This is a genomic window from Escherichia sp. E4930 (genome assembly GCF_005845405.1).
In the GTDB taxonomy this organism is placed as follows: Bacteria; Pseudomonadota; Gammaproteobacteria; order Enterobacterales; family Enterobacteriaceae; genus Escherichia.
This window is the reverse complement of sequence record NZ_VCDZ01000003.1, coordinates 112,449-170,119: the sequence shown is the minus strand read 5'-3', so window position 1 is coordinate 170,119 and position 57,671 is coordinate 112,449. Positions and strand designations below refer to the sequence as shown.

General features: G+C 51.7%; 61 protein-coding genes (2 of these 61 cut by a window edge). 19 read left to right on the top strand and 42 right to left on the bottom strand.

Features of this window, described 5'->3' with window-relative positions:
* The 3 genes in view from lolE to lolC are tightly spaced (each overlapping or abutting the next) and all read right to left on the bottom strand, a layout consistent with a single transcriptional unit that may run on beyond the window.
* Positions 1–446, bottom strand: the 5' end (the start) of a protein-coding gene (lolE, locus tag FFT88_RS04025) for a lipoprotein-releasing ABC transporter permease subunit LolE (RefSeq protein WP_135404199.1). Its footprint begins 799 nt before the window's first position; the window shows 446 of its 1,245 coding nt (coding positions 1–446); the start codon lies at positions 444–446; its stop codon lies off the left edge, out of view.
* The gene (gene lolD, locus FFT88_RS04020; protein WP_001033695.1) at positions 446–1,147 is read right to left on the bottom strand and encodes a lipoprotein-releasing ABC transporter ATP-binding protein LolD; all 702 of its coding nucleotides are present in this window, start codon (positions 1,145–1,147) and stop codon (positions 446–448) included. Before lolD ends, lolE begins: the two co-directional genes overlap by 1 nt.
* Positions 1,140–2,339, bottom strand: coding sequence for a lipoprotein-releasing ABC transporter permease subunit LolC (lolC, locus tag FFT88_RS04015; protein ID WP_135404198.1), 1,200 nt, complete (start codon positions 2,337–2,339; stop codon positions 1,140–1,142). The genes lolD and lolC overlap by 8 nt, the downstream gene beginning before the upstream one ends.
* A gap of 261 nt (positions 2,340–2,600) precedes the next feature.
* Between lolC and FFT88_RS04010 the strand changes: the two genes are divergently transcribed.
* The 3 genes from FFT88_RS04010 to ldtC all read left to right on the top strand — a co-directional run bounded on the left by FFT88_RS04010 (position 2,601) and on the right by ldtC (position 8,352).
* On the top strand, positions 2,601–3,671 hold the full coding sequence (locus FFT88_RS04010) for an acyltransferase family protein (protein ID WP_135404197.1): 1,071 nt from the start codon (positions 2,601–2,603) through the stop codon (positions 3,669–3,671).
* A 127-nt stretch (positions 3,672–3,798) separates the two neighbouring features.
* Positions 3,799–7,245 carry a transcription-repair coupling factor gene (mfd, locus tag FFT88_RS04005; protein ID WP_135404196.1) on the top strand — a complete coding sequence of 1,149 codons (3,447 nt, stop codon included), beginning with the start codon at positions 3,799–3,801 and terminating at the stop codon, positions 7,243–7,245.
* 144 nt (positions 7,246–7,389) lie between these two features.
* On the top strand, positions 7,390–8,352 hold the full coding sequence (ldtC, locus tag FFT88_RS04000) for a L,D-transpeptidase LdtC (RefSeq protein ID WP_167851601.1): 963 nt from the start codon (positions 7,390–7,392) through the stop codon (positions 8,350–8,352).
* An 81-nt stretch (positions 8,353–8,433) separates the two neighbouring features.
* Here the strand turns inward: ldtC and bhsA are convergent, their stop codons facing one another.
* Positions 8,434–8,691, bottom strand: coding sequence for a multiple stress resistance protein BhsA (bhsA, locus tag FFT88_RS03995; protein WP_000800147.1), 258 nt, complete (start codon positions 8,689–8,691; stop codon positions 8,434–8,436).
* A gap of 240 nt (positions 8,692–8,931) precedes the next feature.
* Here bhsA and comR point away from each other — a divergent pair, with 240 nt between their 5' ends.
* The gene (gene comR, locus FFT88_RS03990; RefSeq protein ID WP_135404195.1) at positions 8,932–9,564 is read left to right on the top strand and encodes a TetR family copper-responsive transcriptional repressor ComR; all 633 of its coding nucleotides are present in this window, start codon (positions 8,932–8,934) and stop codon (positions 9,562–9,564) included.
* A 62-nt stretch (positions 9,565–9,626) separates the two neighbouring features.
* Here comR and FFT88_RS03985 read toward each other — a convergent pair whose 3' ends face one another.
* The 22 genes from FFT88_RS03985 to yceD form a co-directional block, all read right to left on the bottom strand.
* Entirely contained in the window at positions 9,627–10,166 is a 540-nt protein-coding gene (locus FFT88_RS03985) for a glycine zipper 2TM domain-containing protein (RefSeq protein WP_064528599.1), read from the bottom strand.
* A 226-nt stretch (positions 10,167–10,392) separates the two neighbouring features.
* Positions 10,393–11,697, bottom strand: a complete 1,305-nt coding sequence (gene ndh / locus FFT88_RS03980; protein WP_064528597.1) for an NADH-quinone dehydrogenase — start codon at positions 11,695–11,697, stop codon at positions 10,393–10,395.
* 397 nt (positions 11,698–12,094) lie between these two features.
* Positions 12,095–12,637: an alpha/beta hydrolase YcfP gene (gene ycfP / locus FFT88_RS03975; protein ID WP_075331716.1), complete on the bottom strand. Its 543-nt coding sequence runs from the start codon at positions 12,635–12,637 to the stop codon at positions 12,095–12,097.
* 22 nt (positions 12,638–12,659) lie between these two features.
* Positions 12,660–13,685, bottom strand: coding sequence for a beta-N-acetylhexosaminidase (nagZ, locus tag FFT88_RS03970; protein WP_130222875.1), 1,026 nt, complete (start codon positions 13,683–13,685; stop codon positions 12,660–12,662).
* Between the two features lie 10 nt (positions 13,686–13,695).
* Complete coding sequence (thiK, locus tag FFT88_RS03965) at positions 13,696–14,520, bottom strand: thiamine kinase (RefSeq protein ID WP_135404194.1); 825 nt, start codon at positions 14,518–14,520, stop codon at positions 13,696–13,698.
* Positions 14,501–15,142: a penicillin-binding protein activator LpoB gene (lpoB, locus tag FFT88_RS03960; protein ID WP_135404193.1), complete on the bottom strand. Its 642-nt coding sequence runs from the start codon at positions 15,140–15,142 to the stop codon at positions 14,501–14,503. Before lpoB ends, thiK begins: the two co-directional genes overlap by 20 nt.
* Before the next feature lie 13 nt (positions 15,143–15,155).
* Positions 15,156–15,533 carry a YcfL family protein gene (locus tag FFT88_RS03955; protein ID WP_130205557.1) on the bottom strand — a complete coding sequence of 126 codons (378 nt, stop codon included), beginning with the start codon at positions 15,531–15,533 and terminating at the stop codon, positions 15,156–15,158.
* A 2-nt stretch (positions 15,534–15,535) separates the two neighbouring features.
* Positions 15,536–15,895: a purine nucleoside phosphoramidase gene (gene hinT / locus FFT88_RS03950; RefSeq protein WP_054445830.1), complete on the bottom strand. Its 360-nt coding sequence runs from the start codon at positions 15,893–15,895 to the stop codon at positions 15,536–15,538.
* Positions 15,896–16,393: 498 nt separating this feature from the next.
* On the bottom strand, positions 16,394–17,827 hold the full coding sequence (gene ptsG, locus FFT88_RS03945; protein WP_000475698.1) for a PTS glucose transporter subunit IIBC: 1,434 nt from the start codon (positions 17,825–17,827) through the stop codon (positions 16,394–16,396).
* A gap of 294 nt (positions 17,828–18,121) precedes the next feature.
* A complete protein-coding gene (locus tag FFT88_RS03940; RefSeq protein WP_130205555.1) occupies positions 18,122–18,919 on the bottom strand; it encodes a metal-dependent hydrolase in 798 nt (265 codons plus the stop codon).
* Positions 18,920–18,929: 10 nt separating this feature from the next.
* A complete protein-coding gene (gene holB / locus FFT88_RS03935) occupies positions 18,930–19,934 on the bottom strand; it encodes a DNA polymerase III subunit delta' (RefSeq protein ID WP_135404192.1) in 1,005 nt (334 codons plus the stop codon).
* Positions 19,931–20,572 (bottom strand): dTMP kinase, encoded by a 642-nt coding sequence (gene tmk / locus FFT88_RS03930; RefSeq protein WP_130205551.1) that lies wholly within the window; start codon positions 20,570–20,572, stop codon positions 19,931–19,933. Before tmk ends, holB begins: the two co-directional genes overlap by 4 nt.
* Entirely contained in the window at positions 20,562–21,584 is a 1,023-nt protein-coding gene (yceG, locus tag FFT88_RS03925; RefSeq protein ID WP_064528577.1) for a cell division protein YceG, read from the bottom strand. The genes tmk and yceG overlap by 11 nt, the downstream gene beginning before the upstream one ends.
* Before the next feature lie 2 nt (positions 21,585–21,586).
* Positions 21,587–22,396 (bottom strand): aminodeoxychorismate lyase, encoded by an 810-nt coding sequence (gene pabC / locus FFT88_RS03920; protein ID WP_130215902.1) that lies wholly within the window; start codon positions 22,394–22,396, stop codon positions 21,587–21,589.
* Positions 22,397–22,515: 119 nt separating this feature from the next.
* Positions 22,516–23,757: a beta-ketoacyl-ACP synthase II gene (fabF, locus tag FFT88_RS03915; protein ID WP_130205545.1), complete on the bottom strand. Its 1,242-nt coding sequence runs from the start codon at positions 23,755–23,757 to the stop codon at positions 22,516–22,518.
* Between the two features lie 89 nt (positions 23,758–23,846).
* Entirely contained in the window at positions 23,847–24,083 is a 237-nt protein-coding gene (gene acpP, locus FFT88_RS03910) for an acyl carrier protein (RefSeq protein ID WP_000103754.1), read from the bottom strand.
* Between the two features lie 210 nt (positions 24,084–24,293).
* Positions 24,294–25,028 carry a 3-oxoacyl-ACP reductase FabG gene (gene fabG / locus FFT88_RS03905; protein ID WP_001008542.1) on the bottom strand — a complete coding sequence of 245 codons (735 nt, stop codon included), beginning with the start codon at positions 25,026–25,028 and terminating at the stop codon, positions 24,294–24,296.
* 12 nt (positions 25,029–25,040) lie between these two features.
* Positions 25,041–25,970, bottom strand: a complete 930-nt coding sequence (gene fabD, locus FFT88_RS03900) for an ACP S-malonyltransferase (RefSeq protein WP_130215900.1) — start codon at positions 25,968–25,970, stop codon at positions 25,041–25,043.
* Positions 25,971–25,985: 15 nt separating this feature from the next.
* Positions 25,986–26,939 carry a beta-ketoacyl-ACP synthase III gene (gene fabH, locus FFT88_RS03895; RefSeq protein ID WP_130205541.1) on the bottom strand — a complete coding sequence of 318 codons (954 nt, stop codon included), beginning with the start codon at positions 26,937–26,939 and terminating at the stop codon, positions 25,986–25,988.
* A 67-nt stretch (positions 26,940–27,006) separates the two neighbouring features.
* Entirely contained in the window at positions 27,007–28,077 is a 1,071-nt protein-coding gene (gene plsX / locus FFT88_RS03890) for a phosphate acyltransferase PlsX (RefSeq protein ID WP_074399521.1), read from the bottom strand.
* 80 nt (positions 28,078–28,157) lie between these two features.
* Positions 28,158–28,331 carry a 50S ribosomal protein L32 gene (rpmF, locus tag FFT88_RS03885; protein WP_000290727.1) on the bottom strand — a complete coding sequence of 58 codons (174 nt, stop codon included), beginning with the start codon at positions 28,329–28,331 and terminating at the stop codon, positions 28,158–28,160.
* 51 nt (positions 28,332–28,382) lie between these two features.
* The gene (yceD, locus tag FFT88_RS03880) at positions 28,383–28,904 is read right to left on the bottom strand and encodes a 23S rRNA accumulation protein YceD (RefSeq protein ID WP_001174481.1); all 522 of its coding nucleotides are present in this window, start codon (positions 28,902–28,904) and stop codon (positions 28,383–28,385) included.
* Between the two features lie 198 nt (positions 28,905–29,102).
* Here yceD and yceF point away from each other — a divergent pair, with 198 nt between their 5' ends.
* The gene (yceF, locus tag FFT88_RS03875; RefSeq protein ID WP_135404191.1) at positions 29,103–29,687 is read left to right on the top strand and encodes a 7-methyl-GTP pyrophosphatase; all 585 of its coding nucleotides are present in this window, start codon (positions 29,103–29,105) and stop codon (positions 29,685–29,687) included.
* Positions 29,688–29,798: 111 nt separating this feature from the next.
* Here the strand turns inward: yceF and rluC are convergent, their stop codons facing one another.
* Positions 29,799–30,758, bottom strand: coding sequence for a 23S rRNA pseudouridine(955/2504/2580) synthase RluC (gene rluC, locus FFT88_RS03870; RefSeq protein WP_135404190.1), 960 nt, complete (start codon positions 30,756–30,758; stop codon positions 29,799–29,801).
* A gap of 572 nt (positions 30,759–31,330) precedes the next feature.
* Between rluC and rne the strand changes: the two genes are divergently transcribed.
* Positions 31,331–34,516: a ribonuclease E gene (gene rne, locus FFT88_RS03865; protein ID WP_135404189.1), complete on the top strand. Its 3,186-nt coding sequence runs from the start codon at positions 31,331–31,333 to the stop codon at positions 34,514–34,516.
* A 171-nt stretch (positions 34,517–34,687) separates the two neighbouring features.
* On the opposite strand, the gene flgL is transcribed toward rne, so the two are convergent.
* The 11 genes from flgL to flgB form a co-directional block, all read right to left on the bottom strand.
* A complete protein-coding gene (flgL, locus tag FFT88_RS03860) occupies positions 34,688–35,641 on the bottom strand; it encodes a flagellar hook-associated protein FlgL (RefSeq protein WP_130215892.1) in 954 nt (317 codons plus the stop codon).
* Between the two features lie 11 nt (positions 35,642–35,652).
* Positions 35,653–37,296 carry a flagellar hook-associated protein FlgK gene (flgK, locus tag FFT88_RS03855; RefSeq protein WP_135404188.1) on the bottom strand — a complete coding sequence of 548 codons (1,644 nt, stop codon included), beginning with the start codon at positions 37,294–37,296 and terminating at the stop codon, positions 35,653–35,655.
* Positions 37,297–37,361: 65 nt separating this feature from the next.
* Positions 37,362–38,303, bottom strand: coding sequence for a flagellar assembly peptidoglycan hydrolase FlgJ (gene flgJ, locus FFT88_RS03850; protein WP_130215888.1), 942 nt, complete (start codon positions 38,301–38,303; stop codon positions 37,362–37,364).
* A complete protein-coding gene (gene flgI / locus FFT88_RS03845) occupies positions 38,303–39,400 on the bottom strand; it encodes a flagellar basal body P-ring protein FlgI (RefSeq protein ID WP_130215886.1) in 1,098 nt (365 codons plus the stop codon). Before flgI ends, flgJ begins: the two co-directional genes overlap by 1 nt.
* 11 nt (positions 39,401–39,411) lie before the next feature.
* Positions 39,412–40,107, bottom strand: a complete 696-nt coding sequence (flgH, locus tag FFT88_RS03840) for a flagellar basal body L-ring protein FlgH (RefSeq protein WP_130222889.1) — start codon at positions 40,105–40,107, stop codon at positions 39,412–39,414.
* Between the two features lie 43 nt (positions 40,108–40,150).
* Positions 40,151–40,933: a flagellar basal-body rod protein FlgG gene (flgG, locus tag FFT88_RS03835; protein WP_000625837.1), complete on the bottom strand. Its 783-nt coding sequence runs from the start codon at positions 40,931–40,933 to the stop codon at positions 40,151–40,153.
* Between the two features lie 158 nt (positions 40,934–41,091).
* A complete protein-coding gene (flgF, locus tag FFT88_RS03830; protein ID WP_135404187.1) occupies positions 41,092–41,847 on the bottom strand; it encodes a flagellar basal-body rod protein FlgF in 756 nt (251 codons plus the stop codon).
* Between the two features lie 19 nt (positions 41,848–41,866).
* Complete coding sequence (flgE, locus tag FFT88_RS03825) at positions 41,867–43,072, bottom strand: flagellar hook protein FlgE (protein ID WP_130215880.1); 1,206 nt, start codon at positions 43,070–43,072, stop codon at positions 41,867–41,869.
* A gap of 24 nt (positions 43,073–43,096) precedes the next feature.
* Positions 43,097–43,792 carry a flagellar hook assembly protein FlgD gene (gene flgD / locus FFT88_RS03820; protein ID WP_064528545.1) on the bottom strand — a complete coding sequence of 232 codons (696 nt, stop codon included), beginning with the start codon at positions 43,790–43,792 and terminating at the stop codon, positions 43,097–43,099.
* A gap of 11 nt (positions 43,793–43,803) precedes the next feature.
* On the bottom strand, positions 43,804–44,208 hold the full coding sequence (gene flgC / locus FFT88_RS03815; protein ID WP_001196460.1) for a flagellar basal body rod protein FlgC: 405 nt from the start codon (positions 44,206–44,208) through the stop codon (positions 43,804–43,806).
* Between the two features lie 3 nt (positions 44,209–44,211).
* The gene (flgB, locus tag FFT88_RS03810) at positions 44,212–44,628 is read right to left on the bottom strand and encodes a flagellar basal body rod protein FlgB (protein ID WP_130216143.1); all 417 of its coding nucleotides are present in this window, start codon (positions 44,626–44,628) and stop codon (positions 44,212–44,214) included.
* A gap of 153 nt (positions 44,629–44,781) precedes the next feature.
* Here flgB and flgA point away from each other — a divergent pair, with 153 nt between their 5' ends.
* The 3 genes from flgA to flgN all read left to right on the top strand — a co-directional run bounded on the left by flgA (position 44,782) and on the right by flgN (position 46,230).
* A complete protein-coding gene (gene flgA / locus FFT88_RS03805; protein WP_130215878.1) occupies positions 44,782–45,441 on the top strand; it encodes a flagellar basal body P-ring formation chaperone FlgA in 660 nt (219 codons plus the stop codon).
* A gap of 74 nt (positions 45,442–45,515) precedes the next feature.
* Positions 45,516–45,809, top strand: coding sequence for a flagellar biosynthesis anti-sigma factor FlgM (gene flgM / locus FFT88_RS03800; RefSeq protein WP_130205511.1), 294 nt, complete (start codon positions 45,516–45,518; stop codon positions 45,807–45,809).
* A gap of 4 nt (positions 45,810–45,813) precedes the next feature.
* Positions 45,814–46,230 (top strand): flagella biosynthesis chaperone FlgN, encoded by a 417-nt coding sequence (flgN, locus tag FFT88_RS03795; protein ID WP_130205509.1) that lies wholly within the window; start codon positions 45,814–45,816, stop codon positions 46,228–46,230.
* Positions 46,231–46,269: 39 nt separating this feature from the next.
* Here the strand turns inward: flgN and murJ are convergent, their stop codons facing one another.
* The 4 genes from murJ to rimJ form a co-directional block, all read right to left on the bottom strand.
* Entirely contained in the window at positions 46,270–47,805 is a 1,536-nt protein-coding gene (gene murJ / locus FFT88_RS03790; RefSeq protein ID WP_130222897.1) for a murein biosynthesis integral membrane protein MurJ, read from the bottom strand.
* A 109-nt stretch (positions 47,806–47,914) separates the two neighbouring features.
* Positions 47,915–48,838 carry a Gfo/Idh/MocA family oxidoreductase gene (locus FFT88_RS03785; RefSeq protein ID WP_130215874.1) on the bottom strand — a complete coding sequence of 308 codons (924 nt, stop codon included), beginning with the start codon at positions 48,836–48,838 and terminating at the stop codon, positions 47,915–47,917.
* Between the two features lies 1 nt (position 48,839).
* A complete protein-coding gene (locus tag FFT88_RS03780) occupies positions 48,840–49,487 on the bottom strand; it encodes a YceH family protein (RefSeq protein WP_064528533.1) in 648 nt (215 codons plus the stop codon).
* A gap of 10 nt (positions 49,488–49,497) precedes the next feature.
* Positions 49,498–50,082: a ribosomal protein S5-alanine N-acetyltransferase gene (gene rimJ, locus FFT88_RS03775; protein ID WP_130205501.1), complete on the bottom strand. Its 585-nt coding sequence runs from the start codon at positions 50,080–50,082 to the stop codon at positions 49,498–49,500.
* Positions 50,083–50,318: 236 nt separating this feature from the next.
* On the opposite strand from rimJ, the gene mdtH reads away from it, so the two are divergent.
* From mdtH to FFT88_RS03725, 10 genes are all read left to right on the top strand, one after another.
* Positions 50,319–51,527, top strand: a complete 1,209-nt coding sequence (gene mdtH / locus FFT88_RS03770; RefSeq protein WP_135404186.1) for a multidrug efflux MFS transporter MdtH — start codon at positions 50,319–50,321, stop codon at positions 51,525–51,527.
* A 63-nt stretch (positions 51,528–51,590) separates the two neighbouring features.
* Positions 51,591–52,238, top strand: coding sequence for a glutaredoxin 2 (grxB, locus tag FFT88_RS03765; RefSeq protein ID WP_135404185.1), 648 nt, complete (start codon positions 51,591–51,593; stop codon positions 52,236–52,238).
* A gap of 133 nt (positions 52,239–52,371) precedes the next feature.
* A complete protein-coding gene (locus FFT88_RS03760) occupies positions 52,372–52,932 on the top strand; it encodes a lipoprotein (protein ID WP_064528527.1) in 561 nt (186 codons plus the stop codon).
* A 105-nt stretch (positions 52,933–53,037) separates the two neighbouring features.
* Entirely contained in the window at positions 53,038–54,084 is a 1,047-nt protein-coding gene (pyrC, locus tag FFT88_RS03755) for a dihydroorotase (protein WP_135404184.1), read from the top strand.
* A 73-nt stretch (positions 54,085–54,157) separates the two neighbouring features.
* Positions 54,158–54,403: a DNA damage-inducible protein I gene (gene dinI, locus FFT88_RS03750; protein ID WP_001217771.1), complete on the top strand. Its 246-nt coding sequence runs from the start codon at positions 54,158–54,160 to the stop codon at positions 54,401–54,403.
* A gap of 284 nt (positions 54,404–54,687) precedes the next feature.
* Positions 54,688–54,942, top strand: a complete 255-nt coding sequence (gene bssS, locus FFT88_RS03745; protein ID WP_000414435.1) for a biofilm formation regulator BssS — start codon at positions 54,688–54,690, stop codon at positions 54,940–54,942.
* A gap of 114 nt (positions 54,943–55,056) precedes the next feature.
* Positions 55,057–56,175, top strand: coding sequence for an N-methyl-L-tryptophan oxidase (gene solA, locus FFT88_RS03740; protein WP_130258288.1), 1,119 nt, complete (start codon positions 55,057–55,059; stop codon positions 56,173–56,175).
* Between the two features lie 47 nt (positions 56,176–56,222).
* Positions 56,223–56,336, top strand: a complete 114-nt coding sequence (locus FFT88_RS03735; RefSeq protein ID WP_001253741.1) for a YceO family protein — start codon at positions 56,223–56,225, stop codon at positions 56,334–56,336.
* A 261-nt stretch (positions 56,337–56,597) separates the two neighbouring features.
* Entirely contained in the window at positions 56,598–57,164 is a 567-nt protein-coding gene (locus FFT88_RS03730) for a cytochrome b (RefSeq protein ID WP_135404183.1), read from the top strand.
* Between the two features lie 3 nt (positions 57,165–57,167).
* Positions 57,168–57,671, top strand: the 5' portion of a protein-coding gene (locus tag FFT88_RS03725) for a YceI family protein (RefSeq protein WP_064528519.1). Its footprint extends 72 nt past the window's final position; 504 of the gene's 576 nt are visible here — the first part of the coding sequence; the start codon lies at positions 57,168–57,170; its stop codon lies off the right edge, out of view.

Here is a 57,671-nt window from a genome sequence, read left to right as displayed (position 1 = left end):
ATAATCTGCTGTTCGCCCGCTTTAAAATTGTTCCAGGCATCGCCCTGGACAAATGATGGCAGCGCGCTCAGACGCTGTTCCTGTTGCGGATCAACGCCTTTAACCTGTAAAGCGCGCAGATTCGCGCCGCTCTCCACCAGCCCGGTGAAATTGATATACGGCGCAGCGGCGGCAATACCCGGCACTTTCTGCACGTTATCCAGTGCTTCCTGCCAGTTAGTCCACGGCTGATCTACCGCCTCAATTTCACCATGCGGCACCACCGCCAGAATACGGTTGTTCAGTTCGCGTTCAAAGCCGTTCATCGCGCTTAAGCCGACGATCAATACCGCCACGCCAAGGGCAATGCCAATGGTAGAAATGACGGAGATCAGCGACACCATGCCGCCACGCCGCCGTCCGCGACTAAAACGCAGGCCAATTAATAACGATAAAGGCATCGCCATTACTCCGCCCCCATCAGGCTTAGTTCCGCCGTCAGACGACCATCACGCATCTCCAGTTGGCGGCTCATACGTTTCGCCAGTTGCAGGTCGTGAGTGACCACCAGGAAAGCGGTGCCCTGCAAGCGATTCAACTCCCCAAGCAACTGGAAGATGCTGTCTGCGTTACGCGCGTCAAGGTTACCGGTAGGTTCATCCGCCAATACCAGACGCGGGTTATTGACCAGCGCACGGGCAATCGCCACACGCTGGCGTTCACCGCCAGAAAGTTCTGACGGGCGGTGATTCGCACGATGCTCCAGCCCCACCGCTTTTAACATTTCCAACGCGCGGCTGTTGATTTCAGCGGGCTTTTTCTTGCCAATCAGCAGCGGCATAGCCACGTTTTCCAGGGCAGTAAAATCCGGCAGCAGGTGGTGAAACTGATAAATAAAACCCAGCTTCTGGTTGCGCAGCTCTGCTTTCGCCGCCGAAGACAGTTTGCTCATCGGCTGACCGTTAAAAATCACATCGCCGGAAGTTGGCGTATCCAACCCGCCTAACAGGTGCAGCAAGGTACTTTTACCAGAACCAGAGCTACCGACAATCGCCATCATTTCACCTTCGCCCACGCTGAAACTGACATTGTGCAGCACATCGGTTTGCACACTGCCTTCCTGATAGCGTTTGCACAGGTTGTCGCATTGCAACAGGATCTTATTCATAACGTAAAGCCTCAGCGGGTTGAGTGGCGGCAGCGCGCCAGGAAGGGTAAAGCGTAGACAACAGCGCGATAGCCATCGCCACCAGCGCAATAACAATGACCTGTAAAGGTTCGATAGCCACCGGCAGCGCCGCGCCATCAAGCAGGACGCCGATTATCGGCATCAGATTATTCAACTGGCTGGCAAGCAGTGCGCCAAGCGCTGCTCCGAGGATTGCACCGATAATCCCGGCGCTGGCCCCTTGCACCATAAAGACCATCATGATTTGTCGCGGAGTTAAGCCTTGCGTTTGCAGGATCGCTACTTCGCCCTGCTTCTCCATCACCATTAGCCCCAGCGAGGTAATAATGTTAAACGCCGCAACGGCGACAATCAGGCTCAGCAGCAAGCCCATCATATTTTTTTCCATGCGTACGGCCTGGAAAAGCTCGCCTTTACGGTCACGCCAGTCCTGCCATTTGCTGCCTTCAGGCAGTTTTTGCTGGCTTAATGAGTCGACTTTCAGCGGCTCATCCAGCCACAAACGCCAGCCGGTAATATTGCCTGCCGGATAGCGCATAAGACGCGAAGCATCCTCAATATTCACCAGCATTTCATAGCCATCGACTTCACTGTTGGCGGCGAAAGTGCCAATCACATTGAACAGGCGCTGGCTTGGAATACGCCCCATTGGCGTGAACTGGCTGGCAGATGGCACCATCACGCGGATTTGATCACCGCGATTGACGCCCAACTGTGAGGCCAGCTGTTCACCGAGGATGACATTATATTTCCCCGGCTCGAGGTCAGTTTGTTTCACATTGACCAGATACGGCGTTAGTGGATCTTTTTGCGCCGGGTCGATACCCAGCATCACCCCGACCGCCACGCTGCGCGCGCTTTGCAGTACCACATCACCGGTAGTAATAGGTGCGACGAGATTAACGCCGTCCAGTTTGACTGCCGTTTCCGGGAGTTGCTGCGGGTTAAGAGAGCCATGCTCAGAAGAGAGAATTGCCTGTGGCATCAGGCCAAGGATGTTGTTTTGCAGCTCGCGCTCAAAGCCGTTCATCACTGACAATACTGTGACCAGCGCCATCACCCCGAGGGTAATGCCGATGGTAGAAAGCCAGGAGACGAAACGACCGAAGCGATCCGCTGCACGCCCACGCATGTAACGCAGGCCAATAAATAGAGCGACAGGTTGGTACATGAAATCCGTCTGGTTGCTGTTAGCAAAGACACGAGTATATAAGCGAAAGCGGGATGGGTAAACGTCTGAACTGTAAGTGATCGTCAGGGCTAATCTGAAAAGTGCCAGCAAATCAATCGGCTAAAGGGCCTCATTTTATCATCGTCCTTGTGGCCTGATCTTTATCTGAAAAATAACCAAATACAGACAGATACGCATTACACCACGAGACTGGCCCCGCAGGATCAACAGCATGTTAAATAAAAAGAGCGTGTTGTCCTGATGAAACAAAAAGAGCTATGGATTAACCAGATCAAAGGGTTATGTATTTGTCTGGTGGTGATTTATCACTCGGTCATTACCTTTTATCCGCATCTGACCACTTTCCAGCATCCGTTATCGGAAGTCCTGAGCAAATGCTGGATCTATTTCAATCTTTACCTTGCCCCCTTTCGTATGCCGGTTTTTTTCTTTATTTCCGGCTATTTGATTCGCCGCTATATCGACAGCGTACCCTGGGGAAATTGTCTCGATAAACGCATCTGGAACATCTTCTGGGTGCTGGCGCTTTGGGGCGTGGTGCAGTGGCTGGCGTTAAGTGCACTGAACCAGTGGCTGGCGCCTGAGCGCGATTTAAGCAATGCCTCCAATGCTGCTTATGCCGATTCCACTGGCGAGTTCCTGCACGGGATGCTCACCGCCAGCACCAGCTTGTGGTATCTGTATGCGTTAATTGTCTATTTCGTGATATGTAAAATTTTTAACCGCCTGGCACTGCCGTTATTCATTCTGTTTGTGCTGATGAGTGTGGCGGTTAATTTCGTTCCCACGCCGTGGTGGGGAATGAACAGTGTGATCCGCAATTTGCCTTATTACAGCCTTGGTGCATGGTTTGGCGCAACATTAATGACCTGTGTTAAAGAGGTGCCGTTGCGCCGCCATCTGCTGATGGCTTCTTTGCTGGCTGTTCTGGCGGTTGCTGCCTGGTTGTTTAATATCTCGCTGCTGTTGTCGCTGGTATCGATTGTGGTGATCATGAAACTGTTTTATCAGTACGAGCAGCGTTTCGGTATGCGTTCCTCCAGCCTGCTGAATGTGATTGGTTCTAACACCATTGCCATCTACACCACCCATCGCATTCTGGTAGAGATATTCAGCTTAAGTCTGATTCCGCAAATGAATGCAGCCCGCTGGTCGCCGCAATTCGAACTGACGCTTCTGCTGGTTTATCCCTTTGTCAGTTTGTTGATTTGTACTGTTGCTGGATTACTGGTGCGAAAATTTTCACAACGCGCATTCAGCGACCTGTTGTTCTCCCCGCCTTCTCTGCCTGCCACCAGTTACTCTCGTTAAGCCATCGCCCCAGCCGGGGCGATTCAATTTGCTAAACCATGTCGATTACGGATAATGAACAGCATTGCTTATCAGAGATATGCCCCCATATGTTGGGGCATATCCTAACGAGACTCTGACAACCGTTATGCCTGAACAATATCGTTATACGCTGCCCGTCAAAGCGGGTGAGCAGCGTCTGCTGGGCGAGTTAACTGGCGCTGCCTGCGCGACGCTGGTGGCGGAAATTGCCGAACGTCACGCCGGTCCGGTGGTACTCATTGCACCAGATATGCAAAATGCTCTGCGTTTGCATGATGAAATCAGCCAGTTCACCGATCAGATGGTGATGAATCTGGCGGACTGGGAAACCCTCCCTTACGACAGTTTTTCGCCTCATCAGGACATTATCTCCTCGCGCCTTTCCACCCTTTACCAGCTACCGACGATGCAGCGTGGCGTACTGATTGTTCCGGTGAATACGCTTATGCAGCGCGTTTGCCCGCACAGTTTTCTCCACGGTCATGCACTGGTAATGAAAAAAGGTCAGCGCCTGTCACGAGATGCATTGCGAACCCAACTGGACAGCGCCGGTTATCGCCATGTTGACCAGGTAATGGAGCACGGCGAATACGCCACGCGCGGCGCGTTGTTGGATCTCTTCCCGATGGGCAGCGAACTGCCTTATCGTCTTGATTTCTTTGATGATGAAATCGACAGCCTGCGGGTGTTTGACGTCGACAGCCAGCGCACGCTGGAGGAAGTAGAAGCGATCAACCTGCTGCCCGCACACGAATTCCCGACCGATAAAGCGGCGATTGAACTGTTCCGCAGCCAGTGGCGCGATACCTTCGAAGTGAAGCGCGATCCGGAACATATTTACCAGCAAGTGAGTAAAGGCACATTGCCTGCCGGGATCGAGTACTGGCAGCCACTGTTCTTCAGCGAACCGCTGCCGCCGCTGTTCAGTTATTTCCCTGCCAATACGCTGCTGGTGAATACTGGCGATCTGGAAAACAGTGCCGAACGTTTCCAGGCTGACACGCTGGCGCGTTTTGAGAATCGCGGCGTCGATCCGATGCGCCCACTTTTGCCACCACAATCGCTCTGGCTGCGGGTGGACGAGCTCTTCTCAGAGCTGAAAAACTGGCCCCGGGTGCAGCTAAAAACTGAACATTTACCGACAAAAGCAGCGAATGCCAATTTAGGCTTCGAGAAGCTGCCAGACCTGGCCGTTCAGGCGCAACAAAAAGCGCCGCTGGATGCGCTGCGTAAGTTCCTCGAGTCTTTCGATGGTCCGGTGGTGTTCTCGGTAGAAAGTGAAGGTCGCCGTGAAGCGCTGGGTGAACTGCTCGCGCGAATTAAAATTGCCCCGCAACGCATTATGCGTCTTGATGAAGCCAGCGACCGTGGGCGTTATTTGATGATTGGCGCTGCCGAACATGGTTTTGTCGATACGGTGCGTAATCTGGCGCTGATCTGCGAAAGCGATCTGCTCGGTGAACGTGTTGCCCGCCGTCGCCAGGATTCTCGCCGCACCATCAACCCCGATACACTGATCCGTAACCTCGCGGAGCTGCACATTGGTCAGCCGGTGGTCCATCTGGAGCACGGCGTCGGGCGCTATGCAGGAATGACCACGCTGGAAGCAGGTGGCATTACTGGCGAGTATTTGATGCTCACCTATGCCAACGACGCCAAACTGTATGTTCCGGTGTCGTCACTGCATCTGATTAGCCGTTACGCAGGTGGCGCGGAAGAAAACGCCCCGTTGCATAAACTTGGCGGCGATGCGTGGTCACGCGCGCGGCAGAAAGCGGCGGAAAAAGTGCGTGATGTGGCGGCGGAATTGCTGGATATCTACGCGCAACGCGCCGCCAAAGAGGGCTTCGCGTTTAAACACGATCGCGAGCAGTATCAGTTGTTCTGCGACAGCTTCCCGTTTGAAACCACGCAGGATCAGGCGCAGGCCATTAATGCGGTGCTTAGCGACATGTGTCAGCCGCTGGCAATGGATCGTCTGGTGTGCGGCGATGTTGGCTTTGGGAAAACAGAAGTGGCGATGCGCGCCGCTTTCCTGGCAGTAGATAACCACAAGCAGGTAGCGGTGCTGGTGCCTACCACCCTTCTCGCGCAACAGCATTACGACAACTTCCGCGACCGTTTCGCCAACTGGCCGGTACGTATCGAAATGATCTCCCGTTTCCGCAGCGCTAAAGAGCAGACGCAAATCCTTGCGGAAGTAGCGGAAGGGAAAATCGATATTCTGATCGGTACGCACAAACTGCTGCAAAATGACGTCAAGTTTAAAGATTTAGGCCTGCTGATTGTCGATGAAGAACACCGCTTCGGGGTGCGTCATAAAGAGCGCATTAAAGCGATGCGTGCGAACGTGGATATTCTGACGCTTACCGCTACGCCGATCCCACGTACGCTGAATATGGCGATGAGCGGAATGCGTGACCTGTCGATTATCGCCACGCCGCCCGCCCGTCGTCTGGCGGTCAAAACGTTTGTCCGCGAGTATGACAGTCTGGTGGTCCGGGAGGCGATACTGCGTGAAGTTCTGCGCGGCGGTCAGGTTTATTATCTCTACAACGATGTGGAAAACATCCAGAAAGCCGCCGAACGGCTGGCGGAACTGGTGCCAGAAGCGCGGATTGCTATCGGTCACGGGCAGATGCGCGAGCGCGAGCTGGAACGGGTGATGAATGATTTCCATCATCAACGTTTCAACGTGCTGGTTTGTACCACCATTATCGAAACCGGAATCGACATCCCGACTGCCAACACCATTATCATTGAACGCGCGGATCACTTCGGTCTGGCGCAGCTGCACCAGTTGCGCGGTCGCGTCGGACGTTCGCATCATCAGGCATATGCATGGCTGCTGACGCCGCATCCGAAAGCGATGACTACCGATGCGCAAAAACGTCTTGAAGCGATTGCCTCGCTGGAAGATCTCGGGGCAGGCTTTGCGCTGGCAACGCACGATCTGGAGATCCGCGGCGCGGGTGAATTGCTTGGCGAAGAACAGAGCGGCTCGATGGAAACCATCGGTTTCTCGCTGTATATGGAGTTGCTGGAAAACGCCGTCGATGCACTGAAAGCCGGACGCGAGCCGTCGCTGGAAGATCTCACCAGCCAGCAAACAGAAGTCGAGCTGCGGATGCCGTCGCTATTGCCAGATGATTTCATCCCTGACGTGAACACGCGTCTGTCGTTCTACAAACGTATTGCCAGCGCCAAAACGGAAAACGAACTGGAAGAGATCAAAGTCGAGCTTATCGATCGCTTCGGCCTGCTGCCGGATCCGGCGCGTACCCTGCTGGATATTGCCCGTCTGCGCCAGCAAGCGCAGAAACTGGGGATCAGGAAGCTGGAAGGTAATGAGAAAGGCGGCGTGATCGAATTTGCCGAGAAAAATCACGTTAATCCAGCCTGGTTGATTGGTTTGCTGCAAAAACAGCCGCAGCATTATCGCCTTGATGGCCCGACGCGCCTGAAGTTTATTCAGGATTTGAGCGAGCGGAAAACGCGTATCGAATGGGTTCGACAGTTTATGCGTGAACTGGAAGAGAACGCGATCGCTTAATGGTGAGATCGGGGGCGTTTCTGCGCCCCCATCTGCAACATTTACAAATTCTTTGCACTTCCCTGCACTATCCGACACTGTCACCATCCATAATTCAGGCTTATCTTTTTATTACAATAACCTTATATTTATTATGGATTTTTGGTGATGATCAAAACGCGTTTTTCTCGCTGGCTAACGTTTTTTACGTTCGCCGCAGCCGTGGCGCTGACGCTACCGGCAAAAGCCAACACCTGGCCGCTGCCGCCAGCGGGCAGTCGCCTGGTTGGCGAAAACAAATTTCATGTAGTGGAAAATGACGGTGGGTCGCTGGAAGCGATCGCCAAAAAATATAACGTCGGCTTTCTCGCTCTGTTACAGGCTAACCCCGGCGTTGATCCTTACGTGCCACGCGCGGGTAGCGTGTTAACGATCCCATTGCAAACTCTACTACCAGACGCGCCGCGCGAAGGCATTGTGATCAACATTGCGGAGCTGCGTCTCTATTACTACCCACCGGGTAAAAATTCAGTGACCGTGTATCCCATCGGCATTGGTCAGTTGGGGGGTGACACGCTGACACCGACAATGGTGACCACCGTTTCAGACAAACGTGCAAACCCAACCTGGACGCCAACGGCAAACATCCGCGCCCGTTATAAAGCACAGAGAATTGAGTTGCCTGCGGTAGTGCCGGCTGGACCGGATAACCCAATGGGCCATCATGCGATTCGTCTGGCGGCCTATGGCGGCGTTTATTTGCTTCATGGTACGAACGCCGATTTCGGCATTGGCATGCGGGTAAGTTCTGGCTGTATTCGTCTGCGGGATGACGATATCAAAACACTCTTTAGCCAGGTCACCCCAGGCACCAAAGTGAATATCATCAACACGCCGATTAAAGTCTCTGCCGAACCAAACGGTGCGCGTCTGGTTGAAGTGCATCAGCCGCTATCAGAGAAGATTGATGATGATCCGCAGCTATTGCCGATAACGCTGAATAGTGCAATGCAATCATTTAAAGATGCAGCGCAAACTGACGCTGAAGTGATGCAGCATGTGATGGATGTCCGTTCCGGGATGCCGGTAGATGTGCGCCGCCATCAACTGAGCCCACAATCGCTGTAACTCCCGGATAAAAAAATCCCCGCGGCACAGTATGTCGCGGGGAAAAAAGCAGCAATAGCGGGCATTAATGAGGGTTAATGCTTATTTATAAATGACTGCCGTTCCGTGGAGGGTATTCGGACCGGTTACTGAAGTAATACGGAAAGATTTTGCGCCCATCTCATCCGCTTTTTGTGCCAGCTGTTCTTCCAGCGATCCCAGATTTGTCCCCGCGTTAGCACTAATTGTACCCACTTTTTGTTGGCCTTCTGGTGTCGCCTGAACTTCGACAGCAGCAAAGCTGGCAAATGACATGGAACTTAAAATCGCCGCAGCGATGAGGGTTTTTACGTTTTTCATAATAGTGGCCTTATGCAGGTGAATGGCGTCGCAAGAAATTACTTAACGATCGATAACTAAATGATAGATGTGATCTGGATCACATACAAGAGGTTTTTTATAACAACCATTAATTAAATTAAAAAACTTTAAATTTCAGTTAAATAGAGAGTTTTTATTTTTCTATTTTCTGGACTGGTGAAGGGAGGTGATTATTTTTATAATAACCATTCATTCACAGCCACCAGGTACAATGGCATCATGGCAACAGACTCAACACATTGTGTAAAAAAAAGCCGTGGCCGCCCAAAAGTGTTCGACAGGGAAGCCGCGCTTGATAAGGCCATGAAATTGTTCTGGCAGCACGGTTATGAAGCGACTTCCCTTGCGGACCTCGTTGAAGCGACCGGAGCCAAAGCGCCAACGCTCTACGCGGAATTTACCAACAAAGAGGGGTTATTTCGCGCCGTACTCGACCGTTATATCGATCGCTTTGCCGCTAAGCATGAAGCGCAGTTGTTTTGTGAAGAAAAAAGCGTGGAGTCTGCACTGGCGGACTATTTCGCTGCCGTCGCCAGCTGCTTTACCAGCAAAGACACCCCCGCGGGTTGCTTTATGATTAACAACTGCACCACGCTTTCAGCGGATTCGGGCGATATTGCTCATACGGTGAAATCACGTCACGCAATGCAAGAACGCACCTTGCAGCAGTTTTTAAGTCAACGCCAGGCACGCGGGGAAATTCCCGCCCACTGTGACGTAACGCATCTTGCGGAATTTCTTAATTGTATTATTCAGGGGATGTCGATAAGCGCCCGTGAAGGCGCATCGCTGGAAAAACTGATGCTGGTTGCCCGGACAACGCTGCGTTTATGGCCTGAACTGGTGAAGTAAGACGCAAAAAAAAGCCCCTCAGCCTGAGCGAATGAGGGGCTAAATTGCAGAGTACAGCCTTGTTATACTTTGTTATTCAGAACCAGTTGCCCATTGTTATCTAATGGGATTTGCGTACCCGGATCGCTGTTCATCCGAATTTTGCCCTGCTGATCGCCAATCTTATAGGTCACATCATAACCGAGCATTTTTTCTGACTTGTCATACACCGTTTTACAACGCTGCTGCGTGGTAGTGTAAGTATCGCTTTCCTGGAGAGAGCCCTGGATCTGGTTACCGGCATATCCACCGCCCAGCGCCCCCACAACAGTGGCGACATCTTTACCGCGACCACCGCCAAACTGATGCCCTATCACCCCGCCAGCGACGGCCCCAAGGACCGAACCAGCAATGCGGTTTTCATCCTGCACCGGTCGGCGATGGGTCACCGTGACATTGCGACACTCCTGACGCGGTGTTTTAACCGTTTCCTTGATTGGGGTTGCAGAGACAACCTGAGCGTATTGCGGGCCACGTTCAAACACGTTCAGACTGGCCACTGCCGCTACGCCAAGCGCAGCCGCTACACCAATCCCGATACCCGCCAACATTGATTTATTCACGGGAACACCTCCTTCTTTGCAGTTATGACAATCATGCAAGCGAAGGGGAAAAGCAGCTATCAGACAGAAGATGAAAAGCGTGGGAATAGCTGGAAATACTTAAGGATTCGGAGGAGTCTGAAGGAATGCCTGATGCGACGCTTAACGCGTCTTATCAGGCCTACCGCTCGTACCATTTGTCCAGGGCGGATGAGGCGTTTACGCCACATCCGCCAGTGTACGCCGATTAATGCAACTTCAAACGCGGACGGATAACGCGGTTGATACTGCCCACCAGCATCATTAATCCGGTTTTAAAGTAGCCATGCAGCGCAATCTGATGCATTCGGTATAGCGAGATGTACACAAAGCGCGCAATTCGTCCTTCAATCATCATTGAACCGCGCGTCAGGTTACCCATCAGGCTACCGACGGTGGAGAAGTTGGACAGCGATACCAGCGAACCGTGATCCTTATACTGATAATTTTTCAGCGGTTTACCGTTCATCTGCGCCAGAATGTTGTTCATTGCGCAGGTCGCCATCTGATGTGCGGCCTGAGCGCGCGGCGGTACAAAGCCCCCTTCCGGACGCGGGCATGACGCACAGTCGCCAATAGCGTAAATGTCTGGATCGCGCGTGGTTTGCAGCGTCGGTTCCACCACCAGTTGGTTGATACGGTTGGTTTCAAGACCACCAATATCTTTCAGGAAATCTGGTGCTTTTATCCCGGCAGCCCACACCATCAGATCGGCCTGAATATATTCACCATCTTTAGTGTGCAAACCGCCTTCATCGGCACTGGTAACCATAGTTTGCGTCAGCACGCGAACGCCCAGTTTCGTTAACTCATTGTGAGCCGCAGCAGAGATACGCGGCGGTAACGCTGGCAAAATTCGCTCTCCCGCTTCCACCAGAGTAACGTTCAGGGCTTCGTTGGTCAGCCCTTTGTAACCGTAACTGTGCAGTTGTTTCACGGCATTGTGCAATTCGGCAGAGAGCTCTACGCCGGTCGCGCCGCCGCCAACAATCGCAATATTCACTTTGCCATTGGCACCCAGGTTAGCAGAAAACTTCAGGAACAGATTCAGCATCTCCTGATGGAAACGACGTGCCTGATGCGGGTTATCAAGGAAAATGCAGTTCTCTTTTACGCCCGGCGTGTTGAAATCGTTAGAGGTGCTACCCAGCGCCATCACCAGCGTGTCGTAAGCAATTTTCCGCTCTGGAACTAACAATTCACCTTTTTCGTCGCGCAGTTCAGCAATGGTGATTGTTTTCGCTTCACGATCGATATCAACCACAGACCCCAGCTGAAACTGGAAACCATGATTACGCGCATGGGCCAGATAGCTCAGCGCATCAACGCCTTCATCGAGCGATCCGGTCGCCACTTCGTGCAGCAACGGTTTCCACAGGTGACTGTGGTTACGATCGACCAATGTAATTTTGGCTTTTTTCTTGCGCCCCAGCTTATCTCCAAGCTGTGTTGCCATTTCCAGCCCACCAGCACCGCCGCCGACAATCACAATTTTTTTCAATGGCGTAGTCAACGTGACCCCCTTAAATTTATTAACCAATTGTTAACTAATGGTTATTAACATAGCTCTTAATTAACAACAGGTTACAGCAATGAAAATGTTCTTCGCTATTGAGAATAACATGAATGGTGCATTGGTCATACCAAAATTGATGTTAATCAAGTTTTGTTGCTGAAAAGATAGGCGACTTTACCTGTTGAGATCAAAAAACAGAGTTTATTGTTTATTATTCGAGCTAATTCAGGAGAGTGATGCGTATATGGAGGGCGTTTGGTAGGCCTGATAAGACGCGAACGGCGTCGCATCAGGCACATTGCCAGTGTCGGATGCGGCGTGAACGCCTTATCCGACCTACAGAATCCGGGGCCGCATCAGGTACCGACAAGGTTACCTGATGCGACGATGCCAATTAACCGAGGGTTTTGAATGCTTTAATGCGCTGCAAATGCGGAGAGATATTTTTGAATTTGTGCGTCTGCTCTTCGTCCCAGACAATCTCGTAATAATGATGCAGCTCTTCAGATGTCCGCTGACTGTTAAGCGCTTCATCGTGACGCGACAAAATCACCAGGCAACGATCGCGATTCTTCTCACGGAAGTTGGTCACACACTTGGTGGCAATATCGGCATACTCTTCCGGGCGATCAATCTTCCCTTCCATGTTCTCATAAGGGAACAAATTGGGATTGAAGATCACCTGGCGAATATCACAGAGAAAACCAATCCGCTCTGCCCAATAACCGCCCAGACCAACACCACAAATGAGCGGGCGCTCGTCGACGTTCAGTTGCAGCATTTTGTCCACTTCTTTGAGCAAATGCTGCATATCATGTTTCGGATGCCGCGTACTGTAGCTTATTAGCCGTACATCCGGGTCAATAAACTGCAATTGTAAGACTTTCTCGTGGTTACCCGGACTGTTAGAGTCAAAACCGTGCAAATAGATAATCATCGCTTCCTCACATAAGCCAGGGTTAGTGACCTGCCTTCTCTTCCTGCCAGCGTTCATGTAACTGATTCAGACGGGCGCTGATCTCTTTCCAGCGAGCCGAGTCCATCAGTTCCTGTCGCGAAAATGAACCTTTATGATACAAACGTGTAACACGTTCTGCCTTGATCGGTGACAGATTATCTAACACGCTGACGGCCCCTTTACGATTATTGCAGACCAGGATCATATCGCAACCTGCATCCAGTGATGCCTGTCCACGCTCGGCATAACTGCCCATAATCGCGGCACCTTCCATCGATAAATCGTCAGAGAAAATCACGCCGTCAAACCCCAGCTCCTGACGTAAAACAGTTTTCAGCCAGTGGGGAGAACCGCTCGCCGGACGCGGATCAACATCGCTGTAGATCACATGCGCGGGCATAATGGCATCGAGTTTATTTTCGCGAATTAACGTACTGAAAACCGACATATCTTTGGCACGAATTTCCGCTTGCGGGCGTGGGTCGCACGGCGTCTCTTTGTGTGAATCTGCAGTTACAGCACCGTGGCCAGGAAAATGTTTACCGGTGGTTTTCATTCCGGCTTCATGCATCCCATCAATAAACCGACTGGCGATTGCGAGGGCTTTTTCTGGGTCGGCATGATAAGAACGTTCACCAATCGCCGCGCTGATATGTCCTACGTCCAGCACTGGTGCAAAGCTGATATCAATATCCATAGCGATCATTTCGCTGGCCATCAGCCAACCTGCCTCTTGCGCCAGTTTGCCCCCCTCTTCCATTCCTAAAAGCGCAGCGAATGATTGTGCTGCCGGTAAGCGGGTAAAACCGTCACGAAAACGCTGTACACGTCCACCTTCCTGATCCACCGCCACCACCAGGTGATTGCGTGAAGCTGCGCGGATCTGGCGTACCAGTTCGCGCAACTGTGCTGGATCATGATAGTTACGTGTAAAGAGAATCAGCCCTCCCACCAGCGGATGCGCAAGTATTTCGCGCTCTTCCGCGTCCAGTTCATAACCTTCAACATCCAACATTACTGGACCCACACTGCTCTCCTTATTGTTTTATTGATAGCTGCCGCCAGGTGTCATTGGCCAGCCTGATAAATTGTTGATCGCTGGTTTGTTGCCAGCGGTACTCAAACCACCCTGCTTTCAGCATCAGTAACCAGGGAAACCAGCGCCTGACCTGATGCCACAAATGCGCCGGATTAATATTCGCCCGCACGGCATAGTCATTAACTAGTTGCCGGTGCTGCTCACTATTTTCCACCCACACCGCCGCCAGTTCCAGAGCGATATCACCATCACCGGCATACTCCCAGTCGATGAGCTTTAGCCCTGACGAGGTATAGACTAAGTTCCCTGCATGAACATCCATATGCAACGGGCTTAAACGTAATGGCTGTGGTTCCCGTATTTTGCGCAGTCGTTTTAATAGTCGCAGCCAACCCGCTGTCCGCCGCGCCGGATCGCTTCGCTGCCAGTACCGTTCCAGTAACGGCAGCAGGGTTATTCGCCAGCCAAAACGCGGTTGTTGATGCAGATAATACAGCAAGCCTGCCAGTTCGTCGGTATCCGGCAATTGCGTTTTTACCTCGCCGGGCAAGTAGTCGACCACCATCCAGCCACGGAGATAGAGATGTGGCTTTGGTGCAAGGTATGCCGGTAATCGTGATAACGCCCGGTACTGGCGCAGAAACACGGACTGCGGCGCATCAGGATCGTGAGTCTGACGCACAACAAAACGCTGATCCTGATGTTCAATGAGAAAACTCCCGCCGCTAAGTCCACTGTTAAACGTCGCGACGGGGTGATACTGCGGGAAATAGCGCGACAATAACTCGTCGCGCGTGATGGGATTATTGTTGCTGAACGGCACCTTTACCTGACCAGATAATTTCGCCCGTCTGCACCAGCATCAACTGCATTTGCAGGGTCGGAGCGTTAACGTTGCCAGAGGCGCTGGAGTACAGCACGTAATGAGCCCCCACGTTGCGAGCAATACCAATGGCTTTACTACGGGTGCCTAAGCTATCCTGCGGCGACAAACCTAACTGCTGCTTGGCCATCGAAAGCTGCTGGGCGGAAACGAGGGTAAATTTACCGTTATTAGCCAGTGCATTGCGCAGCGTTTCTGTCGCTTCCCCGGTATTCAAAGAACCATTGGTGCGGTTATTGACGCTATCAACCAGCAAGACGCTGCCTGCGGTCACGCCATCGGCCCCAAGCATCTTACCGACCATCGGCTGCATTGCGCCATTCCAGTCATAATGACGAATATGCGGCGCAGGCGGTGCGGTTTGGTCTTCGTGCTCAATTGGCCCTGGCTGCTCCGGGATCGTCGGCACTGATGGCACTGTGGGTACTGGCTGTTGCGGCTCAGCCGGTTGCTCCGGCGCAGGTTTTACTTCTTCTACCGGTGCGGGTTCACGTGGCCCCACACACCCGGCAAGAAATATCGCCAGCGCGGTGATTAAAGCGTAGCGACTCATTTTTGTCATCAAGATTCACCCCTTACAAATAAAGATAAAGTCTGACTTTGTGCGCTCCAAGAAAATTGGCGCTGCCGTACAGAGTCACCGCTGAACGTGCGGGAATGGTGACGCTGCGCGGCGTTTCCAGAGGGTGCATCTCAAGCCCCCTGGCGTCATACCAGTAAAAACGATAATGAACGGTAACGGGTTCTTGCCTTTCGTTATAAAGCGTCGAGGATGCTGAAGGCTGAATATCAGACGTTGAAAGAACGGGCTTTTCTGCGCTAATGCCCGCTGCCAGCAAAGATGACTCCATCACCAGTGACTGTTCATCATTCACCGGGATTTCCGGATGTGAACGACAACCGACCAGCAATAGCAACGCCAGAGACGCCAGTCCAAAGCACCCTTTTCTCATCGTTACAGGCCTTTATGCGCCAGCATTGGTCCCAACGGACGGCCACCCAGCAGGTGCATATGAATGTGATAGACCTCTTGTCCGCCATGACGGTTGGTATTCATGATCAAACGATAGCCGTCTTCGGCAATGCCTTCTTGCTCGGCGATTTTTGCCGCTACGGTGATCATACGCCCCAGCGCCTGCTCATGCTCGGCAGACACATCGTTCACGGTAGGGATAAGGATATTTGGAATGATCAGAATATGCGTTGGCGCTTGCGGCGAAATATCGCGAAACGCCGTTACCAGCTCATCCTGGTAGACGATATCGGAGGGGATCTCACGACGAATAATTTTGCTGAAAATAGTTTCTTCTGCCACGACATTTTCCTTTTTCAAATTGCCATGCGTTGCGCCATGCTACGCCGCGCTACACTGCGAGTATAGAGTATGGTCGAGTTAAACCTGCTCTTTCAACCTTAAGCCACGATTTATAAGCAAAAAATCGTTTTACTGCCGTATACATCGCCATTATTCCCATTTTTGCCTATGAATGGGCCGAAAACACCTTTTCTCTTTGGTTTAGATAATAACAGGGATATCGGCTACCAGGCCCTTCCTGCTACCACCAGCATTGCTTTGACAGTTTCCTTCCACTGCCGGGCAAAATTGCTATTCGCAGGTGGAGCTGTTCGCCTGTTATCAGATACCCCAAAACGTCTCATTGCCGGAAATAATCTGCTCGACAAAACCTACGATATCGACGTGAAAGGAACTATCGTCCCGGGCGCAACACGCAATTTAATGATGACCGGTCTGATTAGCGGCTGTAAAAAAGGCAGCCATTCGGCTGCCTTAGTCTCCCCAACGTCTTACGGATTAGTTGTTGCGGATGTACTCATCCATTTCGGTTTTCAGGTTATCGGATTTCGTACCGAAAATCGCCTGAACACCGGAACCAGCAACCACTACGCCCGCTGCGCCCAGTTTCTTCAGGCCAGCCTGATCCACTTTGGACACATCAGCGACGCTAACACGCAGACGGGTAATACATGCGTCAAGGTTAGTGATGTTTTCTTTACCACCAAATGCAGCAACCAGAGCCGGTGCCATTTCGCTGGTGCCGGTAGCTTTCGCATCTTCAGTTGCGTCTTCACGGCCCGGGGTTTTCAGATCCAGAGCTTTAATCAGCACGCGGAAGATGGTGTAGTAAACGATCGCATAACCGATACCGACAATCGGGAACAGCCACAGCTTGCTGCTGTTACCAGACAGAACGATGAAGTCGATCAGACCGTGCGAGAACGATGTACCATCGCGCATACCCAGCAGGATACAGATCGGGAATGCCAGACCTGCCAGAATCGCGTGGATGATGTACAGGATCGGCGCAACGAACATGAAGGAGAACTCGATTGGCTCGGTAATACCGGTCAGGAACGAGGTCAACGCCGCGGAAATCATGATACCGCCCACTTTAGCGCGGTTTTCTGGTTTAGCAGAGTGCCAGATAGCAATCGCGGCAGCCGGCAGACCGTACATTTTGAACAGGAAGCCGCCAGACAGTTTACCCGCGGTCGGGTCACCCGCCATATAACGCGGAATGTCACCGTGGAATACCTGACCTGCGGCGTTTGTGTATTCACCAATCTGCATCTGGAAAGGTACGTTCCAGATGTGGTGCAGACCAAACGGTACCAAGCAGCGTTCGATGAAGCCGTAAATGCCAAACGCAACTACCGGGTTCTGGTAAGCAGCCCACTGGGAGAAGGTCTGAATGGCGGAACCAATTGGCGGCCAAATAAAGGACAGCACAACGCCAGTAAAGATGGCAGCCAGGCCAGAAATGATCGGCACAAAGCGTTTACCGGCAAAGAAGCCAAGATACTCAGGCAGCTTAATACGGTAGAAACGGTTAAACATGTACGCTGCGATCGCACCGGAGATGATCCCCCCGAGTACGCCCGTATCCGCCAGGTGTTTAGCGGCAATTTCTTCAGCAGGTAAATGCAGTACCAGCGGCGCAACCACGGCCATGGTTTTTACCATGATGCCATAGGCAACAACTGCGGCCAGCGCGGATACGCCATCGTTATTGGTAAAGCCGAGGGCGACACCAATTGCAAAAATCAGTGGCATGTTTGCAAAAACGGAACCGCCCGCTTCTGCCATAACATGCGATACAACGGCGGGCAGCCAGCTGAAATTCGCGGAACCGACGCCAAGCAGAATACCTGCGATAGGCAGTACGGATACCGGCAGCATCAGCGATTTACCGACCTTTTGCAGGTTAGCAAATGCATTCTTAAACATAATTGAGAGTGCTCCTGAGTATGGGTGCTTTTAACGTTCTCACGCGTGGCAAGGGGGGGAGAACCTTGCCGTGTACAGGGCGTCTAAGCGCCCTTTATTTATTACACAGAGTAAAATAATTCATTACCGATTTGTTTGACGGCTATCACGTTTCAACTTCGGAGCTTTAGCGAAGTTGCACGTATTGACAAAATAAATGCCATAATGCATCAAACATGGTTATTCACCGCCCAATTTGCGGCGGTGAACTTTACTCGTTTTAGTAATTAATTACGAGCCTTAAAATAAATTCATTTAACGGATGGATTGAAGGCGGGAAGCGTCGATGTGAAACAGACGGGCGAAGTTATCGGTGGTTACCTGCGCCAGCTCTTCAACGGCAACACCTTTCAACACAGCCATGTATTCAGCAACATCACGAACCATTGCAGGTTGATTCTCTTTTCCTCGATGCGGCACAGGTGCCAGATAAGGCGCGTCAGTTTCGACCAGTAACCGGTCGAGCGGCACATAACGCGCGGCATCACGTAGTTGTTCTGCATTACGGAAGGTCACAATGCCGGAGAAGGAGATGTAAAATCCAAGATCCAGTAATTTGCCTGCCGTTTCTCTGTCCTCTGTAAAACAGTGTAGTACGCCACCGCAATCCGTCACCTTTTCTTCGCGCAGAATTGCCAGCGTATCGGCACGGGCGTCACGCGTATGGACAATAACCGGCTTGTTCAGTTCACGACCAATCTGGATATGGTGGATGAAAGACTCTTGCTGACGCACTTTAGTTTCCGGCGTGTAATAATAATCCAGCCCGGTTTCCCCAAGGGCAACAACGCCCTCTTCCGCAGCCAGGCGGCGTAAATCTTCCACATCATAGGGATCGTTCTGGTTGAGCGGATGCACGCCGCAAGAAAATACGACATTGTCACGTTCGCCTACCAGATCCCGCATATGCAGATAACCCGGTAATGTCGTGGCAACCGCCAGACAAAATTTCACATCGCGCGCAGCGGCTTTCGCCAGAACGTCATCCACGTCCTTATGCAAAGATTCATAATCCAGACCATCGAGATGGCAGTGTGAGTCGACTAAAAACATGATGTCTCTCTTAAAGATGAGGAACCGGTAGCACAACGCCCGGTTGCAGGTAATGCTCAATACGCAGTAAAAGATCGGTGATGAGAAGCTCGCGGTTTACGCCAGTGACAGAAATTAACTGCTCACGGGTGTGACAAACATCCCCCAGTATAGCCTGCAGGCGCGCGGGAGAAAGCTGGTTTGCCAGCGCAGCAACAACGCCCGGCACATCAACATTGGTAACCTGCGAAGCGCCATACTTGCGCTTGAGAGCGTCCATCATCAGGGTTGCCAGCCAGTGCAGACGCGCCGGAGCTTGTTCATGATTAAGTGTCGGCAACAGGGAATACCAGTCGCCAGATTGCACACTGTGAGCCAACGCCAGGCAAAGTGTTTCGCGGGCCTGCCAGGTATCTCCCTGAAACAACGCCAACGCCGCGCCAGGCGAACCGGCGCTTAAGCGCAGTGCGGCAAGTAACGCGTCCTGTGACATTGTCACTTCACGTGAAAGCCAGGTCACGGCGTACTGTTCTGGCGGTGGTGCGAGGTAATGTAGCCGACAACGACTACGTAATGTCGCCAGTAAACGTTCAGGCTCCCGGGTAGCAAGGAAAAACCAGGTTTCTGCCGGCGGCTCTTCGAGTGTTTTTAGCAAAGCGTTCGCCGCAGCGTCGGTCAGCAAGGCGGCATCGGTTATCCAGACAACTTTAGCACCGCCTAAACGCGCGTGTTCATTCAGTTTTTCAGTGACTTCACGCACCGCATCAATGCCCAGCGCGTTCTTCCCTTTTTCGGGAGCAAGGGTGTAATAGTCGGGATGCGTTCCCGCCTGCATCAACTGACATCCACGACAGTGGCCGCAGCTTTTATGCCCCTCTGGTTGTTGGCACAGGAGATAACGGCTTAAAGCGTAGATTAAGGCGTCATCGCCCATGCCAGGTAACGCCTGAATGAGTAGCGCATGGTGACCCCTTCCGGCCTGATAGTTGGCTACCAGTTTCTCGAAATCGGGTCTTAACCACGGATACCATCTCATGCGTTATGTTCCTTAACCCAGTGAGTCACGGTGGTGCGAATCGCCTCCATCACTGATTCCAGTGGCTGAGTGGCATCAATGGTGTAAATGCTTTTATCCTGTGCCGCCAGTTCAAGATAGCGGGCGCGAGTACGATTAAAGAAATCGAATGACTCTTGCTCAATGCGATCCAGTTCGCCACGCGCACGGGCGCGTTTTAACCCCACTTCTGGGGTCACATCAAGATAAAGCGTCAAGTCAGGACGAAAATCCCCCAGAACAGCATCACGCAGCGTCGCCAGCATATGCTGGTCAATGCCACGACCGCCGCCCTGATACGCCTGAGTGGAGAGATCGTGCCGATCGCCAATCACCCAGGTGCCTTTCGCCAGCGCCGGTTTGATGACAGTTTCCACCAACTGAACGCGCGCGGCATAAAACATCAGTACTTCGGCTTTATCGGTAATGACTTCATCGCCTACCGATTTGATATCCAGCACCAGGCTTCTTAATTTTTCCGCCAGCTGCGTACCGCCAGGTTCTCGAGTGAAAACCATGTCGCGGATCCCCAGTTGCTCAAGCGTCTCAACCACCACGTTTCGCGCGGTGGTTTTGCCTGCGCCTTCCAGCCCTTCAATGACGATATACTTACTGCGCATTTTTTTCCTTAAGCACTTTCAGATAATCCTGCACAGACTTGTTATGACTGGCAAGATTGGTATTAAACGTGTGACCGCCTTTACCATCGGCCACAAAATAGAGATACGGCGTTTTCGCCGGATGCGCAGCAGCCTTCAGCGAATCCGCCCCCGGCGTAGCAATCGCGCCTGGCGGCAGACCAGTAATGGTGTAGGTGTTATACGCTGTCGGCGTTTCCAGATCTGCACGAGAAAGTTTGCCATTATAACGCTCTCCCATCCCGTAAATCACCGTCGGGTCGGTTTGCAGGCGCATGCCGATACGTAAACGGTTGATAAATACTGAGGCAACCTGATCGCGCTCGCTGGCAACGGCGGTTTCTTTTTCGATTATCGACGCCATCGTTACCAACTGGTTTTTATCTTTATACGGCAGACCATCCGCTCGCCCATCCCAGGCGCTATCGACCGCTTTCACCATTTTCTTGTGCGCTCGTTTGAGTAACGCGACATCAGTGGTATTAGCGGTATACATCCAGGTGTCTGGCCAAAACCAGCCCTCAATCCACTCTGGATTTTCAAGTTCCAGGGCCTGCGCCACGGTAGCGTATTTATCGTCGCTTAACGTGTGCGTGATATAGGGTGCCTCACGCAATTGTTTGAGGTAGTCGCTCAGACGCATCCCTTCTACCAGGCGTAGCGGAAACTGCGCTTCTTTCCCGCTTTTCAGCAGCTGTAACATTTCGCGCACGGTCATCTGCGGCGTAAAGCGATAAGTCCCGGCTTTGAAATGGGAAAGGTCCGGCTCAATACGCAGCAACCACTGAAAGACGCGGGGGCGATTGATGATTTTATCGGCATACAATTGTTCACCGAGAGCCATTCTTCCGGTTCCAGGTTTCAGGGTGAATATCGTCTCTTCTTTAATAAGTAATTTGCTGTCGGCAAGATGGCGAACCTTCCAGACGCCCACACCAGCGGCGATACCCAGTACCATCAGCAATAACAGGATAATCAATAACACTTTTTTCATGACTAATTCGGGTGCTCACAAAGTGGGGCTAAATATTCATATAGCGTTGTTGACGAAAAGAAGACATCATCACAGGCACGCACAGGCATAACTGGCATCAGCGCATTACAAACCATCACTTCATCTGCCTGCATCACGTCTTCCAACGAGGCTTGCACTTCGGCAATCTGATAGGAGGATTGTGCCAGTAAACGGATACAGAATTGTCGCATAATACCGTTAACTCCAGCCTGATCCAGACGCGGCGTGTAGACCACGTTGCCTTTACGCCAGAACAAATTAGCTGCACAGCATTCCGTAACCCACCCTTCACTGTCAAGAACCAGCGCCTCGTCGGCGTTTGTCTGCTCAAGATGAGAGCGAATCAACACTTGCTCAAGACGATTAAGATGTTTAATTCCCGCAAGATGAGGATTGCGTCCCAGGCGTACCGGGCTTAGTGCCAGCAGCATTCCCTCTTTGCGTAAGCGGTCGTAATGCGTTGGGTAAGCCGTAACTGAGAGCATGCGCGTTGCCGGTCCGCTGTTTAACGTACTGTAACCTCGCCCACCACTGCCACGACTGATCACCACTTTCAGCACTCCATTCTGCTGCTCTGCCGCCAGAGTTGCCATCTCGTGCTCAAGCTGCACCCAGAAGTCACAAACGATCATTAACCGCTGACAGGCTTCCTGTAGTCGCGTAATGTGCGCGGATAATAAGCTGACTTTACCGTCGATAATTCTGGCTGTCGTGAAACAGCCATCGCCAAATTGTATGGCCCGATCGCTTGCTGCCAGCGAATCCTGTTTATGACCGTTAATTAAGAACATACCGGCTCCTTATAATAGGATTGTAAGTGTGGCAGCATGTTCACTGCGGAACAAGTCTGAATAAAATCTAAGAAAAAAGGCCCGCAAGCGGACCTTTTATGTGGGTGGGAAATGGCGACTTAGATCTTTTTGAAGATCAAAGAACCATTGGTACCACCGAAGCCGAAGGAGTTACACAGGGTGTATTCCATTCCGCTGACCTGACGCGCTTCATGCGGCACAAAATCCAGATCGCAACCTTCATCCGGGTTATCCAGGTTGATGGTCGGCGGAACAGCCTGATCGCGCAGCGCCAGGATGGAGTAGATAGACTCTACTGCACCTGCTGCACCTAACAGGTGACCGGTCATGGATTTCGTGGAGCTTACCAGCACACGGCTTGCAGCTTCACCGAAGATAGTTTTCACGGCCTGCGCTTCAGCTTTATCGCCAGCTGGCGTAGAAGTACCGTGCGCATTCACGTAGCCAATCTGGCCAGGCTCAATTCCTGCGTCACGCAGAGCATTTGCCATTGCCAGTGCTGCGCCTGCGCCGTTTTCCGGCGGCGACGTCATATGGTAAGCATCGCTGCTCATACCAAAGCCGACGAGTTCAGCGTAAATTTTCGCACCGCGTTTTTTCGCGTGTTCGTACTCTTCAAGTACCAGCATACCGGCGCCATCGCCCAGTACGAAACCATCACGCTCTTTATCCCACGGACGGCTAGCCGCTTGCGGGTTATCATTGCGGGTAGATAATGCACGTGCCGCGCCAAAACCACCAACGCCCAGCGGCGTACTGGCTTTCTCTGCGCCACCTGCAACCATCACGTCAGCATCGCCATACGCGATAATACGCGCAGCTTGACCGATGTTGTGCACGCCAGAAGTACAGGCGGTCGCGATAGAGATGCTTGGGCCACGCAGGCCATACATGATAGTCAGGTGACCTGCCACCATGTTCACAATCGTTGACGGAACGAAGAATGGGCTGATCTTACGCGGACCACCGTTCATCAGAGATGTGTGGTTTTCTTCGATCAGTCCGAGGCCGCCAATCCCGGAGCCAATTGCGGCACCAATGCGGGTTGCGTTCTCTTCCGTTATTTCAAGGCCAGAATCCTGCATGGCCTGAACGCCAGCGACAATTCCATATTGAATGAAGGCATCCATCTTGCGCTGTTCTTTGCGCGAGATAATGTCCTCACAGTTAAAATCCTTTACTAAGCCAGCAAATTTCGTTGCATAGGCGCTAGTATCGAAATGGTCGATTAGGCTGATGCCACTCTGACCGGCAAGCAGAGCTTTCCAGGTAGACTCTACGGTATTGCCGACAGGAGACAACATGCCCAGTCCGGTCACAACTACACGACGCTTAGACACGTTTGTCCTCCAGGGAGGGAAAAAAATGATTCTAGTGGGACAAAAAAGAAAAAACTCAGGCGGTCGAACGACCGCCTGGAGATGTTCACTTACGCCTGGTGGCCGTTGATGTAATCAATGGCAGCCTGAACGGTGGTGATTTTCTCAGCTTCTTCGTCCGGAATCTCAGTATCAAACTCTTCTTCCAGAGCCATTACCAGCTCAACGGTGTCAAGAGAATCCGCGCCCAGGTCTTCAACGAAAGAAGCATTGTTGGTAACTTCTTCCTGCTTAACGCCCAGCTGTTCGCCGATAATTTTCTTAACGCGTTCTTCGATAGTGCTCATACTCTTAAATTTCCTATCAAAACTCGCTTTCGCGATGGTTTTCGTAGTGTATAAAATGTTGAAAAATTTGCAACTAAATCCCGGCAAGTCTTACCACGATTTTGCGTTATTTTGAGGCCATACCCCCCAACAACGCAAATCATTTTGCACTTATTATTACTCATAACCACGCAGACTGCGCGCAACATGAGCATTTTGTGCAAATCGCGGTCAGACCATGTACATCCCGCCGTTCACATGCAAAGTTTCACCCGTGATGTAAGCTGCTTCGTCGGATGCCAGGAATGCAACCGCGTTGGCGATTTCCTGTGCGCCGCCGAGGCGACCCGCAGGAACCTGCGCCAGGATACCCGCACGCTGGTCATCGCTCAGCGCACGTGTCATGTCCGTTTCAATAAAGCCCGGAGCAACAACGTTTACAGTAATACCACGTGACGCAACTTCGCGCGCCAGTGATTTACTGAAGCCGATCAAGCCCGCTTTCGCCGCAGCGTAGTTGGCCTGACCGCCATTTCCCATGGTACCAACCACAGAACCGATAGTGATAATACGACCATGACGCTTTTTCATCATAGCGCGCATTACCGCTTTTGACAGACGGAAAACAGATGAAAGGTTGGTTTCGATAATATCGTTCCACTCATCATCTTTCATTCGCATTAACAGGTTATCACGAGTGATACCGGCATTATTGACCAGGATATCGACTTCACCAAATTCTGCGCGAATTTTTTCCAGAACAGATTCGATAGATGCCGGGTCGGTCACATTCAACATCAGACCTTTACCGTTGGCGCCTAAATAATCACTGATCGCCTGAGCACCGCTTTCACTGGTCGCAGTACCGATAACTTTCGCGCCACGAGCTGCGAGCGTTTCAGCGATTGCACGGCCAATCCCGCGGCTAGCACCGGTTACCAGTGCGATTTTTCCTTCAAAATTCATGTTGTTCCTCTTTTAAAGCTCGAGCGCCGCTGCCATCGCTGAAGGTTCGTTCAGCGCCGAGGCGGTCAGGGTGTCGACAATACGTTTCGTCAGGCCAGTAAGCACTTTGCCCGGCCCCACTTCATAAAGATGCTCAACGCCTTGCGCTGCCATGTATTCAACGGATTTCGTCCATTGAACCGGGTTATACAACTGACGTACCAATGCATCACGAATGGCATCGCCATTGGTTTCGCATTTGACATCAACGTTATTCACAACCGGAACGGTCGGCGCGTTAAAGGTGATTTTCGCTAATTCAACCGCCAGTTTGTCGGCAGCAGGTTTCATCAGCGCACAGTGAGAAGGTACGCTCACCGGCAACGGCAGCGCACGTTTTGCGCCCGCAGCTTTACAGGCAGCGCCAGCACGTTCAACCGCTTCTTTGTGACCAGCAATGACCACCTGGCCCGGAGAGTTGAAGTTTACCGGAGAAACGACCTGACCTTCTGCTGCATCTTCACAAGCTTTCGCAATAGACGCATCATCCAGACCGATGATTGCCGCCATTGCGCCAGTTCCTTCCGGTACGGCTTCTTGCATGAACTTGCCGCGCATCTCAACCAGACGTACCGCATCAGCAAAATCAATCACACCAGCGCAAACCAGCGCGGAGTATTCACCCAGGCTGTGACCGGCCATCATCGCCGGTGCTTTACCGCCCTGCTGCTGCCATACACGGTACAGTGCAACAGAGGCAGTTAACAGTGCTGGCTGAGTTTGCCAGGTTTTATTCAGTTCTTCGGCTGGCCCCTGCTGGGTCAGCGCCCACAGGTCATAGCCCAGCGCCGCAGAAGCTTCAGCAAAGGTTTCTTCGACAATTGGATAGCTCGCCGCCATATCAGCCAGCATGCCAACGGTTTGAGAACCCTGACCAGGGAACACAAATGCAAATTGCGTCATGTTTAAATCCTTATCCTAGAAACGAACCAGCGCGGAGCCCCAGGTGAATCCACCGCCAAAGGCTTCAAGCAGAACCAACTGCCCTGGCTTAATACGCCCGTCGCGTACGGCTTCATCCAGCGCGCACGGTACAGAAGCGGCAGAGGTATTACCATGGCGGTCCAGCGTCACGACGACATTGTCCATTGACATGCCGAGTTTTTTCGCCGTTGCGCTGATAATACGCAGGTTCGCCTGATGTGGAACCAGCCAGTCCAGTTGGGAACGGTCAAGATTATTTGCTTCCAGCGTCTCATCAACGATGTGCGCCAGCTCCGTTACCGCAACTTTGAAGACTTCGTTGCCCGCCATGGTCAGATGAATTGAATTCTCTGGATTCACGCGGTCGGCGTTTGGCAGCGTCAGCAATTCACCATAACTACCGTCGGCATGCAGATGGGTAGAGATGATTCCCGGCTCTTCAGAGGCAGCCAACACCGCAGCGCCCGCGCCATCGCCAAAAATGATAATGGTCCCACGATCGGTGGGATCGCAGGTGCGCGCCAGTACATCGGAACCGACGACCAGAGCATACTTCACCGCGCCAGATTTCACGTATTGATCGGCCACGCTCAATGCATAGGTGAAACCTGCGCAGGCTGCGGCAACGTCAAACGCCGGGCAGCCTTTGATGCCCAGCATGCTTTGGATCTGACATGCTGCGCTCGGGAAGGCGTGGGTGGCAGAAGTCGTTGCCACAACAATCAGGCCAATCTGGTCTTTATCGATGCCTGCCATTTCAATTGCACGCGTTGCCGCTTCAAAACCCATGGTTGAAACGGTTTCGTTTGGCGCAGCAATATGGCGTTCGCGAATACCGGTACGAGTAACAATCCACTCGTCAGAAGTATCCACCATTTTTTCCAGATCGGCGTTTGTCCGCACTTGTTCGGGCAGATAGCTGCCAGTACCAATAATCTTCGTATACATGTACGCTCAGTCACTTTTCGGTTATATACCGTCACTTGCAAACTGCGAGTTCGCTGGCAGCGTCCTGCTACCGCAGAGTTCCGCTTTTGCCATCGTCCAGCAGCTCAAAACCAGCTGGGTATACAGATTTCAGGCGAGCGGCAATTCGCTGAGGAACTTGTCGCTGCACCGCCTGCACTGCCTGTTCAATCGCGACCGCAAAAGCTCGCTGATTGGCCGCACCATGACTTTTTATCACCGTGCCGCGCAATCCTAACAGACAGGCGCCGTTATACTGGTCGGGGTTGAGGTGACTGAATCGCCTCGTCAGGCTCTTTTGTAGCCAACGCTTTAATAACAGTAGCCACCACGACCGTTTTTTTCCCTCACCCTGAGATTTCAGCAGAGAAAGGAACATCCTGACAACACCTTCCATCGTCTTTAATGTGACATTTCCTGTAAAGCCGTCACAGACCAGCACATCTGTCTTGCCAGTTAATAACTCATTGGCTTCAAGATAGCCGATGTAATTAATAGAAGGGATTGTTTTCAGCACAGCTGAGGCATCCTGAATGCTGTCAAGACCCTTCACTTCTTCTTCACCAATATTGAGCAACGCCACGCGAGGGTTGGGAATTTCCACCACCTCTTCAGCCAAAACAGAGCCCATAATGGCGAATTGCACCAACATTGTGCTATCACAATCGACGTTGGCCCCTAAATCAAGGACCACCGTTTTGCCCTTTTGCTGATGCGGCAGCACCGTCACCAACGCAGGACGCTCAATCCCCTCAAGGGGCTTGAGTAATAATTTTGCCAGTCCCATCAACGCTCCGGTATTACCGGCGCTGACGCAGGCTTGTGCTCTACCTTCTTTAACCAGCTCCAGCGCCACGCGCATTGAGCTACCGCGACTGGCGCGAATAGCTTGCGAAGGCCGGGCATCACTGGCGATAACTGACTGCGCAGGGATAATCTGCAGACGCGAACGTTGTTCAAAGTCAGCTTTAGCAAGTAATGGCGTGATGGCGTCGGGATTACCGACTAAAAGAAGAGTGAGTTGCGAATTAGAATTCAGTGCCTGCAAAGCTGCAGGCACTGTCACGGAAGGACCGAAATCCCCTCCCATGACATCTAACGCCAGGGTTAGACGTGTCAAGGTATCGTCGCCGCCCGGTTTGGTCTTTCCCCAGTTGCCTGGGGAAAATCCTCACTAAGCTTCATCACGCAGACGCGTGATTACTTAGCGATGACCTTGCGGCCGCGGTAGTAACCGTCGGCAGTGATGTGGTGACGCAGGTGTTTTTCACCAGAAGTTTTGTCTACAGACAGGCTGGTGACTGCGGTCAGCGCGTCATGGGAACGACGCATGCCACGTTTGGAACGGGTTGGTTTATTCTGTTGTACGGCCATGGACCTTACTCCTCAATTACGGTTTATCCCCGATCCAACGGGGAGCACCAATTACTTACGCTTTAAGCTGGCTAATACGGCAAATGGGTTTGGCTTTTGCGCTTCTTCAGGCAGTTCACCAAAGACCATGTCCGCTTCGGACACTTCACAGTGTTCAGAATCATGCACCGGAACTACCGGCAAGGCGAGGATGATTTCATCTTCAACCATTGCAAGCAGATCGATTTCACCGAATTCGTTAACCTCAATCGGTTCATACGCTTCCGGCAGTGCTTCAGCCTGTTCGTCTGAACGCACAGGACTAAAACAATACGTTGTGTAGACCTGATGAGTAAACGGCTTCCCGCAACGCTGACACTCGAGCGTTACCGTCACCTTCGCATCGCCGTTTAACACTGCGAGACGTTGGTTATCGATAGCGAACGACATGGAGCATTCCACATCACTGTCCACACTGACCACAGATTCGGCGACGCGCTCAACCTGATCAGGAGTATAAATACCCTGGTAATCAAGGCGTTTTTGAGCCGTACGAACCGGATCGAGAGTCAGGGGTAATTTTACCTTTTGCATAGGGCGCGCATATTAACTTTGTAACGTCATAGAGTCAAAGAAAAAGGCAGCCTGTGGTTGCCTTTTGCCAATAATTCGCACACATTGCGGGTTACTGCTTTATTTTCGTTCAGTGCTGACAACGAACATCAACCTGCAAAACGAAGCGCATAGTTTAAAATGGCTATCATCAATACGCTATATCTGATGGAAAAAAATATGCCTAAACTTATTTTAGCCTCCACATCGCCCTGGCGCCGCGTCCTACTGGAAAAACTGCAAATCTCTTTCGAATGTGCCGCGCCGGAGGTCGACGAAACCCCGCACAGCGATGAATCACCGCGCCAGTTGGTGCTTCGACTGGCGCAGGAAAAAGCGCAATCCCTGGCGTCACGTTATCCGGATCATTTAATTATTGGCTCTGATCAGGTGTGTGTACTGGACGGTGAAATCACTGGCAAACCGTTAACGGAAGAAAATGCCCGTCTGCAATTACGTAAAGCCAGTGGCAATATTGTCACCTTCTATACCGGGCTGGCGCTGTTTAATTCGGCGAATGGGCATCTGCAAACAGAAGTTGAACCTTTTGACGTCCATTTCCGTCACCTGAGCGAGGCGGAGATTGATAATTACGTGCGTAAAGAACATCCCCTGCACTGCGCAGGCAGCTTTAAGAGTGAAGGGTTTGGTATTACGCTGTTTGAGCGCTTAGAGGGGCGTGACCCTAACACGCTGGTTGGTTTGCCGCTTATTGCGCTCTGTCAGATGTTGCGCCGGGAAGGGCAAAACCCGCTGATGGGATAATTTTATGGGCCGGACGCGTTTACGCCGCATCCGGCAATTGGTGCTGACTGCCTGATGCGGCGTAAACGCCTTATCAGGCCTACCGCCTACTACCAGGTTTATATGCTCGCATTAACGCGTGTTACGCAGTTTCTGCAAACAACGCTTCAAACCATCATCCATTGGCGCTTCGATACGCATCACCTCACCGGTCCCCGGATGCGTAAACTTCAACGCCGCCGCATGCAGGAACAAACGATTTAACCCCGTTCCCGATTCAGTTAGTTGTTTATCGAATTCACGGTCGCCGTAACGATCGTCAAACGCTATCGGATGACCGGCATACTGAGTATGCACACGGATCTGATGAGTACGTCCGGTAACCGGGCTACAACGCACCAGGGTGGCAAACGCATAGCGTTCCTCCACTTTAAAACGCGTTTCGGATGGTTTACCTTCCTGACTCACACGCACAATACGCTCACCGCTTTGCAAAATATTCTTCAATAACGGCGCTTGTACACTCTTCACGTGTGACTGCCACTGGCCGCGCACCAGCGCCAGGTAATCTTTCTGCATGCCTTTTTCACGTAACTGCTCATGCAGCAAACGTAACGCCGAGCGTTTTTTCGCCACCAGCAGCACGCCTGAAGTGTCCCTGTCGAGTCGATGCACCAGTTCGAGGAACCGCGCTTCAGGGCGCAACGCCCGCAAACCTTCAATAACGCCGAAACTTAAACCACTGCCGCCATGTACCGCCGTGCCGGACGGTTTATTCAGCACCAGAATATGATCATCTTCATATAAGATGACATCCGCCAGCGCCGCCACTTTTTGCAAATGTGGCGACACCGCATCTTCTTCCCGTTCGGCAACGCGAACTGGCGGGATACGCACTTCATCGCCAGCTTCGAGTTTATATTCAGGTTTAATACGTTTTTTGTTCACCCGTACTTCACCTTTACGCAAAATACGGTAGATCATACTTTTTGGTACGCCTTTCAGTTGGGTACGCAAAAAATTATCGATACGTTGCCCTGCTTCGTCAGCAGTGATAGCAACGATTTTTACGGATGGAGTCTCTGTTTTCATGGTGGGCGATTCTAAATAGCCAGCAGGATTCGCGCCACTCATTTTTCTATGCTTATATTTAGTTTTGCACCTTATTACTTCGCAGGGTGATCACCTAATTGGTGGTTATTAAACCAATCGCCAGCAAGAAGTGAAAAAACTGTGAGTAAGTGGGTGATAAATGGTAAAAGTCATCTTGCTATAACAAGGCTTGCAATGGAATAATGAGAACGTTTCCGTGTCCAACCTTGTTAAAACAAGAAATTTTACGGAATAACCCATTTTGCCCGACCGATCATCAACGCAGCAATGGCGTAAGACGTATTGATCTTTCAGGCAGTTAGCGGGCTGCGGGTTGCAGTCCTTACCGGTAGATGGAAATATTTCTGGAGAGTAATACCCAGTCTGTTTCTCTGATAATTGCGCTGTTTTTCCGCATGAAAAACGGGCAACCGACACTCTGCGCCTCTTTGAGCTGACGATAACCGTGAGGTTGGCGACGCGACTAGACACGAGGCCATCGGTTCACACCCGGCAAGGCGTTACTTTGCCCGCAGCTTAGTCGTCAATGTAAGAATAATGAGTAAGTTACGATGAAAAGAATGTTAATTAACGCAACTCAGCAGGAAGAGTTGCGCGTTGCCCTTGTAGATGGGCAGCGTCTGTATGACCTGGATATCGAAAGCCCGGGGCATGAGCAGAAAAAGGCTAACATCTACAAAGGTAAAATCACCCGCATTGAACCGAGTCTGGAAGCTGCTTTTGTTGATTACGGCGCTGAACGTCACGGTTTCCTCCCTCTTAAAGAAATTGCCCGCGAATATTTCCCAGCTAACTACAGTGCTCATGGTCGCCCCAACATTAAAGATGTGTTGCGTGAAGGCCAGGAAGTTATTGTTCAGATTGATAAAGAAGAGCGCGGCAACAAAGGGGCTGCGCTGACCACCTTTATCAGCCTGGCGGGTAGCTATCTGGTTCTGATGCCGAACAACCCGCGCGCGGGTGGCATTTCTCGCCGTATTGAAGGCGACGACCGTACCGAATTAAAAGAAGCACTGGCAAGCCTGGAACTGCCGGAAGGCATGGGGCTTATCGTGCGCACCGCTGGCGTCGGCAAATCTGCCGAGGCGCTGCAATGGGATTTAAGCTTCCGTCTGAAACACTGGGAAGCGATCAAAAAAGCCGCTGAAAGCCGCCCTGCTCCGTTCCTGATTCACCAGGAGAGCAACGTAATCGTTCGCGCATTCCGCGATTACTTACGCCAGGACATCGGCGAAATTCTTATCGATAATCCGAAAGTGCTCGAACTGGCGCGTCAGCATATCGCTGCATTAGGTCGCCCGGATTTCAGTAGCAAAATCAAACTGTACACCGGTGAAATTCCGCTGTTCAGCCACTACCAGATTGAATCCCAGATTGAGTCCGCCTTCCAGCGTGAAGTCCGTCTGCCGTCTGGTGGCTCTATTGTTATCGACAGCACCGAAGCGTTAACCGCCATCGACATCAACTCCGCACGTGCAACTCGCGGCGGCGATATCGAAGAAACTGCGTTTAACACCAACCTGGAAGCTGCTGATGAAATTGCTCGTCAGCTGCGTTTACGTGACCTCGGTGGTCTGATTGTTATCGACTTCATCGACATGACGCCAGTACGCCACCAGCGTGCGGTAGAAAACCGTCTGCGTGAAGCGGTGCGTCAGGACCGTGCGCGTATTCAAATCAGCCATATTTCTCGCTTTGGCCTGCTGGAAATGTCCCGTCAGCGCCTGAGTCCGTCGCTGGGTGAATCCAGTCATCACGTTTGTCCGCGTTGTTCCGGTACTGGCACCGTGCGTGACAATGAATCCCTGTCGCTCTCTATTCTGCGTCTGATTGAAGAAGAAGCGCTGAAAGAGAACACTCAGGAAGTCCACGCCATTGTTCCTGTGCCAATCGCCTCTTACCTGCTGAACGAAAAACGTTCTGCGGTAAATGCCATTGAAACTCGTCAGGACGGCGTACGCTGTGTGATTGTACCAAACGATCAGATGGAAACTCCGCACTACCACGTGCTGCGCGTGCGTAAAGGGGAAGAAACGCCGACCTTAAGCTACATGCTGCCGAAACTGCATGAAGAAGCGATGGCGTTGCCGTCTGAAGAAGAGTTCGCTGAACGTAAGCGTCCTGAACAACCTGCACTGGCAACCTTTGCTATGCCGGATGTGCCACCAGCGCCAGCTCCGGCTGAACCTGTAGCGCCTGCAGCAGCCCCGGCACCTAAAGCGGCACCAGCAACGCCAGCAGCTCCGGCACAACCGGGTCTGTTGAGCCGCCTTTTCAGTGTACTGAAATCGCTGTTCAGTGGCGGTGAAGAAACCAAATCGGTCGAGCAACCTGCACCAAAAGAGGAAGCGAAACCGGAACGCCAACAGGATCGCCGTAAGCCTCGTCAGAACAACCGCCGTGACCGCAATGAACGCCGCGACACGCGTAGCGAACGTACAGAGGGTAGCGATAATCGCGAAGAAAACCGTCGTAATCGTCGCCAGGCGCAGCAGCAAACGGCTGAGACGCGTGAGAGCCGTCAGCAGGCTGATGTAACGGAAAAAGCGCGTACCACAGACGAACAGCAAGCGCCGCGTCGTGAACGTAGCCGCCGCCGTAACGATGATAAACGTCAGGCGCAACAAGAAGTGAAGGCGCTGAATGTTGAAGAGCAATCTGTTCAGGAAACCGAACAGGAAGAACGTGTACGTCCGGTTCAGCCGCGTCGTAAACAACGTCAGCTGAATCAGAAAGTGCGCTATGAACAAAGCGTTGCAGAAGAAGTGGTAGCCGCACCGGTGGTTGAAGAAACTGTCGCTGCCGAGCCTGTTACTCAGGAAGCACAAGCCCCGAGCACTGAACTGGTGAAAGTACCGCTGCCAGTCGTAGCGCAAACTGCGCCGGAACAGCAAGAAGAGAACAACGCCGATAACCGTGACAACGGTGGCATGCCGCGTCGTTCTCGCCGTTCGCCTCGTCACCTGCGCGTGAGTGGTCAGCGTCGTCGTCGCTATCGTGACGAGCGTTATCCGTCCCAGTCACCGATGCCGTTAACCGTAGCGTGCGCATCTCCGGAACTGGCCTCTGGCAAAGTCTGGATCCGTTATCCGGTTGTACGTCCGCAAGATGTACAGGTTGAGGAGCAACGCGAACAGGAAGATGTGCAGGTGCAGCCGATGGTGACAGAAGTCCCTGTTGCTGCCGCTGTCGAGCCTGTTGTTGCCGCGCCGATTGTTGAAGAGGTGGCTGAAGTTGTAGAAACACCTGTTCAGGTTGCAGAACCGCAACCTGAAGTTGTTGAAACAACGCATCCCGAAGTGATTGCCGCAGCGGTAACTGAACAGCCTCAGGTGATAGCCGAGGCCGATGTTGCCGTAGCGCAGGTCGTTGCAGAGCACGCAGAACCGGTAGTTGAACCGCAGGAAGAGACGGCAGACATTGAAGAAGTTGCCGAAACTGCCGAGGTTGTGGTTGCCGAACCTGAAGTTGTCGCTCAACCTGCCGCCCCGGTCGTCGCTGAAGTCGCAGCAGAGGTTGAAACGGTAGCTCCTGTTGTATCCGAGGTAATCGTTGAACATAACCACGCTACCGCGCCGATGACGCGCGCTCCGGCACCGGAATATGTTCCGGAAGCACCGCGTCACAGTGACTGGCAGCGCCCAAGCTTTGCCTTTGAAGGTAAAGGTGCCGCAGGTGGTCATGCGGCAACACATCATGCATCTGCTGGCCCTGCGCGTCCGCAACCTGTTGAGTAAAACTTAACTCAAAGTGATCAAGCCCTGGCAACCGCCGGGGCTTTTTATTTCAGTGAATGACATCAACGCAGATCAGTATCGGTGAACTCATAGCAAAAAAATGCCCGCCCCGGCGATCCCAGAGCAGGCAGACAAAACATACCCAGTTTCATGATATGTTTTAAAGCGAGCTTATTTGTTGAGTTGGAAGAGCGACAATCCCTGCATATCGGTAAATGCTTTATACGATGCCTGCAACGCCGTTTGCTGCATGATGTAAGATGAAATAGTCGCATTCCAGTCCACATCAACCAGATCGCTCATCTGCTGCGTTTGCCCTAAAGCGCGATCGCTACCTAATGAATCCAGAGACTCAAGTTCATTCAGTTGCGTGCCGAGTTCCGCGCGTACGGTCAGGACATTATTCAGTGAGTTTTTCAGGCCACGGTTGGTTTTATCCAATGCCGCAGCGGCGGTTTCTTTATCCGCTTCGCTATCTGCGACTGGCGTTTTTAGCGCCGCGATGGCGCTATCCAGCATAGCAAACAGGTTAGTTTCAGAATCGCTACCGTCAGGTTCCGCTACCGCGTTGCTGGTGATACTGTTGAAAATTTTGTCACCGGTATGCCCTATCACCATTGAGCGAGAGGCATCGACCTGCTGCTTAATACTTTCTGTTCCGCCGACATAATCACCGTCAGCCTCACTAAACGGCGCGGATTCTGTTTTATAACCGGCAAAAATGTAGCGCCCGTTCCCATCCGTGGTATTCGCCAGGTTTAACAACTGGTCGCGGATCCCCTGAATATCCGTTGCCAACGATGCCCGGTCATCATCACTTAACGTGCCGTTGCTGGCATAAACAATTTTTTCCTGGGCATTCTGGATTGCCGTCGTCACCTGGCCAAGTACGCTTTCTTCCAGCGACACCTTTTGAGTCGCGAAAGTCCGCGCCAGTGTGTACTGGCTGTTTTGCGCCTGCGCCTGGGAGAGAACCACGGCTTGTGATGCTGCAATGGGATCGTCAGAAGGGTTAACGACTCGCTTACCCGTCGACATCTGTTCGCCGTACTTCATCCATTCCGCCTGAGAATTGGTGATACCGCGCATATTTTGCTGGTACATCATCTGGGTACTGAAACGCATCTTATCTCCCCTTAGCGAATGTTAATAAGCGCATCAAAAATGGCATTCGCCGTCTGCAGAACCTGTGCATTGGCCAGGTAATACTGCTGAAAACGTTGCAGATTGCCGTACTCTTCGTCGAGATTGACGCCAGAGATAGACTGCTGCTGATTAGAAAGTTGCGTCACCACATTACCTTGCGTGGTACTGCTGGTTTTCAACGTGGCGGTTTTATTCCCGATATCGCTAACCAACGAGGCATAAGCATCGTTAAAGGATTTCCCCCCGCCGACCGTTTTGCCATTAGTTTGCAAATCCAGCAGCGCCTGACCATTGCGGTTGTCGCTTTCACCGGCAGTTTCATCGCTTGCCATGGCGATTTTCGCTTCGTCAGTGATTAGTACATCCATATTGACGATGGCATCGCTTACCGGTTTCAACGTGAAGCTGTCGTTTGGTTTTGGCGTTCCGGTGAAGGTCAGTTCCAGACCATCAAATGAGACTTTACCGTCGGCATCCGGCACCACCGTAAAAGTGGTATTGCTGGCCAGACGGGTGACCTGCCACTGATTATCTTGGAACGTGATTTTGTAATCTGTCGCCAGCACAGCGGAACTATCGGTTACCGTAGCACCGATCGCGGAGCTTCCTTTGTTTTTGCTATTTTCCAGAACAGCGGGCTTACCAATAGCAAAGAAATCCTTCCCTTCTTTACCATTGGCATCATACCCCTTGTTATGTTGGGCATTGAAAGCCTCAGCAAATGCCAGCGCCAGTTGCCCGAGCGTATTACGCGTCTGGTCCAGGTCCTGAGAACGAAATGTCAGAATACCGCCCAGTGACCCCGTATTCAGCAATTTCTCTGGGATCTCAATATTTTCCGCCGTCCCATCAACATAAGCGACTGTCGTACGAGAAGGATCGGCACTGGACGGGACTGCTGCAAGCTGACGTGCCGAACTGCCCTGAACCAGCGAATACCCATTGGCCATAGTGATATTGTAAGTACCGCCATCCTGAATCCTGACCTCAACACCAACGATCTGGTTTAATTCACTCACCAGTTGATCGCGTTGATCAAGGAGATCGTTGGGTGAAGCCCCTGCTCCCACGCCTGTTAAACGGGAGATCTGATCGTTCAGGCTGGCGATTTGTTTGGCATAATTATTGATCTGGTCGACGCTGGCACCTATCGCGACATTGACCTGTTTGTCCTGGTCGCGCAGATACTGGTCGGTGGTTTTAAACTGATTTACCAGACCTTCCGCCTTGCCAATCAGCGCCTGCCGCGCAGCCGGATCTTCTGCGTTACTGACCAGCGTTTGCAAACTGGTAAAGAAGTCCTGCATTTGCGTTGCCAGCGACGTGGTGCTGCCAGAGAGCATATTGTCGATTTTCGACATCTGCTCATAACGGGAAGTCAGGCCGCTACTCTGGGTCTGGGCCGCACGTAACTGATTGGTAATAAACGCATCGTATTCACGTTGGACGCCAGAAACATAGACGCCATTGCCTCCCCAACCGCCCGCACCTAACGTACTGTTAGCCTGCGCCATAATGGTGGTTTGTCGGGTATATCCGGCAACGTTATAGCTGGAAATATTATTACTCGCCGTATTTAACGCCGCCTGGGCAGCGTTAAGTCCGCTCATGGCGTTATTAATCAAGCTGGACATGGAGGTTCCTTGTAAGCCTTCAATTACAGAGCATTATCGGCAGACACCCGCCGGACTTGAATTATTCAGAACAGATTATCGATACTCATACTGTAGGTTTTGCTCACCTTGTCGCTTACCGATTTCAATTGCTGAATCATATTGGTGAGTTTGCGGGCATACTCAGGATCGGTAGCATAGCCCGCGTCCTGTAATGCCTGCGCCCCCAACTCGGCGCTGGCAGCGCGAGTCACGGCGGCGTAGCGTGGATTACGGGTTAACAGCCCAACGTAATCTGACAATGCTTCGAAATAAGAACTGTAAACACGAAACTTCGCCTTAACTTTCTTCGCTTCGCCGTTTTCATATTCGGTAGTAGTGATTTCAGTAACTGGCCCTTTCCAGTTACCTGACGCTTTTACGCCAAACACGTTGTAGCTCGGCTCGCCATTTTCGCGACGAATTTGTCGTTGTCCCCAGCCTGATTCCAGTGCAGCCTGGGCGAGGATCAGGTGATGTGGCACACCGCTTTGCTGACTTGCCAATTGAGCTGGCTGCGAGAGCTGTGCAAGGAACGCTTTGCTGTCACCAGGCAACAAAGCATCGAAATTGTGCGGTAAAGCTTTTTGCACCATCTGCTTGAGCGCTTTATTTTGAAAACTCATCACTGTTTCAAGTGGGAATTTCATCGGTCCGGCAGGCATTTCTTCTGCGGACAATGGCTGCTCTGGCGTCATCTGTTTTACCATCATCTCCGCAAGTCCCAGACCTTTGCCTGCTGTCATCTGTTGGGCTATCTGCTGGTCATACATGCTGGTGTAGAGCCGGGTATTCTCGCTGCTGAACAGGCCATCTTTCGGTAAGGCTTCACGCATGCTTTTTAGCATCATCTGCACAAACATCCCTTCCACCTGGCGAGCTACCGGGCGAATATTTGCTGCTGGATCTTCGCCCGCTTTCGCTTTCAGATCGTTAAGTGATTGTGCATCCCAGGCGGCGCTCGCCAGCAGTTTGCTGTCGCTAATCATCAGATGATTTCCAGTTTTGCCCGCAGACATCCCGCGCTTTGCATAGATTGCAGTATGGACATTAAATCCATCGGGGTGGCTCCCAAGGCGTTGAGCGCGCGCACCACGTTATTGAGGCTGGCGCTGGAACGCACGCTTTGCAGCGAACCGCCGCTCTGGCGTAAGTCGATCTGTGTTTGTGGCGTTACCACGGTCTGCCCGCCACCAAACGGCGTATCTGGTTGGCTGACATTGGCCTGACGATTTACCGTAACCGAGAGATTGCCCTGCGCCACCGCGCAGCTGTCGAGGGTCACTTCACGATTCATCACCACCGAACCGGTGCGCGAGTTAATCACTACTTTGGCGTCCTGCGGGGTGACATTGACCTGCATATTCTGGATATCGGCAAGGAAACGCACCTGGGAACTATTACCGCTCGGCACACGTACCTGAATAGTTCGGGCATCTAACGCCGTGGCACTGCCGAATCCTCGGGTGCGATTGATGGTATCGGCGATCTGCTGCGCCATCGCGAAGTCTTCGTCATTTAGCTGCAAATTGAGGGTATTGCCAGCGCCGAATTGGCTGGGCAATTCGCGCTCAATAATCGCACCGTTGGTGATCCGCCCGCCATTCAGTTGGTTAACCTGAACACTGCTGCCTCCCGCTGATGCCCCTGCGCCTCCGACCAGAATATTGCCCTGCGCCAGCGCATAAACCTGGCTGTCGACGCCCTTAAGCGGTGTCATCAACAACGTACCGCCACGCAAGCTTTTGGCATTGCCCATGGAAGAAACCACCACATCGATGGTTTGCCCCTGGCGTCCAAACGGCGGAAGTGACGCCGTCACCATTACCGCAGCGACGTTTTTTAGCTGCATATTGGTGCCAGTCGGAACGGTAATTCCCAACTGTGAGAGCATGTTATTAAGCGTTTGAGTGGTAAACGGTGTCTGGGTCGTCTGATCGCCCGTACCGTCAAGGCCAACAACAAGACCATAACCAATCAGCGAGTTTTGCCGTACGCCCTGTACGCTGGTGAGATCGCGGATGCGGTCAGCCTGTGCAACGGTCGCTACCAGCAGAAGAATGAATACAGAGAGAAATTTAATCACCACAGCCTCACTTACATTGGCGACAGGTTAAGGAAGAAACGCTGTAACCAGCCCATGTTTTGTGCTTCGTTAATGTAGCCATTGCCAACGTACTCAATGCGCGCGTCTGCCACCTGGGTTGACGGTACAGTGTTGCTGCCACTGATAGTGCGTGGATTGACCACGCCGGAGAAACGAATAAATTCCGTACCCTGATTAATGGCTATCTGTTTTTCGCCCACCACATGCAGGTTGCCGTTGACCAGCACCTGATCAACCGTCACGGTCAAGGTACCGCTAAAGGTATTGCTGGCATTCGCCCCGCCTTTACCATTGAAGCTATTACCGCCAGAGGCATCGACATCGGCACGGGCATTACCAAACAGCCCCTGCAAATAGCGCGGCACAGTATCAAACCCGAAGTTGGTTTTTCCGTCGCGGCTGGCATTAGCAGACGAACTCTTGCTGGCGCTGACGTTTTCCTGCAACACAATAGTCAGCGTATCGCCGATATTGCGTGGTCGGCGATCTTCAAATAACGGCTGATAGCCATAATTAATCGGCTGGGCAGACTGAAAAATGGAACCATTGGCGACGGGCGTCGGGCCGGGTACAGGTTGTGCCGTGGTCACCCCCTGCACCAGTGGGGTAGACGGGATCCAGGCGCAGCCGGTCAGTGAAAGCACCAACAAGGTGGAAATGCCGTATTTTTTTCGCATGGCTATCATCTTCAAAAATCAATAAACCGGTAAGTTGCCCTACCGGTATGCTTTAGAGTTGCGTCAGTTTTTGCAGCATCTGGTCGGTGGTGGATACCGCTTTACTGTTGATTTCGTAGGCGCGCTGTACCTGAATCATGTTGACCAGTTCCTCCGCCACGTTGACGTTAGACGTTTCAACATATCCTTGATACAACAGCCCAGCGCCGTTCAGACCTGGCGTGCTTTCGTTCGGTGCGCCGGAGGATTGTGTTTCGGTGTAGAGGTTTTCGCCAATGCTCTCCAGGCCAGTGTCGTTCATAAACGTGGTCAGATTGAGTTGTCCAACCTGAACCGGAGCAGCCTGGCCTTGCTGGGTAACGCTGACCACGCCATCACGACCAATGGTAATACTTAACGCATTCGCCGGAATGGTGATTGCTGGCTGCACCTGAAAACCGCCCGCCGTCACCAGTTGTCCGTTCTGATCCACCTGAAAAGAGCCGTCGCGGGTATAGGCTGATGAGCCATCCGGCAGCATGACCTGGAAAAAGCCCTGCCCTTTAATCGCCACATCTTTGCTGTTATTGGTTTGCGACAGGTTGCCCTGGCTGTGTAAGCGTTCAGTGGCGACCGGACGTACTCCCGTACCGATTTGTAACCCGGATGGCAAGGTAGTTTGTTCGGAAGACTGCGCGCCAGGCTGGCGAATAGTTTGATAAAGTAAATCTTCAAACACCGCCCGCTGGCGCTTGAAACCATTGGTACTGACGTTTGCCAGGTTGTTGGCAATGACGTCCATATTGGTTTGCTGGGCGTCAAGGCCCGTTTTGGCGATCCATAATGAACTGATCATAAAATGTCCTGTAGTGGATTGCTGACAAATCGCATATGTCTTCTTGCCGGATGCGGCGTAAACGCCTTATCCGGCCTACAAGAGCTCGCAAAATCAATAAATTGCGAATCATCCCGCAGGCCCGTCGGGCAACTTATGTTTGTCATGTATCCTTTCAATTAACTCATCGACAGCAGTTGGTTGCCGCGACCAGCGTTATCATCGACGCTGCTTATTACCTTCATCTGCATTTCAAAACGCCGCGCACTGGCAATCATGTCGCTCATTGCCGAAACGGCATTGACGTTGCTACCTTCCAGCACGCCCGACATCACCCGTAACGTCGGGTCAGCCTGTAACACCGGACCACGCGTGGCCTGACTTTCCGCACTCAAACGAAAGATCCCATCATCACCACGCTGCACTTCACTGCCCGTGGCTTTCACCAGTTTCAACCGTCCTACTGGCGCAACGGTATTTGCCGGATCGCCCGGATTGAGCGCCGAAATGGTGCCATCGGCGGCGATAGTAATTTCCGCCCCTTCCGGCACGGCAATCGGCCCCGCCTCGCCAATCACCGGATACCCCTGAATCGTCAGTTGTCCACCGGGATCAACCTGAATGCTGCCATTACGCGTATACCCTTCGCTGCCGTCAGCGGTCTGCACGGCCAGCCAGCCATCCTGCTGCAACGCAACATCCAGGGGGCGCGAGGTGTAATCCATCTTGCCGGACGTCATATCTGCACCTGGCGTAGAGGCCGTCACCAGAGTGCGTGTGGGCAGAGAAAGCCCTTCCACCGGCACTGCGCGCAAGGCGTTTAACTGCGCGCGAAAACCGGGCGTGGAGGCATTCGCCAGATTGCTGGCGGTCACCGCCTGTTGATTCAGCGTCTGGCTGGCGGCGCCCATCGCGGTATAGATTGCGTGATCCATCGAGCTATCCCGTCAGCAATTAGCGTAAGTTAACCAGCGTGTTGAGGATCTGGTCCTGAGTTTTGATGGTCTGAGCGTTAGACTGATAGTTACGCTGGGCGACAATCATATTGACCAGTTCTTTGCTGAGATCGACGTTGGACGCTTCCAGGGCGCCGTTGGTCAGTGCGCCAAAATTGCCGGTCCCGGCGGTTCCCAGCAGCGCGACACCAGAAGATTGCGTTGCAGACCAGACGTTGTCCCCCTCTGATGCCAGCCCTTCGTTGTTGGCAAAGTTGGCCAGCACAATCTGCCCCAGCAATTGGGTTTGTTCGTTCGAATAGTTCCCGACTACCGTGCCGTCATCGTTGATTTGATAACTCACCAGATCGCCCGGTTTGTAACCGTTCTGGGTGGTTGCCACAATATTGTTAGCGCCGGTGTTTTGCTGCATAGAGTTGAGGAAGCTGAGGGAGAATGTCGCAGGATCCGCGCCATTAATCGCGCCAGTGGTAATATCCTTTGTTGGATCCGACGTCAGAACACCATTGGCATCAAATTCCAGTGTTGTCGCTATCGTTGCAATGCTGTTTGGAGCACTACTATCCTGGGTGTAGACATCCCAGGTATTATCTTGCGTCTTCACAAAGTAGACGCTCATGTCATGGGCATTACCCTGACTGTCATACACCGTTACCGAACCTTTTTTGTTATAGCTATCGGCATCACTGGCGCTGAATGGCGTAACGGTAGGAAGCGTATCACTGGAGTTAAGGTTAATCTGCATGGACGCCGTGGTCGTGGTCTTCGCCGCCATCAAGGTATTTGGAATCGAAATATTGCCCGGATTCGCCCCTTGCTGGATGGTCGGAGGCGTACCGGTTGCCGGATACCCGGTCAACTGTAAACCTTGCATATTCACAAGGTTACGGTTTTCATCCAGTTTGAATTGCCCGTTACGGCTGTAAAACACCGAACCGTTACTGTCTACCAGACGGAAAAAACCGTTCTGGCTGATAGCAACGTCCAGCCCACGACCAGTATTTGTGGTAGTGCCATCGGTAAAATCCTGAGTGATGCCTGCAACTTTTACTCCCAGTCCCACTTTCGAACCAGCAAACATATCAGCAAAAGAAGCCGTGCCGGATTTAAAGCCATAGGTGGCGGAGTTGGCGATATTGTTGCCAATGACATCGAGATTGGTGGCGGCAGCGTTTAATCCGCTAACCGCTTGAGAAAAGGCCATGACTGACTCCTGAAATGTGAAGGCTTAAATTATCTGCCGTACTTCGTCGAGGGTGGTGGTGCCGTAAGTGCCGAGATCCAGCGTGTTACCGTTATTGCCGCGAATCACGCCCTGTACCAGCGCAAACTGCAATGGCTGGGCAACCAACTGCGTACCGCCGTTGCTGGCACTAATTGCCACGTTATAAGAACCGTTCGGCGCGGTCGTACCATCAGTCAACGTGCCGTCCCAGGTGAAACTGTGGACTCCGGCGCTGAGCTCACCAATATCAATGGTGCGCACAACTGCGCCATTTTTATCGGTTATGGTTGCGGTTACTTTATCTGCAGCCTGTTGCAGCTCAACACCAAACGGCGTGGTGGTGGTCACCGCCCCTTCTTCACTGCCAGTACCGGCAAGAATGGTGGTGCCGGGGATCATCACGCCGTGACCAATCAGGTTGCTGGCCTGTAGTGACTGGCTGTTATCAATCTGCCCGGAAATCGAACCGAGTGTGGTGTTGAGCTTTTCAATCCCGCTGACCGTGCTGATTTGCGCCAGTTGTGACGTCAGCTCGTTGTTTTCCATTGGATTGGTCGGATCCTGGTTTTTCAGTTGCGCCACCAGCAACGTCAGAAAGCTGCTCTGTAAATCGGCGGCGTTACTGCCCGTAATCGAACTACTGCTGGTAGTGCTGACGCCGGTATTTGTCGGATCGGTGGTGGTTACCGCAATGGACATGGCTTTCTCCTTTATTGACCGAGCGTGAGGGTTTTCAGCATCATGCTTTTCACCGTATTGAGTACTTCAACGTTGGCCTGATAGCTGCGCGACGCCGACATGGTGTTAACCATCTCGCCTACCACATCGACGTTTGGCATTTTCACGTAGCCCTTCGCGTCCGCCAGCGGATTACCCGGTTCATAGACCAGTTTGTCCGGGGCCTGGCTTTCAATCACGTCAGCCACTTTGACTCCGCCCGTCGCTGCCCCTGGCGCGGCGTTCACCTGGAACACCACCTGTTTTGCCCGATACGGCTGACCATCTGGCCCCGTCACGCTGTCGGCGTTGGCCAGGTTGCTGGCAGCCACGTTCAGACGCTGAGACTGAGCGGTTAACGCCGATCCGGCGATATCAAAAATATTCAGCAGTGCCATCCGTTAATTTCCGCTTTGTAATACGTTCATCATGCCTTTGATTTGTCCGCTCAACGCGCTAAGGCTCATCTGGTATTGCAGGCTGTTATCGGCAAACTGGGTGCGTTCGCGATCCATATCCACGGTATTGCCGTCCAGTGAAGGCTGGTCCGGAATACGGTATTGCAATTCTGTGGCAGGAGGTGACAACGCCTGTGCTGGAATATGCTGCGACGAGGTCAACGTCAGCGCGACCACGCTGGTTTCATCTCTCCCGCGCTGCATCACTTTTTTAAGTTCACTGGCAAAATCCATATCGCGCGCCTGATAACCAGGGGTATCGGCATTGGCGATATTTGCCGCCAGCACTTCCTGACGCTGGGCGCGCAGATTGAGTGCCTCTTGTTGAAAACGTAAGGCGGCGTCGAGCTTATCGAGCATATCTCCTCCGCAGATATCAAAATTCTGCCGTCAGCTTAAAGGCTTTACGCGCGCGTTATCGGCGGAATAAAAGCAAAATGGGTTGCTATTTATGCCGTTGATGGTCATTGCGTACGGGTACAATTCAGGCTGTGAAAATGGCCGGGGGCAAAAATGCTGACAATAATGCGCTGTGTGGCGATCATCTCGATGTTGTTCAGTCCACTTAGTGCGGCTGGCGATTTTCCCTCACAATTGCAAACCTTTTTCGTTGCACAACTGGCAGGGCTAAGTGATGAGGTCAACGTCTCTATTCGTACTGCTCCCAATTTATTGCCGCCATGCGAACAGCCGCTGCTTTCCATGACTAATAACGCCCGCCTGTGGGGCAATGTGAATGTGCTGGCACGTTGTGGCAACGATAAGCATTACGTGCAAGTGAATGTACAGGCGACAGGGAATTATGTTGTTGCAGCAATGCCTGTTGTGCGTGGGGGAAAGCTTGACGCAGGCAGTGTAAAACTTAAACGTGGCAGACTGGATACACTACCGCCGCGTACCGTTCTGGATGTTAATCAACTGGTTGATGCGGTTAGCCTGCGCGATTTGGTCCCCGAACAACCTATACAGCTGACTATGCTGCGTCAGGCCTGGCGGGTAAAAGCAGGACAACGCGTTAACGTGATTGCCAGTGGCGATGGGTTCAGTGCAAATGCTGAAGGTCTGGCGCTGAATAACGCTTCCGTCGCGCAAAAGGCCCGCGTGAGAATGATATCGGGTCAGGTAGTCAGTGGCGTAGTGGATGCCGATGGGAATATTCTTATAAACCTGTAAGCTATTAAAGATTGCCCGTCCATTGCCGATAAATAAGCAACAAATGATAAAGCGCCCTCAATGAGGAATAAACCATGAGTATTGACCGCACTTCCCCCCTGAAGCCTGTAAGCACCGTTCAGCCACGTGAAACCAGTGACGCTCCGGTAGCCAATACCCGCGCAGCAAAAACGACGGCTACCGCCAGTACTAACGTCAAGTTAAGCGATGCGCAGGCCACACTGATGCAACCGGGCAGCAGTGATATCAATCTTGAACGCGTTGAAGCATTAAAATTGGCGATTCGTAATGGTGAACTAAAAATGGATGTCGGCAAAATTGCCGATGCGCTGATCAACGAAGTGCAACAAGATTTAATGAGTAAATAATCAGATGCCGCGTCTTGCTGAGATTCTCAACCAGATGTCTGTGGTGCTTAACGAGCTTAATATAGTGATGGTCCAGGAGCAGCAACATCTCTCTATGGGGCAGTTCACCGGTAGCCAGTTGCAACATATTACAGAACAAAAAAGCTCAATGCTGGCGACTCTGGATTACCTGGAACAGCTGCGTCGACAGGCACCGGATACAGAAATAAGTGAAGATATTGCGCAATGCTGGCAGGAAATCACCGAGAAAACGCAGCAATTGCGCCAGTTAAATCAGCATAACGGCTGGCTACTGGAAGGGCAGATTGAGCGCAATCAACAGGCACTGGAAATGCTGAAACCACATCAGGAGCCGACACTGTACGGGGCGAACGGTCAGACCTCAACACCCTGGCGCGGTGGTAAAAAGATTTCTATTTGAAGATTTTCTCCGGCCTGCGATGCAGGCCGGAATTCTACGTTAAGCAGTACGACGAGCAAATTCTTTTACTTTGAAGCCCAACACGGCCAGTGCGGCAAAGTATGCTGCAATTCCCGCGACAACAACCGCCATCAAACGCAGTAAACGCCACGGCATAGTGCCCAACGACCAGTCCGGCATAATATGCAACATGCCTAAAAGCACACCCGACATCACCAGAACCGCCACAAGTAAACGCAGCAGAAACGCAGTCCAGCCGGGTTGTGGGGTAAAGATTTTCTGCTTACGCAACTGCCAGTAAAGCAACGAAGCATTCAGACACGCCGCCAGACCAATGGAAAGCGACAGTCCGGCATGTTTCAACGGGCCGATAAATGCAAGGTTCATCAATTGCGTCAAAATCAGCGTGACGATGGCAATTTTCACCGGCGTTTTAATGTCCTGCCGTGAATAAAAGCCCGGAGCCAGCACTTTCACCACAATCAGGCCAATCAAACCTACCGAGTAGGCAATTAACGCCCGCTGGGTCATCAACGCATCAAAGGCGGTAAATTTACCGTACTGGAACAGCGAAACAGTTAACGGACCGGAGAGGATGCCCAGCGCCACCGCACTTGGCAGCGCCAGCAGGAAACAAAGACGCAGCCCCCAGTCCATCAGACGGTTGTATTCATCGTGATTACCGCTGGCAAAACTTTTCGACAGCGACGGCAGCAAAATGGTCCCCAGCGCCACGCCCAGTACACCAGACGGAAACTCCATCAAACGGTCGGCGTAATACATCCATGACACCGAGCCGGAGGCAAGAAATGAGGCAAAAATAGTGTTGATGATTAAGGAAATCTGGCTAACAGAGACGCCAAGAATCGCCGGCCCCATCTGTTTCACTACGCGCATCGCCCCGGCATCGTGGAAGTTAATGCGCGGCAATACCAACATGCCAATCTTCTTCAGATGCGGTAGCTGATAAACCAGTTGCAGGATGCCGCCCACCGTAACTGCCCACGCCAGCGCCAGCACGGGTGGATTAAAGTACGGCGCAGCAAACAGCGCAAAGCCAATCATGCTGATGTTGAGTAACGTTGGGGCAAATGCCGGAATCGAGAAACGGTTCCAGGTATTCAGAATTGCCCCCACCAGCGATGCCAGCGAAATCAACAAGATATAGGGAAAGGTAATCTGTAATAGCTGGGTGGTCAGGGCGAATTTGTCGGCAGTATCCGCAAAGCCCGGCGCGGTTACCATGATCACCCACGGCGCGGCAAGCATACCGGCGACCGTCACAACCGCCAGCGCCAGCGTCAGCAGACCAGAGACATAAGAGACAAAGACCCGCGTGGCATCTTCACCCTGCTTGCTTTTATATTCCGCCAGAATCGGCACGAAAGCCTGGGAGAATGCGCCTTCTGCAAAGATACGGCGTAACAAGTTAGGAAGTTTGAACGCGACAAAAAAGGCGTCGGTTGCCATCCCTGCGCCAAATATTCTGGCGACAATAGCGTCGCGTGCGAAGCCAAGCACACGCGAAAACATGGTCATCGAGCTGACGGCGGCCAGCGATTTTAATAAATTCATCGGTGTTCTAATCCAGACCCACGGGCAAAACGCCTGCAAGGCAGGCGCTGAAAGAGGCGAATAGTCTACCTGGATTATGGTGAATTGCTACCGCCAGATGTTACAGGGTTTATTCACTCATCGCATCGCGCCAGATCTTATCAACGATGCGCTGCGCCAGCACCGCCTGTTCACCCGCGGTTTGCGGAACTGTTTGATTTTGCACGCATTCAATGAAATGGCGCGCGCAACCGACAAATCCACGCTGCTCGAGGGTACTTTGCCAGCCAGGAATCGGTTTATGCACCACGCCCTGACCACGCTCCTCACGCCATTCACGCATATCGGTGATGTCGATTAATGCCCCTTCAGTCACTGCCAGCACCGCTTCACGCTGACTTCCGGCACGACGATGCATACAGGTGGTGATTTGTAACTGACCTGCCGAAAAATGGTGCTCGGCAAACAGCATTTCGCCGGACTCATTGGTCAGCAACGTACCGCTTTCGAGAGTTGCATTGCCGCCAGACAACCACAGCGCGGTATCAACCACATGCAAATAATCATCCAGCAAAGTGAAATAAAGATCGTGTGGTCCGACGCTATTGGTACGATGTTTATCCATTCTTAGCGAGGACGCGCTGGCAAGCTGTGTTTTTAACTCACAGTACAGCGGCGCGAAACGGCGGTTAAAGCCGACCATCAGTGTCAGTTTTTTGCGCGCTGCGAGTTCAACCAGTCGCTCGGCATCGCGCAGATTTTCCGCCAGCGGTTTATCGACACAGACATGTACACCTGCATTTAATAATGCACTGACCACCTCAAAATGACTGGCGGTGCTGGAGTGGACAAATACCGCATCGCAACTGGCGGCAAGGTTAGATAACGAATCGGCGTAAGGAATGCGCCAGCTTTCACAAATTGAGATGGCTTTCTCACGCGTTGGCGACCACGCCCCTTGTAGCGTCCAGTCAGACGCCGCTGCCAGCACTGGCAGCCACGCTTTTTGCGCGATGCCGCCTAAACCCACTACGCCGATACGTAATTTTTTCACGTTAATCTCCCAGATGGGCCAGCAACGAATCAAGACGCTGTTTCAGCTCTGCCACCTCGATTTCCAGGGCTTCGACGCGGGATTGTAAATCACCGCCAACCGCGTCCGACGTTTCCGTAAGCACAGGCTGATCATCCACCTCGCCACTGAAAAGATGCATATAGCGGCTTTCGCGTTTACCCGGTTCGCGAGCCAGACGAACGACAAAAGGCCCATCTTCGCGATTAGCCAGTTGTTCCAGCGTCGTTTCTACTTCCGTCATATCGCTGAATTCATACATCCGCGCCGCGCGACTGCGCAGTTCACCTGGCGTCTGAGCACCACGCAACAACAAGGTGGTAATTAATGCGACTTCCGCGGCGCTAAGTTTCAGGTCACCAAACTCAGAGTTGCAGAAACGCTGTTCATATTTGGTGACTCGATTACCAAAGCCACTCACCGTGCGCAGATAATGGCGTTTTACCAGATTATCCAGTTGCTCCTGCACCTCGGATTCGCTCAGATTCATTACCGGTTCACGGTTTGTTTTCTGGTTACAGGCCGTTACCACGCCATTCACGGAAAGCGGGTATTGCTCTGGCGTCGTCACCTGTTTTTCCAGCAAACAACCAATCACACGGGCTTCCAGTGCGGTAAGTTGATACTTCATGAAATTCTCCTTAGCGGCCGGGCGTCCAGTCCGGGGTGGTTAATGCCGTCAGTACGTGATCGCGCCATTTTCCATCAATCAACAAATAATCTTTCGCATAGCCTTCTTTTTCAAACCCCAACCGCGCCAGCAAATCACCGCTGCGTTTATTGTGCGGCATATAGTTGGCCATAATGCGATGAATATGTTGGGTACGTTGCATATAGCGAATGGCGGCGGTCAGAGCTTCAAACATCAGTCCTTTACCCTGCCATTTTTGTCCGATTGAATAACCGAGATAACAGGCGTGAAAAGAGCCGCGTACCACATTGGAAAAATTGGCTACGCCAATAATCTCTTTCTCATCTGGATCAAATAATCCAAAGTAAAAGGCTGAGCCCTGTTTATGAAATTCGTTAATCATGCTTAACCTGGCCTGCCAGCCTGAAGGATAGCAGTGGCTTTCATCGCGCACCGGCTCCCAGGGCTTCAGGAAATGGCGATTCTCTGCGTAATAATCCGCCAGTCGCCAGGCATCACGCTCATGCACCAGACGCACGACCAGTCGGTCGGTGGTTAAGCGCACTTTTGGCACGTTACTGCGATAGCCAAACATTCTATACCTACTCCTTCCCGTAACGTCTTTAATACGCTGTAAGTATTACTATACCTGCACAACCAGAGCCTGTGAAAAGTCCAAAATGCCATTTTCTGCATTATTCACATATTGGATAAAAATTCTCTATCAAAGCGACGTTTTGATAAAAAAAATATTGTCCCCGATATGATGGGAAAAATCTTAGCAGCAATGCAGAATAGAAAGTGCTCATCTTTTATTTCCCGGGAGGGGAAATGTCGCGCGTATCGCAGGCGAGGAACCTGGGTAAATATTTCCTTCTCGTCGATAATATGCTGGTCGTGCTGGGGTTCTTTGTTGTCTTCCCGCTGATCTCTATCCGCTTCGTTGATCAAATGGGCTGGGCCGCTGTAATGGTCGGTATTGCCCTCGGTCTGCGTCAGTTCATTCAGCAAGGATTAGGCATTTTCGGTGGTGCTATTGCCGACCGTTTTGGCGCTAAACCGATGATCGTTACCGGTATGCTGATGCGCGCCGCCGGATTCGCCACCATGGGCATCGCCCATGAGCCCTGGATGCTGTGGTTTTCTTGTTTGCTCTCGGGCCTCGGCGGTACGTTATTTGATCCGCCGCGTTCGGCGCTGGTGGTGAAATTAATTCGTCCGGAACAACGGGGCCGTTTTTTCTCCCTGTTGATGATGCAGGACAGTGCTGGTGCGGTCATTGGCGCGCTGTTGGGGAGTTGGTTATTGCAATACGATTTTCGCCTGGTCTGCGCCACGGGGGCAATTCTGTTTGTATTGTGTGCAGCGTTTAACGCCTGGCTGTTGCCCGCATGGAAACTCTCTACCGTGCGTACGCCAGTCCGCGAAGGCATGACCCGCGTGATGCGCGATAAACGTTTTGTCACCTATGTCCTGACACTCGCGGGCTACTACATGCTGGCTGTGCAGGTGATGTTGATGCTGCCGATTATGGTCAACGACGTTTCCGGAGCGCCCTCTGCCGTTAAATGGATGTATGCCATCGAAGCGTGTCTGTCGTTAACGTTGCTCTACCCTATCGCCCGCTGGAGCGAAAAGCGTTTTCGTCTGGAACACCGGTTGATGGCGGGGCTACTGGTGATGTCACTAAGCATGATACCCGTGGGCATGGTCAGCGGCCTGCAACAACTTTTCACCCTGATTTGTCTGTTTTATATTGGCTCGATCATTGCCGAACCTGCGCGTGAAACTCTTAGCGCCTCGTTAGCAGATGCACGAGCGCGCGGCAGTTATATGGGATTTAGTCGGCTGGGCCTGGCGATAGGCGGCGCTATTGGCTATATCGGCGGCGGCTGGCTGTTTGACCTGGGTAAATCCACGCAACAACCGGAGTTGCCGTGGATGATGTTGGGCGTTATTGGCATCATCACCTTCCTTGCGTTGGGCTGGCAATTTAGCCATAAACGTGCCGCGCGTCGGTTGCTGGAACACGACGCCTGATTTGATACCCCCCCCTGACTCCTCCATACTGAAAGTGAACTGACAGCCAAATGGAGGAGTCACGTGAAGCTATATATTTACGATCACTGCCCTTACTGCCTCAAAGCCCGCATGATTTTCGGCCTGAAAAATATCCCCGTCGAATTACACGTTCTGCTCAACGACGATGCAGAAACACCCACCCGGATGGTCGGTCAAAAACAGGTTCCCATTCTGCAAAAAGATGACAGCCGCTATATGCCAGAAAGCATGGACATTGTTCACTATGTTGATAAGCTCGACGGCAAACCGTTACTGACTGGTAAACGCTCCGCCGCCATTGAAGAGTGGCTGCGCAAGGTCAACGGCTATGCCAATAAACTGCTGTTGCCGCGTTTTGCCAAATCGGCTTTTGATGAGTTTTCTACTCCCGCCGCACGCAAATACTTCATCGACAAGAAAGAGGCCAGCGCGGGTAATTTTGCCGAGTTTCTCTCTCATTCTGATGGGTTAATTAAAAATATCAGCGATGATTTACGTGCACTGGATAAACTCATCGTCAAGCCAAACGCCGTAAATGGCGAGCTTTCGGAAGATGACATTCAACTTTTTCCGCTGCTGCGTAATCTGACGCTGGTTGCAGGAATAAACTGGCCAAGCCGCGTCGCTGATTACCGCGATAACATGGCTAAACAGACGCAAATCAACTTACTATCATCAATGGCGATTTAATCCTGACCTGCCGCGGCAGCCTGTATTCGCGGGTTGCCGCTGTTTTCAGTTTTTTCTGCTGGCGAGTTTATCGCTGGTGACACATGCTGCGTTGTGTCAGGATATTGACGCAGATTTCATGTCGAGGACTACCATGAACAAGTTTTTATTTGCCGCTGCATTAATCGTCAGTGGCCTGCTCGTTGGCTGTAATCAACTCACCCAATACACCATCACCGAACAAGAGATTAACCAGTCGCTTGCGAAACATAATAATTTCTCAAAAGATATCGGTTTGCCCGGCGTGGCTGACGCCCATATAGTGCTGACAAACCTGACCAGCCAAATTGGTCGTGAAGAACCTAATAAGGTTACCCTAACCGGGGACGCCAATCTGGATATGAACTCTCTGTTCGGTAGCCAAAAAGCAACCATGAAACTGAAGCTAAAAGCGCTGCCTGTGTTTGATAAAGAGAAAGGCGCTATCTTCCTGAAAGAGATGGAAGTGGTCGACGCGACCGTGCAGCCGGAAAAAATGCAAACCGTGATGCAAACGTTACTTCCCTATTTGAATCAGGCATTACGCAATTACTTTAACCAGCAGCCGGCTTACATCCTGCGCGAAGATGGCAGCAAAGGCGAAGCAATGGCTAAAAAACTGGCAAAAGGCATTGAAGTGAAACCAGGTGAAATAGTCATTCCGTTCACTGATTAATTACGAGGGCGTATTTGCGCCCTTTATTTTTCGTGCAAAGGAAAACGTTTCCGCTTATCCTTTGTGTCCGGCAAAAACATCCCTTCAGCCGGAGCATAGAAATTAATGACTGCACCATCCCAGGTATTAAAGATCCGCCGCCCAGACGACTGGCACCTTCACCTCCGCGATGGCGACATGTTAAAAACTGTCGTGCCGTATACCAGCGAAACCTATGGTCGGGCCATCGTTATGCCCAATCTGGCACCGCCTGTAACAACCGTTGAGGCTGCTGTGGCTTATCGCCAACGTATCCTTGACGCCGTACCGGACGGACACGATTTCACCCCGCTGATGACCTGTTATTTAACAGACTCGATGGACCCCAATGAGCTGGAGCGTGGATTTAACGAAGGCGTGTTCACCGCCGCAAAACTTTACCCTGCGAACGCCACCACCAACTCCAGCCACGGTGTGACGTCGGTTGACGCTATCATGCCAGTACTTGAGCGCATGGAAAAAATCGGCATGCCGCTGCTGGTGCATGGTGAAGTGACCCATGCTGACATCGACATTTTTGACCGTGAAGCGCGCTTTATTGAGACGGTCATGGAGCCGCTACGCCAGCGCCTGACCGCGCTGAAAGTCGTTTTTGAGCACATCACCACCAAAGACGCTGCCGACTATGTCCGTGACGGAAATGAACTATTGGCTGCCACCATTACTCCCCAGCATCTGATGTTTAACCGTAACCATATGCTGGTTGGCGGTGTGCGTCCGCATCTCTACTGTCTGCCGATCCTCAAACGCAATATTCACCAACAGGCGCTGCGTGAGCTGGTCGCCAGTGGTTTTGATCGCGTTTTTCTGGGTACCGATTCCGCGCCACATGCCCGTCATCGTAAAGAGAGTAGCTGCGGCTGTGCAGGTTGCTTTAATGCGCCATCGGCACTGGGTAGCTATGCAACCGTATTTGAAGAGATGAATGCACTACAGCATTTTGAAGCATTCTGTTCTTTAAACGGGCCGAAATTCTATGGATTACCGGTCAACGACACATTCATCGAACTGGTACGTGAAGAGCAACAGGTTGCTGAAAGCATCGCACTGACTGATGACACACTGGTGCCATTCCTCGCCGGGGAAACGGTACGCTGGTCCGTTAAACAATAAAAATCGTAGCTTCCTGTTGTCATTAGGTTATTTTAACTGTATAAATAACCAGTATATTCAACAGGGGGCTATTATGCGAATTGAAGTCACCATAGCGAAAACTTCTCCACTACCCACTGGGGCCATTGACGCTCTGGCGGGTGAACTTTCTCGTCGCATTCAGTATGCGTTTCCGGACAATGAAGGTCACGTATCGGTACGATATGCTGCGGCAAATAATTTATCGGTTATTGGCGCAACAAAAGAAGATAAACAGCGCATTAGCGAAATTCTACAAGAAACGTGGGAAAGCGCCGATGACTGGTTTGTTAGCGAATAATATGCAGTGATGTTTGCTTTTGCCGGGTCGCCCCGGCTTTTTTATATTTTAAGATTGTTCGTACAAATTTTACACTCCCTCAAAATAATTGCACAATATGCTAAAAAAATATGAACGACATGCTGTTTTATTGTTCATATAAATCTTAAAAGCAAAAAAATATCTCACTACCCCTTTAAAATTTCGGTGAATAGCCATATTTATTGATATACTGAAGTTGCTTCAGATAAAAACGCATTGAACCTCGAATAACGTTGTCTAGTAACACGAATTAGGGGGCCATGATGGAAAAAAACAATGAAGTCATTCAGACTCATCCGCTCGTAGGGTGGGACATCAGCACCGTTGATAGTTATGATGCGCTGATGTTGCGTTTGCACTACCAGACCCCAAATAAGTCCGAGCAGGAAGGGACTGAAGTTGGTCAGACACTCTGGTTAACTACTGATGTTGCCAGACAATTTATTTCGATATTAGAAGCAGGAATCGCCAAAATTGAATCTGGTGATTTCCATGTCAATGAGTATCGTCGTCATTAACATGACATGACCATCCACCCAAAAGGCACCTTAACGGTGCCTTTACCATTTCTGGGTTGTATATCGTTTGTTACTTATTTACTCTGCTTAAACCATGAGAGCAGAGAGAAAAAAATGAAATACGATCTCATCATTATTGGCAGCGGTTCCGTAGGCGCTGCAGCCGGGTATTATGCCACCCAGGCCGGTTTGAAAGTGCTGATGACCGACAGCCATATGCCGCCACATCAACACGGCAGTCACCACGGAGATACCCGATTAATTCGCCATGCTTATGGCGAAGGCGAAAAGTATGTCCCGCTAGTACTCCGTGCGCAAACCCTGTGGGATGAACTCTCCCGTCACAACGAAGAAGACCCCGTTTTTGTGCGCTCCGGCGTCATCAACCTCGGCCCTGCCGACTCCGAGTTTCTCGCCAATGTCGCCCACAGCGCGGAACAATGGCAACTCAACGTCGAAAAACTGGATGCACAGACAATTATGGCCCGCTGGCCGGAAATACGCGTTCCTGACAACTATATCGGGCTATTTGAGGCCGATTCCGGTTTTTTACGCAGCGAACTGGCAATTAAAACCTGGATCAAACTGGCGAATGAAGCTGGCTGCGCGCAACTGTTTAACTGTCCGGTCACCGCAATTCGTCATGATGATAACGGCGTAACTATTGAAACGGCGGACGGCGAGTACCAGGCGAAGAAAGCGATCGTCTGTGCGGGTACCTGGGTAAAAGAGCTGCTACCAGAACTGCCCATCCAGCCCGTACGTAAAGTATTCGCCTGGTATCAGGCCGATGGCCGCTATAGCGTGAAGAATAAATTCCCGGCCTTTACCGGTGAATTGCCCAATGGCGATCAATACTACGGTTTTCCGGCGGAAAACGATGCTCTGAAGATTGGGAAACATAACGGTGGTCAGGTCATTCATTCAGCGGATGAACGTGTTCCGTTTGCGGAAATCGACAGTGACGGCTCCGAAGCTTTCCCATTCTTACGTAGTGTGTTGCCTGGTATCGGCTGCTGCCTGTATGGCGCTGCTTGCACCTATGATAATTCGCCTGACGAAGATTTTATTATCGATACCCTACCCGGACACGCTAATACGCTACTGATTACCGGCCTGAGTGGGCATGGCTTTAAATTTGCTTCGGTATTAGGGGAAATAGCCGCTGACTTTGCGCAAGACAAAAAAATCGATTTTGATTTAACGCCATTCCGGCTTTCCCGCTTCCAATAATCATCATCACGGCCTCTAAGTTGAGGCCGTTTTTACAGGAGCTTTTAATGCGTCGCCTGGTGAACTATCTCATCAATAATATTCGCGAACATCTCATGCTTTATCTTTTTCTCTGGGGGGTATTGGCGATTATGGATCTGATCTATGTGTTTTATTTTTAATCACCAGGCGCTGACACAAACTGACAAAAATTTAATTTCCCTTTCATTTGGCGTGAAAATTTGAATAAGCTCATTCCAGTCGCAACAGCATTCACCAGACATCCCTCAGCCTGGAACCACTAAACTTATGAAGGTTCTTTCATTATTAAATCAAAATTATTGAAATAAAAATAAATATCATTCGGATTGTTGTTTTTAAGTTGCAATTCATCTCATGACAGGCCATTTTCATTACCTCGTGAATATGTTCTGGATGCAGTTATGCAATTCATAAATTCCCCTCAACGCTATGGTGTTATTTCTGCCGCTTTACATTGGCTGACGGCAATTATTGTCTATGGCATGTTTGCTTTAGGTTTGTGGATGGTAACGTTAAGTTATTACGACGGTTGGTATCACAAGGCGCCAGAGTTGCATAAAAGTATCGGTATTCTGTTAATGATGGGGCTGGTTATTCGCGTTCTCTGGCGTTTAATTTCTCCTCCGCCTGGCCCATTGAAAAGCTATTCCCCCGGTATACGTTACGGAGCGAAAGCAGGCCATCTGGCACTTTATCTTTTGCTCTTTGCTATTGGCTTGAGCGGCTACCTTATTTCGACCGCCGATGGCAAACCCATCAGCATCTTTGGTTGGTTTGAAATACCCGCAACGCTTGCCGACGCAGGCACGCAAGCTGACTTAGCAGGAGCTCTACATTTCTGGTTTGCCTGGAGTGTCGTCGTCCTGTCAGTTATGCACGGATTTATGGCACTGAAACATCATTTCATCGATAAAGACGACACACTGAAGCGCATGCTGGGAAAGTCGTCATCTGACTATGGAGTATAAAAAATGAAAAAAAGCCTGCTTGGTTTAACCTTCGCTTCCCTGTTGTTCTCTGCCGGTTCAGCTATCGCTGCCGATTACAAAATCGACAAAGAAGGCCAGCACGCCTTTGTCAATTTCCGCATTCAACATCTGGGCTACAGCTGGGTTTACGGCACGTTTAAAGATTTCGACGGTACTTTTACGTTTGATGAAAAGAATCCGGCTGCCGATAAAGTCAATGTCACCATTAACACCACCAGCGTAGATACCAACCATGCCGAGCGCGATAAACATCTGCGTAGCGCGGATTTCCTCAACACAGCAAAATATCCGCAGGCAACCTTTACGTCCACTAGCGTAAAGAAAGACGGTGACGAGCTGGATATCACAGGTGATCTGACACTGAATGGCGTAACTAAACCAGTAACGCTGGAAGCGAAGTTGATTGGCCAGGGCGACGATCCGTGGGGAGGTAAACGTGCTGGCTTCGAAGCTGAAGGTAAAATTAAGCTGAAAGACTTCAATATC

Excerpts from the sequence above, each read along its gene's own strand:
- fabH (WP_130205541.1), bottom strand. The coding sequence starts at position 26,939 with ATGTATACGAAGATTATTGGTACTGGCAGCTATCTGCCCGAACAAGTG.
- fabG (WP_001008542.1), bottom strand. The coding sequence starts at position 25,028 with ATGAATTTTGAAGGAAAAATCGCACTGGTAACCGGTGCTAGCCGCGGG.
- comR (WP_135404195.1), top strand. The coding sequence starts at position 8,932 with ATGGCAACAGACTCAACACATTGTGTAAAAAAAAGCCGTGGCCGCCCA.
- flgC (WP_001196460.1), bottom strand. The coding sequence starts at position 44,208 with ATGGCACTGCTGAATATTTTTGATATCGCCGGATCGGCGTTAACCGCT.
- FFT88_RS03730 (WP_135404183.1), top strand. The coding sequence starts at position 56,598 with ATGCAATTCATAAATTCCCCTCAACGCTATGGTGTTATTTCTGCCGCT.
- rluC (WP_135404190.1), bottom strand. The coding sequence starts at position 30,758 with ATGAAAACAGAGACTCCATCCGTAAAAATCGTTGCTATCACTGCTGAC.
- FFT88_RS03940 (WP_130205555.1), bottom strand. The coding sequence starts at position 18,919 with ATGTTTTTAGTCGACTCACACTGCCATCTCGATGGTCTGGATTATGAA.
- lolC (WP_135404198.1), bottom strand. The coding sequence starts at position 2,339 with ATGTACCAACCTGTCGCTCTATTTATTGGCCTGCGTTACATGCGTGGG.
- bssS (WP_000414435.1), top strand. The coding sequence starts at position 54,688 with ATGGAAAAAAACAATGAAGTCATTCAGACTCATCCGCTCGTAGGGTGG.
- mdtH (WP_135404186.1), top strand. The coding sequence starts at position 50,319 with ATGTCGCGCGTATCGCAGGCGAGGAACCTGGGTAAATATTTCCTTCTC.
- FFT88_RS03780 (WP_064528533.1), bottom strand. The coding sequence starts at position 49,487 with ATGAAGTATCAACTTACCGCACTGGAAGCCCGTGTGATTGGTTGTTTG.
- ycfP (WP_075331716.1), bottom strand. The coding sequence starts at position 12,637 with ATGATTATCTATTTGCACGGTTTTGACTCTAACAGTCCGGGTAACCAC.
- lolD (WP_001033695.1), bottom strand. The coding sequence starts at position 1,147 with ATGAATAAGATCCTGTTGCAATGCGACAACCTGTGCAAACGCTATCAG.
- tmk (WP_130205551.1), bottom strand. The coding sequence starts at position 20,572 with ATGCGCAGTAAGTATATCGTCATTGAAGGGCTGGAAGGCGCAGGCAAA.
- flgN (WP_130205509.1), top strand. The coding sequence starts at position 45,814 with ATGCCGCGTCTTGCTGAGATTCTCAACCAGATGTCTGTGGTGCTTAAC.
- flgB (WP_130216143.1), bottom strand. The coding sequence starts at position 44,628 with ATGCTCGATAAGCTCGACGCCGCCTTACGTTTTCAACAAGAGGCACTC.
- fabD (WP_130215900.1), bottom strand. The coding sequence starts at position 25,970 with ATGACGCAATTTGCATTTGTGTTCCCTGGTCAGGGTTCTCAAACCGTT.
- flgF (WP_135404187.1), bottom strand. The coding sequence starts at position 41,847 with ATGGATCACGCAATCTATACCGCGATGGGCGCCGCCAGCCAGACGCTG.
- flgM (WP_130205511.1), top strand. The coding sequence starts at position 45,516 with ATGAGTATTGACCGCACTTCCCCCCTGAAGCCTGTAAGCACCGTTCAG.
- mfd (WP_135404196.1), top strand. The coding sequence starts at position 3,799 with ATGCCTGAACAATATCGTTATACGCTGCCCGTCAAAGCGGGTGAGCAG.
- flgK (WP_135404188.1), bottom strand. The coding sequence starts at position 37,296 with ATGTCCAGCTTGATTAATAACGCCATGAGCGGACTTAACGCTGCCCAG.
- yceD (WP_001174481.1), bottom strand. The coding sequence starts at position 28,904 with ATGCAAAAGGTAAAATTACCCCTGACTCTCGATCCGGTTCGTACGGCT.
- murJ (WP_130222897.1), bottom strand. The coding sequence starts at position 47,805 with ATGAATTTATTAAAATCGCTGGCCGCCGTCAGCTCGATGACCATGTTT.
- bhsA (WP_000800147.1), bottom strand. The coding sequence starts at position 8,691 with ATGAAAAACGTAAAAACCCTCATCGCTGCGGCGATTTTAAGTTCCATG.
- flgD (WP_064528545.1), bottom strand. The coding sequence starts at position 43,792 with ATGTCCATTGCGGTAACCACCACCGATCCGACAAATACCGGCGTCAGC.
- FFT88_RS04010 (WP_135404197.1), top strand. The coding sequence starts at position 2,601 with ATGAAACAAAAAGAGCTATGGATTAACCAGATCAAAGGGTTATGTATT.
- solA (WP_130258288.1), top strand. The coding sequence starts at position 55,057 with ATGAAATACGATCTCATCATTATTGGCAGCGGTTCCGTAGGCGCTGCA.
- yceF (WP_135404191.1), top strand. The coding sequence starts at position 29,103 with ATGCCTAAACTTATTTTAGCCTCCACATCGCCCTGGCGCCGCGTCCTA.
- lpoB (WP_135404193.1), bottom strand. The coding sequence starts at position 15,142 with ATGACAAAAATGAGTCGCTACGCTTTAATCACCGCGCTGGCGATATTT.
- flgJ (WP_130215888.1), bottom strand. The coding sequence starts at position 38,303 with ATGATTAGCGACAGCAAACTGCTGGCGAGCGCCGCCTGGGATGCACAA.
- ptsG (WP_000475698.1), bottom strand. The coding sequence starts at position 17,827 with ATGTTTAAGAATGCATTTGCTAACCTGCAAAAGGTCGGTAAATCGCTG.
- dinI (WP_001217771.1), top strand. The coding sequence starts at position 54,158 with ATGCGAATTGAAGTCACCATAGCGAAAACTTCTCCACTACCCACTGGG.
- holB (WP_135404192.1), bottom strand. The coding sequence starts at position 19,934 with ATGAGATGGTATCCGTGGTTAAGACCCGATTTCGAGAAACTGGTAGCC.
- flgA (WP_130215878.1), top strand. The coding sequence starts at position 44,782 with ATGCTGACAATAATGCGCTGTGTGGCGATCATCTCGATGTTGTTCAGT.
- rne (WP_135404189.1), top strand. The coding sequence starts at position 31,331 with ATGAAAAGAATGTTAATTAACGCAACTCAGCAGGAAGAGTTGCGCGTT.
- yceG (WP_064528577.1), bottom strand. The coding sequence starts at position 21,584 with ATGAAAAAAGTGTTATTGATTATCCTGTTATTGCTGATGGTACTGGGT.
- pyrC (WP_135404184.1), top strand. The coding sequence starts at position 53,038 with ATGACTGCACCATCCCAGGTATTAAAGATCCGCCGCCCAGACGACTGG.
- rpmF (WP_000290727.1), bottom strand. The coding sequence starts at position 28,331 with ATGGCCGTACAACAGAATAAACCAACCCGTTCCAAACGTGGCATGCGT.
- flgG (WP_000625837.1), bottom strand. The coding sequence starts at position 40,933 with ATGATCAGTTCATTATGGATCGCCAAAACGGGCCTTGACGCCCAGCAA.
- FFT88_RS03735 (WP_001253741.1), top strand. The coding sequence starts at position 56,223 with ATGCGTCGCCTGGTGAACTATCTCATCAATAATATTCGCGAACATCTC.
- flgH (WP_130222889.1), bottom strand. The coding sequence starts at position 40,107 with ATGATAGCCATGCGAAAAAAATACGGCATTTCCACCTTGTTGGTGCTT.
- rimJ (WP_130205501.1), bottom strand. The coding sequence starts at position 50,082 with ATGTTTGGCTATCGCAGTAACGTGCCAAAAGTGCGCTTAACCACCGAC.
- flgE (WP_130215880.1), bottom strand. The coding sequence starts at position 43,072 with ATGGCCTTTTCTCAAGCGGTTAGCGGATTAAACGCTGCCGCCACCAAT.
- flgL (WP_130215892.1), bottom strand. The coding sequence starts at position 35,641 with ATGCGTTTCAGTACCCAGATGATGTACCAGCAAAATATGCGCGGTATC.
- FFT88_RS03955 (WP_130205557.1), bottom strand. The coding sequence starts at position 15,533 with ATGAGAAAAGGGTGCTTTGGACTGGCGTCTCTGGCGTTGCTATTGCTG.
- pabC (WP_130215902.1), bottom strand. The coding sequence starts at position 22,396 with ATGTTCTTAATTAACGGTCATAAACAGGATTCGCTGGCAGCAAGCGAT.
- acpP (WP_000103754.1), bottom strand. The coding sequence starts at position 24,083 with ATGAGCACTATCGAAGAACGCGTTAAGAAAATTATCGGCGAACAGCTG.
- FFT88_RS03760 (WP_064528527.1), top strand. The coding sequence starts at position 52,372 with ATGAACAAGTTTTTATTTGCCGCTGCATTAATCGTCAGTGGCCTGCTC.